This is a genomic window from Spirosoma sp. (assembly GCF_026391055.1).
In the GTDB taxonomy this organism is placed as follows: Bacteria; Bacteroidota; Bacteroidia; order Cytophagales; family Spirosomataceae; genus Spirosoma.
Genome location: NZ_JAPLET010000007.1, coordinates 1 through 50,735, shown reverse-complemented (window position 1 = coordinate 50,735; position 50,735 = coordinate 1). Strand labels below are relative to the sequence as shown.

At 47.9% G+C, this 50,735-nt stretch carries 45 protein-coding genes and 1 tRNA gene; 22 read left to right on the top strand and 24 right to left on the bottom strand.

The window, feature by feature from the left end; all coding sequences use genetic code 11:
- The first annotated feature begins 827 nt into the window (after nucleotides 1-827).
- Nucleotides 828-1,040, top strand: coding sequence for a hypothetical protein (locus tag NT073_RS00860; RefSeq protein WP_297367306.1), 213 nt, complete (start codon nucleotides 828-830; stop codon nucleotides 1,038-1,040).
- Between the two features lie 92 nt (nucleotides 1,041-1,132).
- Complete coding sequence (locus NT073_RS00855) at nucleotides 1,133-2,413, top strand: hypothetical protein (RefSeq protein ID WP_297367302.1); 1,281 nt, start codon at nucleotides 1,133-1,135, stop codon at nucleotides 2,411-2,413.
- A gap of 210 nt (nucleotides 2,414-2,623) precedes the next feature.
- Here NT073_RS00855 and NT073_RS00850 read toward each other — a convergent pair whose 3' ends face one another.
- Entirely contained in the window at nucleotides 2,624-4,672 is a 2,049-nt protein-coding gene (locus NT073_RS00850; RefSeq protein ID WP_297367299.1) for an ATP-binding protein, read from the bottom strand.
- Nucleotides 4,673-4,910: 238 nt separating this feature from the next.
- Nucleotides 4,911-4,983 (bottom strand) — tRNA-Met (locus NT073_RS00845).
- A 145-nt stretch (nucleotides 4,984-5,128) separates the two neighbouring features.
- Between NT073_RS00845 and era the strand changes: the two genes are divergently transcribed.
- The 4 genes from era to NT073_RS00825 all read left to right on the top strand — a co-directional run bounded on the left by era (nucleotide 5,129) and on the right by NT073_RS00825 (nucleotide 9,069).
- Entirely contained in the window at nucleotides 5,129-6,049 is a 921-nt protein-coding gene (era, locus tag NT073_RS00840; protein ID WP_297367295.1) for a GTPase Era, read from the top strand.
- 194 nt (nucleotides 6,050-6,243) lie between these two features.
- Nucleotides 6,244-7,551 carry a ribosome biogenesis GTPase Der gene (der, locus tag NT073_RS00835; protein WP_297367292.1) on the top strand — a complete coding sequence of 436 codons (1,308 nt, stop codon included), beginning with the start codon at nucleotides 6,244-6,246 and terminating at the stop codon, nucleotides 7,549-7,551.
- 86 nt (nucleotides 7,552-7,637) lie between these two features.
- On the top strand, nucleotides 7,638-8,573 hold the full coding sequence (locus NT073_RS00830) for a DMT family transporter (RefSeq protein ID WP_297367289.1): 936 nt from the start codon (nucleotides 7,638-7,640) through the stop codon (nucleotides 8,571-8,573).
- Between the two features lie 187 nt (nucleotides 8,574-8,760).
- On the top strand, nucleotides 8,761-9,069 hold the full coding sequence (locus tag NT073_RS00825; protein WP_012929701.1) for a metalloregulator ArsR/SmtB family transcription factor: 309 nt from the start codon (nucleotides 8,761-8,763) through the stop codon (nucleotides 9,067-9,069).
- A gap of 86 nt (nucleotides 9,070-9,155) precedes the next feature.
- Here NT073_RS00825 and ruvB read toward each other — a convergent pair whose 3' ends face one another.
- The gene (gene ruvB, locus NT073_RS00820; protein ID WP_012929702.1) at nucleotides 9,156-10,184 is read right to left on the bottom strand and encodes a Holliday junction branch migration DNA helicase RuvB; all 1,029 of its coding nucleotides are present in this window, start codon (nucleotides 10,182-10,184) and stop codon (nucleotides 9,156-9,158) included.
- A 98-nt stretch (nucleotides 10,185-10,282) separates the two neighbouring features.
- Nucleotides 10,283-13,948 (bottom strand): PKD domain-containing protein, encoded by a 3,666-nt coding sequence (locus tag NT073_RS00815; protein WP_297367283.1) that lies wholly within the window; start codon nucleotides 13,946-13,948, stop codon nucleotides 10,283-10,285.
- Nucleotides 13,949-14,180: 232 nt separating this feature from the next.
- Here NT073_RS00815 and NT073_RS00810 point away from each other — a divergent pair, with 232 nt between their 5' ends.
- Nucleotides 14,181-15,212 carry a type IX secretion system membrane protein PorP/SprF gene (locus NT073_RS00810; RefSeq protein WP_297367280.1) on the top strand — a complete coding sequence of 344 codons (1,032 nt, stop codon included), beginning with the start codon at nucleotides 14,181-14,183 and terminating at the stop codon, nucleotides 15,210-15,212.
- Between the two features lie 56 nt (nucleotides 15,213-15,268).
- Here NT073_RS00810 and ettA read toward each other — a convergent pair whose 3' ends face one another.
- Nucleotides 15,269-16,936, bottom strand: coding sequence for an energy-dependent translational throttle protein EttA (gene ettA / locus NT073_RS00805; RefSeq protein WP_297367277.1), 1,668 nt, complete (start codon nucleotides 16,934-16,936; stop codon nucleotides 15,269-15,271).
- Between the two features lie 74 nt (nucleotides 16,937-17,010).
- Here ettA and NT073_RS00800 point away from each other — a divergent pair, with 74 nt between their 5' ends.
- The 4 genes from NT073_RS00800 (at nucleotide 17,011) to NT073_RS00785 (ending at nucleotide 19,652) form a co-directional block, all read left to right on the top strand.
- Nucleotides 17,011-18,288: a DUF349 domain-containing protein gene (locus NT073_RS00800; protein ID WP_012929707.1), complete on the top strand. Its 1,278-nt coding sequence runs from the start codon at nucleotides 17,011-17,013 to the stop codon at nucleotides 18,286-18,288.
- Nucleotides 18,289-18,386: 98 nt separating this feature from the next.
- Nucleotides 18,387-18,662, top strand: a complete 276-nt coding sequence (locus tag NT073_RS00795) for a hypothetical protein (RefSeq protein WP_297367273.1) — start codon at nucleotides 18,387-18,389, stop codon at nucleotides 18,660-18,662.
- A gap of 36 nt (nucleotides 18,663-18,698) precedes the next feature.
- Nucleotides 18,699-19,151 (top strand): NUDIX hydrolase, encoded by a 453-nt coding sequence (locus tag NT073_RS00790; RefSeq protein WP_297367270.1) that lies wholly within the window; start codon nucleotides 18,699-18,701, stop codon nucleotides 19,149-19,151.
- Between the two features lie 48 nt (nucleotides 19,152-19,199).
- On the top strand, nucleotides 19,200-19,652 hold the full coding sequence (locus NT073_RS00785) for a DinB family protein (RefSeq protein WP_297367267.1): 453 nt from the start codon (nucleotides 19,200-19,202) through the stop codon (nucleotides 19,650-19,652).
- Nucleotides 19,653-19,717: 65 nt separating this feature from the next.
- On the opposite strand, the gene NT073_RS00780 is transcribed toward NT073_RS00785, so the two are convergent.
- The 13 genes from NT073_RS00780 to NT073_RS00720 form a co-directional block, all read right to left on the bottom strand.
- Entirely contained in the window at nucleotides 19,718-20,143 is a 426-nt protein-coding gene (locus tag NT073_RS00780; protein WP_297367264.1) for a 5-fold beta-flower protein, read from the bottom strand.
- Between the two features lie 179 nt (nucleotides 20,144-20,322).
- Nucleotides 20,323-21,705: a sodium:solute symporter family protein gene (locus tag NT073_RS00775; protein ID WP_297367261.1), complete on the bottom strand. Its 1,383-nt coding sequence runs from the start codon at nucleotides 21,703-21,705 to the stop codon at nucleotides 20,323-20,325.
- Nucleotides 21,706-21,790: 85 nt separating this feature from the next.
- Nucleotides 21,791-22,015, bottom strand: coding sequence for a hypothetical protein (locus NT073_RS00770; RefSeq protein ID WP_297367259.1), 225 nt, complete (start codon nucleotides 22,013-22,015; stop codon nucleotides 21,791-21,793).
- 98 nt (nucleotides 22,016-22,113) lie between these two features.
- Nucleotides 22,114-22,968 (bottom strand): inositol oxygenase family protein, encoded by an 855-nt coding sequence (locus NT073_RS00765; RefSeq protein ID WP_297367255.1) that lies wholly within the window; start codon nucleotides 22,966-22,968, stop codon nucleotides 22,114-22,116.
- A gap of 82 nt (nucleotides 22,969-23,050) precedes the next feature.
- Nucleotides 23,051-24,091, bottom strand: a complete 1,041-nt coding sequence (locus tag NT073_RS00760; protein ID WP_297367253.1) for a serine hydrolase domain-containing protein — start codon at nucleotides 24,089-24,091, stop codon at nucleotides 23,051-23,053.
- A 53-nt stretch (nucleotides 24,092-24,144) separates the two neighbouring features.
- Nucleotides 24,145-25,782, bottom strand: a complete 1,638-nt coding sequence (locus NT073_RS00755; RefSeq protein WP_297367250.1) for a sodium/sugar symporter — start codon at nucleotides 25,780-25,782, stop codon at nucleotides 24,145-24,147.
- Between the two features lie 94 nt (nucleotides 25,783-25,876).
- The gene (gene accC, locus NT073_RS00750; RefSeq protein WP_297367247.1) at nucleotides 25,877-27,220 is read right to left on the bottom strand and encodes an acetyl-CoA carboxylase biotin carboxylase subunit; all 1,344 of its coding nucleotides are present in this window, start codon (nucleotides 27,218-27,220) and stop codon (nucleotides 25,877-25,879) included.
- A 101-nt stretch (nucleotides 27,221-27,321) separates the two neighbouring features.
- A complete protein-coding gene (accB, locus tag NT073_RS00745; protein WP_297367244.1) occupies nucleotides 27,322-27,798 on the bottom strand; it encodes an acetyl-CoA carboxylase biotin carboxyl carrier protein in 477 nt (158 codons plus the stop codon).
- 92 nt (nucleotides 27,799-27,890) lie between these two features.
- Nucleotides 27,891-28,454, bottom strand: coding sequence for an elongation factor P (gene efp, locus NT073_RS00740; protein ID WP_012929719.1), 564 nt, complete (start codon nucleotides 28,452-28,454; stop codon nucleotides 27,891-27,893).
- Nucleotides 28,455-28,582: 128 nt separating this feature from the next.
- Nucleotides 28,583-29,566 carry a beta-ketoacyl-ACP synthase III gene (locus tag NT073_RS00735; protein WP_297367239.1) on the bottom strand — a complete coding sequence of 328 codons (984 nt, stop codon included), beginning with the start codon at nucleotides 29,564-29,566 and terminating at the stop codon, nucleotides 28,583-28,585.
- Between the two features lie 95 nt (nucleotides 29,567-29,661).
- Entirely contained in the window at nucleotides 29,662-30,603 is a 942-nt protein-coding gene (plsX, locus tag NT073_RS00730; RefSeq protein WP_297367236.1) for a phosphate acyltransferase PlsX, read from the bottom strand.
- 146 nt (nucleotides 30,604-30,749) lie between these two features.
- Nucleotides 30,750-30,944, bottom strand: coding sequence for a 50S ribosomal protein L32 (gene rpmF, locus NT073_RS00725; RefSeq protein WP_012929722.1), 195 nt, complete (start codon nucleotides 30,942-30,944; stop codon nucleotides 30,750-30,752).
- A 57-nt stretch (nucleotides 30,945-31,001) separates the two neighbouring features.
- The gene (locus NT073_RS00720) at nucleotides 31,002-31,550 is read right to left on the bottom strand and encodes a DUF177 domain-containing protein (protein WP_297367231.1); all 549 of its coding nucleotides are present in this window, start codon (nucleotides 31,548-31,550) and stop codon (nucleotides 31,002-31,004) included.
- Nucleotides 31,551-31,679: 129 nt separating this feature from the next.
- Here NT073_RS00720 and NT073_RS00715 point away from each other — a divergent pair, with 129 nt between their 5' ends.
- The 4 genes from NT073_RS00715 (at nucleotide 31,680) to NT073_RS00700 (ending at nucleotide 35,175) form a co-directional block, all read left to right on the top strand.
- Nucleotides 31,680-32,585, top strand: coding sequence for a DMT family transporter (locus NT073_RS00715; protein ID WP_297367228.1), 906 nt, complete (start codon nucleotides 31,680-31,682; stop codon nucleotides 32,583-32,585).
- Between the two features lie 49 nt (nucleotides 32,586-32,634).
- A complete protein-coding gene (locus NT073_RS00710) occupies nucleotides 32,635-32,844 on the top strand; it encodes a hypothetical protein (RefSeq protein WP_012929725.1) in 210 nt (69 codons plus the stop codon).
- A gap of 142 nt (nucleotides 32,845-32,986) precedes the next feature.
- Nucleotides 32,987-34,498, top strand: coding sequence for a S41 family peptidase (locus tag NT073_RS00705; RefSeq protein WP_297367222.1), 1,512 nt, complete (start codon nucleotides 32,987-32,989; stop codon nucleotides 34,496-34,498).
- A 131-nt stretch (nucleotides 34,499-34,629) separates the two neighbouring features.
- Entirely contained in the window at nucleotides 34,630-35,175 is a 546-nt protein-coding gene (locus tag NT073_RS00700) for a 3'-5' exonuclease (RefSeq protein WP_297367218.1), read from the top strand.
- On the opposite strand, the gene NT073_RS00695 is transcribed toward NT073_RS00700, so the two are convergent.
- Nucleotides 35,172-38,363 carry a sensor histidine kinase gene (locus tag NT073_RS00695; protein ID WP_297367215.1) on the bottom strand — a complete coding sequence of 1,064 codons (3,192 nt, stop codon included), beginning with the start codon at nucleotides 38,361-38,363 and terminating at the stop codon, nucleotides 35,172-35,174. The two genes, NT073_RS00700 and NT073_RS00695, sit on opposite strands and share 4 nt — an antisense overlap.
- Before the next feature lie 207 nt (nucleotides 38,364-38,570).
- On the opposite strand from NT073_RS00695, the gene NT073_RS00690 reads away from it, so the two are divergent.
- Nucleotides 38,571-40,709 (top strand): prolyl oligopeptidase family serine peptidase, encoded by a 2,139-nt coding sequence (locus NT073_RS00690; RefSeq protein ID WP_297367213.1) that lies wholly within the window; start codon nucleotides 38,571-38,573, stop codon nucleotides 40,707-40,709.
- A gap of 230 nt (nucleotides 40,710-40,939) precedes the next feature.
- Here NT073_RS00690 and NT073_RS00685 read toward each other — a convergent pair whose 3' ends face one another.
- Nucleotides 40,940-41,110: a hypothetical protein gene (locus NT073_RS00685; protein WP_297367210.1), complete on the bottom strand. Its 171-nt coding sequence runs from the start codon at nucleotides 41,108-41,110 to the stop codon at nucleotides 40,940-40,942.
- A complete protein-coding gene (locus NT073_RS00680) occupies nucleotides 41,076-42,293 on the bottom strand; it encodes a glycosyltransferase family 1 protein (RefSeq protein WP_297367207.1) in 1,218 nt (405 codons plus the stop codon). The genes NT073_RS00685 and NT073_RS00680 overlap by 35 nt, the downstream gene beginning before the upstream one ends.
- A 361-nt stretch (nucleotides 42,294-42,654) precedes the next feature.
- On the opposite strand from NT073_RS00680, the gene NT073_RS00675 reads away from it, so the two are divergent.
- The 3 genes from NT073_RS00675 (at nucleotide 42,655) to NT073_RS00665 (ending at nucleotide 44,801) form a co-directional block, all read left to right on the top strand.
- Nucleotides 42,655-44,016, top strand: coding sequence for a family 1 glycosylhydrolase (locus NT073_RS00675; protein WP_297367204.1), 1,362 nt, complete (start codon nucleotides 42,655-42,657; stop codon nucleotides 44,014-44,016).
- 42 nt (nucleotides 44,017-44,058) lie between these two features.
- Entirely contained in the window at nucleotides 44,059-44,430 is a 372-nt protein-coding gene (locus NT073_RS00670; RefSeq protein ID WP_297367201.1) for a hypothetical protein, read from the top strand.
- Nucleotides 44,431-44,570: 140 nt separating this feature from the next.
- Nucleotides 44,571-44,801, top strand: a complete 231-nt coding sequence (locus NT073_RS00665) for a hypothetical protein (RefSeq protein ID WP_297367198.1) — start codon at nucleotides 44,571-44,573, stop codon at nucleotides 44,799-44,801.
- A 58-nt stretch (nucleotides 44,802-44,859) separates the two neighbouring features.
- Here the strand turns inward: NT073_RS00665 and NT073_RS00660 are convergent, their stop codons facing one another.
- Both NT073_RS00660 and NT073_RS00655 read right to left on the bottom strand, forming a co-directional pair.
- Nucleotides 44,860-45,288: a response regulator gene (locus NT073_RS00660; RefSeq protein WP_297367195.1), complete on the bottom strand. Its 429-nt coding sequence runs from the start codon at nucleotides 45,286-45,288 to the stop codon at nucleotides 44,860-44,862.
- A 20-nt stretch (nucleotides 45,289-45,308) separates the two neighbouring features.
- The gene (locus tag NT073_RS00655; protein WP_297367192.1) at nucleotides 45,309-46,298 is read right to left on the bottom strand and encodes a chemotaxis protein CheB; all 990 of its coding nucleotides are present in this window, start codon (nucleotides 46,296-46,298) and stop codon (nucleotides 45,309-45,311) included.
- A 358-nt stretch (nucleotides 46,299-46,656) separates the two neighbouring features.
- Between NT073_RS00655 and NT073_RS00650 the strand changes: the two genes are divergently transcribed.
- The gene (locus NT073_RS00650; protein WP_297367189.1) at nucleotides 46,657-47,097 is read left to right on the top strand and encodes a response regulator; all 441 of its coding nucleotides are present in this window, start codon (nucleotides 46,657-46,659) and stop codon (nucleotides 47,095-47,097) included.
- Nucleotides 47,098-47,124: 27 nt separating this feature from the next.
- Here NT073_RS00650 and NT073_RS00645 read toward each other — a convergent pair whose 3' ends face one another.
- A complete protein-coding gene (locus NT073_RS00645) occupies nucleotides 47,125-48,441 on the bottom strand; it encodes a T9SS type A sorting domain-containing protein (RefSeq protein ID WP_297367186.1) in 1,317 nt (438 codons plus the stop codon).
- A 1,241-nt stretch (nucleotides 48,442-49,682) separates the two neighbouring features.
- On the opposite strand from NT073_RS00645, the gene NT073_RS00640 reads away from it, so the two are divergent.
- Entirely contained in the window at nucleotides 49,683-49,844 is a 162-nt protein-coding gene (locus tag NT073_RS00640) for a hypothetical protein (protein ID WP_297367183.1), read from the top strand.
- 347 nt (nucleotides 49,845-50,191) lie between these two features.
- Nucleotides 50,192-50,735 (top strand): hypothetical protein (locus tag NT073_RS00635; RefSeq protein WP_297367180.1); only part of this gene is annotated, 544 nt, incomplete at its 3' end.

The following is a 50,735-nucleotide window of genomic DNA, read 5'->3' as shown; positions in this document are numbered from 1 at the left end:
TCGAGTACATAGAAGGTTGGTATAACCGTCGACGGAAACATTCAAGCTTGAGTTATCAAACCCCCATTCAACAAGAATCTCATTTTTACACTTCCCAGATGGCAGCCTGAAGAAAATCTCCAGTGTACTGTTGCAAGTCCACCCGAAGTAATAACAAAGGCTTTGCGTATGTATCAAGGGTTTTTAATTGAGAAAACAAACACTTATCCGGGTTGGAGAGAAGCAAACAAAATAGAAAGCCAGATTGCGGAACGGCTGATTAGACGAATTGAACAGGCAATTACAGGCAAGGTTGAATTACTTAGTAACTAATGAGCAAACATTGGTAGAGTGGGACGAAATCGGCTCTTATTTGTTGAATAAAGCAAACTCTATAAACTACTAAACTAACCCTATTACCTTCTTTTCAAGTATACATCTTATACCGGTTAACATAAATACAGAAGCCCGGTTCTTTCAATGTCCGGGCTTTTTATATTTCAGCTATCTACCTATATTCACATAACTCCTTTAGACTGCGTATATGATTACAATATAGAGATCACAGCGCAGACAATGCGTCAATAATATGGTTCATACCAAACACGATGGCGAGCTTTTAGGGCCTGTTACAGCACAGTGTTAACCGATTTTACTTCCATGCCAATTTTAAGAATATACAACGCTACATTAATGATTTCTTATTACGTAACAATAGCCGTAAACTTGCGATAAAGCAGCGGTTCTTTTTTGTGCTGGATAACATATAAGCACGATTGATAGTTAGTCTTCACGGTACACAGATTTGAGTAAATTGCTACAGAAGCACACAAAAAGAGATTAAAACTATGAAAAATGTCCTCAAAATCCAGATAGGAGAAAGATTTTTTTGCCTCATCGAAGACAATTCAAGTACTAGTTATTTGTCAGCATTTGAAATTGATCCAAATACCGGGCAACTATCTAATTGTGGCGTATCGCTTGGTAGGGTAGAGAACTTAAGTGACCCAGAAGTTTATGCGAAAGTGAAAGAAAAGTTAGCATCAGTATTAATCAGATAAGGTTAAAGTAAGTAAATATATCATTACTATAATCTGTTTAAAGAACAGTAGAATCATGTACTTTAAGGTTTACTTTCCTAAAACACCCTAATATGACCTTACCTATCGAGAATTGGCTTGAAAATCAAAACTATTCTAAAAATATTACATTTTTATTTACCGATAGTATTGTCTGCTACAAGTCAGGTGCATATAGAGCTTCTCTACTGTTTTCGTATCTAGGTTTTCTAACTATTCTCAAAGAAAGAATAGTAGCCTCTAATAAGTCAAATATATTTCCAGATGGTGAATGGGAAAAAATTATCAGTTTGCTTCAAGAAGAGGATTCCTGGGAGAGCGCTGTATTTGATGCAACACAGCAGAAAGAAAAGATTGACTCTTTGACCAGAGTACGTTCTAAAGACCCTATATTTTCAATAAGCGAAAATCTAAGAATACAAATTAAATACTGGAAAGATAGACGAAATGATTGCGCTCATTATAAGGATAACATTATAGATACTTATCATGTAGAAGCATTTTGGGGATTTATTCAAAGTAATATATACAAAATTACTGTTGAGGGAGGTAAAAATTCTCTATTAAATAAATTTCAGAGACATTATGATCTTACTTATACACCGGCTAACAAAGATGTCAGCCCTCTCATAGAGCAAATTGATAGTTCTATTGATACATCTGAATTAGACGATTTTTGGAGTAAATTAGACCTACTAATTGATCCTATGGGATTCAATGACCCATATTTATTTAAATTTTACGAAAGAGTATTTTTAATTTCTACGAATCGTGTTATAGACTCACTCATACGTTTTTTGAAGTCTAATAGGTCAGCTTTACGAATATACTTATCTGACTATCCTAGCCGAGTATTAATGTTTTTCCAGTCTCCTGAAGAAGTTAGGAGATTTTGGCAGACTGAGCTTAAAAAATGTAGACTGCCGTTAGGAATCTACGCTTCTTTACTAAGTAATAACCTTATTCCAAAAAATGAATTAGAGGAAGCAAATGTACACGTTTTCAATAATACTGAAAATTACACAAACGTTGAATTTGAGCATATAATTTTAAAAGAGAATGGATTTGGAAATGCAATCGAGAAAGTGCTTTTCCAAAATAAAATGTTTACAAGCTATTTGTGGGTGAATAGTCGAGCCGATTATATCGCGACATTCTTAGAAAAATATCCGCTAAATAACGAAATAGTCAAATCACTATGTGACGAATATTCTAAGAAAAATTTTTCATATTGGCTATTGGAGAGGTTAGATCTAATCTTTGAAAAAAATTTAGATTTCAAAAATCAATTTATTACTATCGCAGAGGAAATCTCGATTAATATACCAGCACCTATTAATAATTTAATTAAATGAAGGAAACTACTAGTACGTAAATCAACCCTATAAAATGTTTGTTGTCTTAGTAACGGAGTAAAAGTAATCTCAATGACATTATTTTTACTTTTATATGTGCGCAATGAACCTTAAATGATACTTTACATGACTATAAAAAACGTAGAGTTATCTTGATAATATTTCTCTTTTATGAAACTTATAAGACTCAAGTAATCACAACAATTGCACTTACCCCGTAATACCCAATTTTTCGAATAAAATTTTATTCCTGTTTTTAGCATCTTTTAGTAATTTTTGATACGAAATAACTTCAATGTATGCATTAAATTGGGTATGAAAATAAAAATATCCTAAACCATCAGGTGTTTTATTAAAATTACGGCTCCCAAGTAACTTATTTAGTTTTGGATTAAAGTCACAAATTACATATGCATAGAAAGGGATTTTTTCTTTATCTGAAATTTGTATATACTTATTTGTTCGGTCTTTAGCTGCCCCTGATCTTAACGTGTCAATATAATCAATCACTTGGTCAACAGGATTATTTTTTACTTCTTGGTCATTATAATCTTTACGCTCCGGCTTCTTAAACTCAACAATTATAAATGAATTAAATGGAGCGGCTTCATTTACAAAAGCAAAACTACTATTAAAAATAAATAGATCAGGTCTATCTTTATTGTCAATATTATCTAATATAGGCATATCTACCATAGGCTTATCCGACGCTAAATAGTAGTGATATGTCAGACGTTCATCTATTAGCCATAAATTCTGCTGCTCATATTTTACGTCATCAGACTCTTTTCTTATAGGGAAAAATAATTCGTGTATAGTTCGCTCACTTTGAAATTTGCCATCTTCGTCACCGCCTAAAAACTTTTCTAGTAAATCAATTATAGCACGCCGATGAATAACATATTTAACAAGGTTAGCTTTCCCAAGTTCATTTGATTGCTCTACATAATTATGGTACGCCTTCTGATAATCCTCAACACTGTTAAAATCATTTTTATTCATTACTTCATCACCAAGTATTTTAGTTTCTAATTCAATTTTTTGTTGAAGTTTAAAAAGTTCTACTTCTAACTTCTCGCCAGATAGGTTTGCTGAAAGTTTACTTACATCTGAACTCTTGTGTTTTAAAACATATTTAAATTGAGGGGCGTACTGTTCTACGTGTCTTTTAATTGACTCAATTTTTTGTAGTCTTAATTCTTCCAAAGGAACTTTTAGAAGAGCTTCTATTTCATTAGTTACTTGTTTTTTTATATCTTCATAAGTTACAATAAAATCATAAAGAGCATCCTCTTCATTATCAGGAAAATTAAATTTAGTTCGTTCGTTGCCAACATGCTTATCTAAATAGTCCGACGTAATATATATCTGGAAATGAAGGTCATCACTACCAGTCAAAAATACGTTGTTCACTAAGTCAGGAATATATTTGCTTAAATTCTCTGGTGTAACACTTCTACAATTTGCACAGTAGTACACTTTATGTCCACTTTGTTTTTTATCAACTTTAAATATAGTAATATTGAAATTTTCGGTTTTTACTTTGAAATCTTTTCTAATTACATTAGGCAGTAATTCTTTGCCAAAAATATTATTAGGTGAAACTTCTGCCCCATTTGTATCTATTATTGTTATCAATGGGCATCTATCTTCTAAAAAATAGATAAAGAAATGTTCTACTATTTTCTCACCTATCTCGTGAATTGATTTTGGACAATTTATTTTATATTCGTCATTGTAAGTATTTAGAATTACTTCTGTTCCGGTAATTTGTTCTTGAGATAAAGTATTTTGTTCTCCATTAATTGCCTTGCCATAGCCTTTAAGCGAGAATTGTCTATTTCTAATTATATTATCAGTATCTCTGTAACTACTTTTATACTCTATTATTTTAAATGCTTTTAAACAAACAAATCGACCAATACCTTTGGCCCCTTTTTCTACCTTATAATCAGATTCAGCAGTAAGGAATGATTTATAGTTCAAATCATTAAATCCAATTCCATTATCCGAAACAATAAATGATTTAATAAAATACTGGCTAACATCTTTTAGCTCATTTAAAGCTTCATCATGACCTTCTCTATCTATTTGTATATTAATTTTCCCTTTCTTCACATTGCCCTTTTCCTCTATAGCATGTATCGCATTAGAAATAATTTCAAATAGCGGCCATAACGCTTTACTCTTGGGTAAATCAAGATTTTTTATCCTACCAGCAATATTTGTGGTAAATTCATCCTCAATAATTTTTTCCATAGCCTTATATATTCGCCTGTTACTCCTTTAAATTGCGATAACCTTAAGTTCGAGGTAAGATAAGCATTGCTATGATAAATTTTACTTAATACTTCCTGATCTGTTGCAATCTGCTTTTATATTTCAAAAACGTCCTTTTTTGTAATAAGGGGATTGATTTCCGTACACATACCCGTATACAGCCTCAAATTAAAAACGCCTAATCAACTGTTATACAGTCAATTAGGCGTTTACTTAGTAGCGGGAGCTGGACTCGAACCAGCGACCTTTGGGTTATGAGCCCAACGAGCTACCAACTGCTCCATCCCGCGATGTTGGGAATGCAAAAGTACGATAACTTTCTACAAATACAACTATCTTTGTAAAAAAAAGTTTTCACCGCTATCGAAACGTTTTCTGACGGGAGAGAGTTGTTGTCTAAAGCCACTGGTAATCAGCCAGCGGGATCACCTACGAATGAATACGGAAACTATAGAAAATTTCCCGGCCGATCATAAGGCCGGGTTCGTCAGTATCGTTGGAAAGCCAAACGTTGGCAAATCCACCCTGATGAATCAGCTCGTCGGCGAGCGGTTATCCATTATCACCGCCAAAGCCCAGACCACCCGCCACCGCATTATGGGTATCCTCAACGGAACCCACGACGGTACAGAATTCCAACTCGTTTACTCCGATACCCCCGGCATCATCAAGCCGCTTTATAAGCTTCATGAGTCCATGATGAGCTTCGTACGCGGTTCTATCGAAGATGCCGACGTGGTGCTGTTCGTAACTGATATTTTCGAGCAACACGACGAAAATGATGTAATCGAGCGACTACAAAAATCGGAGGTTCCGGTTTTACTGCTGATCAACAAAGTAGACCAGGCCACTCAGGATCAGGTAATCGAAAAAATTGCCTATTGGGAAGAACGCTTTAAGGCTACGGAAATAATCCCTATTTCGGCCCTTAACGACTTCAACGTCGACCGCGTCTTTGAAGGCATCATCAGTCGACTGCCGCAACATCCACCTTATTTCCCGAAAGATGAGCTTACGGATAAACCCGAACGGTTCTTTGCCTCGGAAATTATCCGGGAGAAAATCTTTTTGAATTACAAAAAAGAAGTACCCTACAGCAGTGAAGTGGTGGTAACGGGATTCAAAGAGAAAGACGACATCATTGTCATTCAGGCTGAGATTCTGGTAGAGCGGGCTACACAACGGGCAATTCTGCTCGGCGAAGGTGGCAAAATGATTAAGAAAACGGGAATCATGGCCCGCGAAGAACTCGAACGCTTCTTCGGCAAAAAAGTCTTTTTAGAGCAATTCGTTAAAGTAGAACCTGATTGGCGGCAAAAAGAGCGCATGCTCAAGCGGTTGGGGTATGATGAATAAGTAGGCAGGAGTTAGGAGCGAGAAGTTAGGAGGGCTGACGCATGTGTTGCTTTCGCCGGTGCGCCCTCCTGTCACCCACTCCTCGCTCCTAATACTAAAAAAATTAAATGTTAGGAACAGAGCACGAAAGGGCCTGCAACGAACGCGTTAGCAACTTCTCTCTTCTCACTCCTAACTCCTCACTCCTTAAAAAAATGGCAAACATAGTTGCAATCGTTGGCCGCCCGAATGTGGGCAAGTCCACGCTGTTTAATCGCTTGACGGAACAGCGCCAGGCCATCATGGATAACCAAAGTGGCGTTACACGCGACCGGCATTACGGCACGGCCGAGTGGAACGACAAATATTTTACCGTCATCGATACGGGTGGGTACGTAGTGGGTTCGGAGGATGTATTCGAAGAATCTATTCGCGAACAGGTCGAAATGGCCATCCAGGAATCAACCCTGTTGCTGTTCGTCGTTGATACCCAAACGGGCATTACCGGCCTGGATGAAGACTTCGCCGACGTACTGCGCCGGTCGAAAAAGCCAGTCTATGTGGTCGCCAATAAAGCTGAAACGGCCGAGCGGGCGCACACAGCCGCCGAGTTCTACGCGCTTGGTCTCGGTGATCCCTACCCGATCTCGTCGCAGACGGGTACCGGTACGGGCGACTTGCTGGACGAAGTGGTAAAGCACTTCCAGACGCCGGGTGTCGAAGATCCAGACGCGGGCATTCCCCGCATTGCGATCCTGGGACGACCAAATGTGGGCAAATCGTCCTTCCTGAATGTTCTTACTGGTCAGGAGCGGAGCATTGTTACCAACATTGCCGGTACCACCCGCGATGCCATCAACACGCGCTATAAAGCGTACGGAAAAGACTTTATTCTGACCGACACAGCCGGTATACGGCGCAAAGCCCGGGTCGACTCCAACATCGAATTTTACTCGGTGCTCCGATCGATCAAAGCGATGGAAGACTCCGACGTATGCATTATTATGCTGGATGCCACCCGTGGTCTGGAAGCGCAGGACCTTAACATTATTGGTCAGGCTATCAAAGCGAAAAAAGGTGTAGTCATCATGGTTAACAAATGGGACGCCGTTGAGAAAGACCACCGTACGGCCGATGTCATACGGAAGGAAATGATTCAGCGGATGATGCCAATCGACTATGTACCTATCATTTTTGCATCGGTTCATGAGAAGCAGCGCATTTTCCAGGTTATGGAGAAAGCGATGGAAGTTTATGAAAACAAGACGAAGAAGATAGCAACATCGAAGTTAAACGAAGCGATGCAGGCCGAGATCGAGAAATATCCGCCACCGTCCCTTAAGGGGAAGTTTGTGAAGATAAAATACATGGTTCAGGTACCAACGCCATCGCCCACGTTTATCTTTTTCTGCAATCTGCCCCAGTACGTTCAGGAGTCGTACCAACGCTTTCTGGAAAACCGGCTCCGTGACCACTTCGACTTTACTGGAGTCCCCATCACGGTGTTCTTCAGGCAGAAATAAGTTTTATTGAGTCAACTGAATAGGGTCAGGAATTTTTCATTAATTCCTGACCTTTTTTTATACAACCTGACGACGTTTTATTGAGTATGGTAGTAGAGTCTTCTCGCGCCCGGTATTGGCTTGGCGCGTTTTTCGTGTTTATGGCTGCTTTCTGTTTCGCCTGTAAAGGAATATTGATTAAACTGGCCTATCAATATCCCATTGATGCTATTTCGCTGCTTACACTGCGAATGCTATTTGCCCTACCCTTTTACGTACTCATTCTACTTAACCTGATCCGCACTCAACCGCCGGTACAACTAACGCGAAAGCAATGGGTCAGTTTACTGATGCTAGGTATAACTGGGTATTATTTCGCCAGCTTCTTCAACTTTCTTGGGTTAGTCTACATTACCGCCAGCCTGGAGCGGATTTTATTATTTATTTACCCCACGTTTGTACTTCTGATCAATGCACTTAGTTTTAAAAGGCCGATAACCCGCTTGCAGTTACTATCTCTGGGGCTAACCTACAGTGGTATTTTACTGGCTTTCTGGGGAAATATTGAAACCGCTCACCAGAAAGACATTATACAGGGAGCGTTTTGGGTCATTCTAAGCGGCCTGGTTTACGCAATTTACCTGGTGGGCAGCGATGGTATGATTGCCCGGATTGGGTCGCAGCGGTTTACATGTTACGCTATGATTGCGGCTACAGTCCCCGTTTCCATTCACTGCATTGCCCAGCATGGTATACACCTTACGAGTTATCCAAAACCCGTTTATGTGTTGGGGCTGGGCATGGGAATTTTTGTTACTGTCGTTCCAACGTTTATGATTGCGGAAGGGATTAAACGAATTGGTTCGGGAAATGCCTCAATTATTGCCAGTGTAGGTCCCATATTCACAATTATATTGTCAACAATTATATTAGGCGAAATGATTAGTATTGGGCAGATAGTAGGAACATTCTTTGTTTTGGCTGGTGTCTTCTTGATAAGCTGGCACGGTAAGATACAATTTGGCAATAACCAGCAAAATTAAGTATAATTCCTTAATTTTGACTTTCATTTCTTACCAAAAAGTTACCAATAACACACATTAATAAATATTCATCCTATAATAGGATTTTAAAAACAACCATTAAATAAATTAGCGCTCAATTTCAGAGCGTTACTTATTAATATGCAACACCTTTCATTACTATACCTTAAAGACTAAAGACTCTCTTATGGCAACTGATAAGCTAGTTGACGACGAAAAGCGAATTGATAAAGCTGCTTATGTTCTCAAAGCAGTGGCTCACCCCTTGCGCATTAGAATCATTCAAATGTTGAACGATAATAAAGAATTGAATGTATCGGCTATTTATAAAAACCTTAACGCCGAACAGTCTTTAATCTCGCACCATTTGATCAACATGCGTGACAAAGGAATCCTGGATATTCGGCGCAGTGGAAAAAATATCTACTACTTTTTAGTCGATACAGCTGTAGCTGATGTGATTGAATGCATTTATAAGAGCAAAATTTTGAATTAACACAGCCCTCTTTTACAATGCAAAGCGCACTAAGAACAGACCGATCGGACCGTCTTAGTGCGCTTTTTTTATCTTTTCAGTATTTTTTACCCGAACAACTCCCCTGTTTTATAAGGAGGCACAATACCCAGGTGGATATAGGCCCGCTCTGTGGCCTCCCGACCACGGGATGTTCGTTTTAGAAAGCCTTCCTGAATCAGAAAAGGCTCGTATACCTCCTCAATCGTTTCCGACTCCTCGCCACAGGCCGTTGCAATGGTCGACAGGCCGACTGGCCCTCCCTTGAATTTTTCAATAATGGTCAGCAGAATCCGATTATCCATTTCGTCTAATCCATTCTGGTCCACCTCAAGGGCGCTAAGGGCAATCTCCGCGATATCGACGTTGATATAACCATTGCCCTTGACCTGAGCAAAATCCCGTGTTCGGCGCAGCAGGTTATTGGCAATACGTGGTGTACCCCGGCTCCGGCGGGCAATCTCGTACGCGCCCGTTTCGTCGATGGGCGTTCCCAAAATAGCCGCCGACCGTTGAACAATGGTTGTGAGCAACTGTGCGTCGTAATACTCTAGCCGGGAGCTGATCCCAAACCGGGCCCGCAAGGGAGCTGTCAGCATACCTGCACGAGTGGTAGCGCCAATGAGCGTAAACGGATTCAATTTGATCTGCACCGTTCGGGCATTGGGGCCGGAATCCAGCATAATGTCAATCTTGTAATCTTCCATTGCCGAATACAGGTACTCCTCCACAATGGGGTTGAGCCGGTGAATTTCGTCAATGAATAGAACGTCATTAGGCTGTAGATTCGTGAGCAGCCCCGCCAGATCACTGGGTTTATCGAGTACGGGACCGGAGGTCATCTTTATCCCTGCACTCAGTTCATTGGCAATAATGTGCGAGAGCGTTGTCTTGCCTAATCCCGGAGGGCCGTGAAGCAGCACATGGTCGAGGGCTTCGCCCCGCTGCATGGCGGCTTTAACAAAGACCTCAAGGTTTTCAAGCGCTTTGGCCTGACCGGTAAAGTCTTCGAACGAGAGCGGCCGGAGGGCCCGTTCAATTTCTTTATCGGTAGCAGTCATCCCGTCGGCTGAACCTTTCAAAAAGTCGTTTCGCATGGTTTTGATTGGGACAAACCCTGTTCAATAAGTGCCCTGAAACGGGCAGATTTTGCCGGGTCGTTTACCTCAAATTTACGAAAAAACAGCCAGATTTACTAGCGAATCAGTAGTACGGAACCTCGCTTTACAACCCTGTCTCGTTCGGGGAAGAACTCGCTTTTATAGATGACAACATACGGATAAATCATGGATGGATAGGTACTGCCTTTATAGGTACCATCCCATTTTTGCTCGGGATTGTTACTGGAAAATATAACTTCGCCCCAACGGTTGTATATCCGGAATTCGTAGTCTGTAATGTAGGCCGTAAATACCTGGAGCAGGTCGTTCATACCATCGCTATTCGGTGTAAACGCATCCGGCACATTAACGCGCGGCTCGCACAGGTTCAGAACTTTAGCAACCGCCGTAGCTGTACACCCCAGGGGATCGGTAACCCGAATGGGGTAGTCGCCCGCCCGCTGAACCGTTATGGTTTTGGTTGTGTCATTGCGCCCTACCCACAAATACGATAGTCCGGCAGCTCCACTGGCAGAGAGTGTGGTTGTTTCCCGATCTCCCTCACACAGAGCCGCCTTCTGAGTGTACGAGAACGCCGGTGGTGGCCGGTCGCCCACCCGAACACTGCTTCGGCCCACGCAGCCATTTAGTGTGTTTCGCAACACGAGACTATACGAACCGGGCTGCGTTACAGAAATGCTTGGCGTACTAGCTCCTGTACTCCATTGATACACATTGCCGGGTATATCGCCGATAAGGGGCACAAGGGCTACGGCGAGGCCGTTACACTTAAGGGTATCAGGCCCCAGCCGGGCGAAGCCTGTACTATCCAGACCTACCTTTATGCTGTCTTCGAGGGCTTTACAACCCTTGGTGTCGACCACCTGCACCGTGTACAACCCCGGCGCAGCTTCTCCAAATACAGCCGTCGTGGATACGACTTTGTTTGTTGCGTCCAGCCAGGCATAGGTCGCCGGAGTGCCTCCCGTCACGGTCAGGGTAATGGTCCCGCTATTAGGTACGGCACAGAGCGCATCTCTCACTCTGGGTGTAAGCTGCAACTGGTTGGCCGGTGATTTCAGCACAAAGGCCGTGTCGATTTTACACTCGTGCAGGGTATCTGTCACATTCACCTTGTAACCGCCTTCGGCCAGATTCGCCTGTTGCCTCGAACTATCCTTAAGTGTAGCACCGTCTACACCCGTCCAGACATACTGGTAATTGCCCGCCGGGGTAGGTGTGAGAACGATAGAGCCATCGGTCGACGTACAGGCTGTTGGTCCCGTTAGAGCCGCCCGTACCATGATTTTGGGCAACTCCGTAACCCGAATCGTGTCTGAGTTGACGCAGGTCGTTCCATTAACGGTCGATTGCGCCGTTACGGAATAGACGCCGGATGTACTCACCGAAATGGTCTGTGTACTGGCACCGTTGCTCCACTGAAACTGTGTCCAGGTTTTCTGGGGCACGGTAACGTCGACCTTCGATCGATAACAGAAAAGAGTATCTGGCCCCAGATCGAGCGAGGGTACCGGTTTTATCTGTACTTCAATGGTATCACTTTTAAAGCACTCGCCATTGGCTGCTAGACCAACCGCAAAGTAATAGCCGGGTCTGGTGAGCGTCAGGGTCCGTTGCCTACTCACAACGGCCCCGTTAACCACCCAGACGTATACCTTCGCCTGTACTTTTATGTCGAGGGTTATACCTTGTTTATTACAAATAGCCGTATCGGCCCCCAGCTTTATATCGGGTGGGGTTTCCAGAATAGTCAGGGTATCTCTGATAAGCGTGTCCTTACAGATTGCTCCGGTGCTGGTTCTTGTCAGAATCTGTAAGCTAACGTAATACTGGCCGGGCGTCTTGTAGGCGTGGGTGATTGGTTGCGTTGATGTAGTTGACGTTGGTCGGCTACCATCACCGAAATCCAGGGTATATGCCTCTTTCAGCTTGGGGCAGTTAGGACTTATCTGGAAAACAGTTGGTGCGTTTACACAGGTGTCGCTATAAGTAAGCCCCGGTCCGCTGGATTGGTCGTTAAAGTTAGCCACCAGGTTTGGCAAACCTAACTGACTGGTCTGCCCACCCAACGATTGCCCCGACGGGTTAAAGATCAGACTGTCGAGCAAGCCACCGTTTGGATTTTCGATGGTACCCAACGATTTACTGCCTTGTATAGCTACATAAATCCGACCATCAGGTCCGATCTGAAGCGAACCGTATTGTCGTGTGGTACTGCTGTCGACAACCGTTTTTGAGCGTGTCAACAGAGAATCCCGCTGGTTCAAATCATATTTCAGAATATAAGAAGCTCCCTTCTGGCTACCATCGGCGTTGGTATCGGCCAGCATACTCACATATAAGCTTTTTCCATCTGGCGAAAACTCTACCCCATACGCTTTTGGGGGGGCCGGGCCAATGTCGATCGTTCGGTCAAATTTTAAAACCCCTGTAGAATCGTTAAACGTATAAAGGTCAATGGAGTTCTTGGGTGGACCTGGAATAACGACCGCCATGGGCCGGTTACCATTGTTTCCACCGGTAGTATCGGCCGGACCAATTTTAATATACCCTTCGGCATTGGCCAGCGAATCAATAACCTGACCGCCGGTATAGGTTATGGGGTCGACATTATCACCACGAGTCAGATGGCGAACTTCGAACTGGTTGGTTCCGTATTTCCGCGTAATAACCCAGTACGTTGAATCGCGGGTATTCGCTACTGATGCCGATTGCTCGGTACTCTGTCCGGAGAGCGGAATATTTTTTTCAACGATAGCTCCTTTCCCTCCATCCTGACGCATATCGACTACACTATACGTCAGCGTCTTTTTCCCACGAATTTCGGAGGTTGTATACACGTAATACAGGTATTCGCAGCCCCGGCACGTTGGTTTGGGGACGATCAACGCCGACTGGGTTGAGTTTTTGTTCCCGCCTAATGGCACTTGAGTAGCTAACGTATCGCCTGGCACCAGGGATTTCATAGGCTTACCATCTTTGTCATAAATGGTGATCCCATCAGAATAGAACAGCAGTATGCCCTTGGTATTGGCAATGGACGACGATCCCTCAATGGTATTCAGTTTACCATCCGTAATGGGCTGTGGCGAGCCCCCGCCACTAAAATCCAGACCGGCGTTTTGCCCGAAATACCACTTTACACCCTGCGATTCTTTCTTCTCACCACAAACATCGACGTTGATACGATCCTGATAGGTACACCCAAGGGAGTTCATAACCTCAACAGAGTAACAGCCTGAGCTATCGACCTGTATACTCTGGGTCGTATCTCCTTTTGGATACCATATAAATCGTAGGCCCGACTGTGGCGGCCCTCCGGCATACGGGTCTAGCGTAATGACCTCGCCTTTACAGATAGTGGTATCCGTTCGCCAGTTGGCAAATGGTTGTGGCCGATTGCCAATGTTAATATCTCTTGTTGACGTTATGGATACGCCGTTCACTGTTCGAGTTAATCTGACAGTGTATGCGCCAGGCCGTTGATAAACGTGTTTTGCGGTCGAATCCCGTTGTTTTGTGACCGTAGTTCCATCTCCAAAGTCCCAGGCACGGTTTGTTACACCCGTCAGCACGCTATCTGTAAATGTAATCGAATCAGCCTTGCATTCCTGATCCGGTATGCAAAACTTACCACTGACCTTGATACCTGTTTGTGCCCAGGCTACGGTTGACCCGGCCAGCAGAAACAGCACAGCCCATAGCCCAACTACCCGAATATGCTTATTAAAGATTGACATGAAAAACGTTGAATGAAGCCCGCCCGCGCAAATTCGATACTCAACATAACAACAACAGGGGCATTACGTTAGTATAAACGACATTGTCCCGTTAAAATTTTATCTAACAACAGCCACAAAAGCGCCTAAAATCCAACTAATTTTAGAGGTTGTTGTGCTGCTAAATACTTCGTTTACGTTACGAACGTTGCAACAATATTATTGGCCCAGTCTTTGCCTTGCTCTAGCCATTATGTTTAACAGATTTATACTAACAATTTTGATGCTGACCCTAAGCCGACTTGCCTTTGCTCAGGACCCTCAGTTCACTCAATTTTATGCAGCTCCGCTGTATTTGAACCCGGCATTTGCCGGCTCGGCACTGGCGCCACGCATAACGGCTAACTACCGCAACCAGTGGCCGGCCATTACAAATTACGTGACAACGATGGTTGGTGTAGATCACTTCATCGAAAAGTACAACAGTGGTGTGGGGTTACTAATTCAAAGCGATAACCAGGGACAGGGAAGGATTCAATCTACAGATATAGGGTTGCAATATGCTTACCAGTTTCAGGTAAGCGAATCGGCGTTTGTGCGTCTTGGCTTACAGGGCTCTTACGTAAACCGAAGTATCAACTACTTTGGCCTGACAACGGGCGACCAATTTACCGACCGGGGTTTCATTACGGGCAGCATCTCCGGCGACCCAACCTTACAGGGAGGATTACCCACCAAAAAGTACATGGACTTTTCGACCGGCGGCCTTTTCTACTCCGACTGGTTCTGGATTGGGGCAGCAGCTCACCATATCAACCGGCCCGAACAGGGATTTTTTGCCGGAGATCAGGAGCGATTACCGATGAAGACCAGCATTCAGGCCGGGTTACGCATTCCGTTGGGCGGCTTTACGGGCCTGGCCGACGAAGAGGACCGCGAGATCAGCTTCTCGCCCGTAGTGATGTACAAGCATCAGGGTAAATATGACCAGTTAGACATAGGTGCTTACCTGACGTACTCACCCCTAACCTTGGGTGCGTATTATCGGGGCATTCCCTTTAAGAAGTACAATCAAACACTGAACAACCACGATGCCGTTGCTGCACTGATCGGCTGGCGCATGGAAAAATTTTCTATTGGCTACAGCTACGATATTACCATTTCTACGCTCGGCAACAGCGGAGGGTCACACGAGTTATCCCTCTCGTATGTGTTCGACAAACCGGAAGCGCGCCGGGGTGGGGTCAAACGGCGCAGCAAGAAGCTCCCGTGTCCAAAGTTTTAATTGTCAGTAATAATAAAAGAGGGCAGGTATCAATACCTGCCCTCTTTTATTATGCTCTACGCCAGTTTCTTATACTTAATGCGGGTTGGGGTAGCTTCGGTACCTAATCGTTTACGTCGGTTTTCTTCATATTCCGAGAAGTTGCCTTCAAACCAGTAAACCTGTGAGTCGCCTTCGAAAGCCAGAATGTGTGTAGCAATACGGTCCAGAAACCAACGGTCGTGGCTGATGACGACGGCGCATCCGGCAAAGTTTTCCAGGCCTTCTTCAAGAGCCCGAAGAGTATTTACATCCAGATCGTTAGTGGGCTCATCCAGCAGCAGCAGGTTGGCGCCTTCTTTCAGGATCATGGCCAGATGAACGCGGTTACGCTCACCACCCGACAACATGCCTATCTTCTTTTCCTGATCCGATCCGGCAAAGTTGAACCGGCTCACGTATGCGCGGGCGTTCGATTGCTTTCCGCCCATCATAATCCACTCATTCCCGCCCGAAATTGTCTCAAAAACGGTTTTGTTTGGATCAAGGCCGTCGTGCTCCTGGTCGACGTAGGCCACTTTTACCGTATCGCCTACATCAAACGTACCCGCATCGGGCTTTTCACGACCGGTAATCAATTTGAAGAGCGTAGTTTTACCCGCTCCGTTGGGACCAATGATTCCTACAATGCCGCCCTGTGGCAGCCGAAAGCCCAGATGTTCAAACAAAAGCCGGTCGCCGAACGCTTTTGCTACGTCTTCCGCTTCGATAACTTTCGCCCCTAGTCGGGGTCCGGCCGGAATAAAAATTTCGAGCTTATCGTCGCGCTGTTTAGCGTCTTCGTTAAGGAGTTTTTCGTAAGCGCCCAGGCGAGCTTTCGATTTTGCCTGCCTGGCTTTGGGAGCCATTTTAACCCATTCCAACTCGCGTTGAAGCGTTTTTTGCCGCTTCGACTCGGTCTTTTCTTCTTTAGCCAGACGATTTTGCTTCTGCTCCAGCCAGGATGAGTAATTGCCTTTCCAGGGGATACCTTCGCCCCGGTCGAGTTCGAGAATCCAGCCCGCCACGTTGTCGAGGAAATAGCGATCGTGGGTTACGGCAATAACCGTTCCCGAATATAACCGCAGGTGTTCTTCGAGCCACAATACGGATTCTGCATCGAGGTGGTTGGTCGGTTCATCGAGCAGCAGAACATCGGGTTGTTGAAGCAGCAGACGGCAAAGCGCCACCCGCCGTTTTTCACCACCCGATAGGTTGTCGATCAGCGCGTCGGGCGGGGGGCAGCGCAGGGCATCCATAGCTCGTTCCAGTTTCTGGTCGAGTTCCCAGCCGTTGAAATGGTCGATTTTTTCCTGCACCTCACCCTGCCGGGCAATCAGTTTATCGAAGTCGGCATCGGGGTCACCAAAGGCTTCATTGATCTCGTCGAATTCTTTTAACAGATTAACTACTTCCTGAACGCCCTCTTCAACAATTTCACGAACTGTCCGTCCGGGCGTAAACTGGGGCTCCTGCTCCAGCATACCCACCGAGTAGCCGGGCGAGAAAACGACTTCGCCGGTATAATTTTTATCGATACCGGCAATGATGCGTAATAAAGTAGATTTGCCAGAACCGTTAAGCCCTAAAACACCAATTTTAGCACCGTAAAAGAAGGAAAGGTATATGTTCTTTAGGATTTGTCGGTTAGGCGGAATATTTTTACTCACGCCTGCCATAGAGAAAATTATGGTTTCCTGGCTCATTAATTTCTGATAGATTTGCGGTTAGCATTAATCCTCAAATTTAACCCACAGCGCAGCCTTAACCAAGCACAGTAATGGAAAACGCTTCACTGGTAGATGAATACGGTTACGTCAAAGACGGAAAGGTATTTTTGAAAGGCTACCTGAATTACGAAGACCGCCAGATTGGCGAAGTCAAACGCACCGAGCAGGAAGCGCTCGATTATTTCAAGAATCGCTTCATCATCGCTGAGAATAAAGTCAGCCAGTTAGAAAAAGATATTGAAGAGGCTCAGAACAAAGGCTCTTATCTGACAAAACTGGTTCAGCTTCGCAAGAAGCTCCTCGGTTTTGACGCACTGGGCGATTTCCCTCCCCTCCTCGAGCGCCTGGATGAGCAGGAAAAACTGCTGGCTGACCTTATTACGGTCAATCAGCTGAAAAACCTTGAAATAAAACGAGCACTGATCGCCGAAGCTGAAGCTCTAGCCGATAGTACTGACTGGCGTAACACAGCCGATGCCCTTCAGGAGATTAAAGTAAAGTGGATCAAAACAGGGCCTGTCGACAAAGCGACAGAGGCTGAAGTGGAAGGCCGGTTTCAGGAACTCCTGGATGGCTTCTTTACCCGCCGACGTGAGTTCTTCAACGAACAGAACAAGGTTATTCAGGAGCGGCTGGAAAAATATGATGAGCTGATTCGACTCGCTTTCCGGGCCAACCGGCTGGGCGATCTGGATGCGGCTTTTCAGGAAGTACGCAAACTGAACAATGCCTGGAAACAGGTTGGTGAGGTGCCCATCAAAAAGAGCGGCAAACTCTACAAGCAGTTCAAGAAGGCAACGACCATGTTCTACGCAAAATATAACGACGCGAAAGGCATTGTAATCGTACCGAAGATCGACCCTCGCATCGAGCAACAGATGAAAATGGCCGACGAAGCGGAAAAGCTCTCGAAACAGTCGGATATTTTTGCCGCTGCCGAACGGGCTAAAGTGCTGCTCAATAGCTGGAAGGAAATCCGGGTGCCGTTTAAGCTTCAGGATAAAGTTGTTAACGAACGCTTCCGGGCAGCCTGCGACAAGATTTTCGAATTGAGTTATCTGGGCCGGGTATTGACCCGTAAATACCCAGCGTTTGAACTTAAAAGCCAGTCGGAACAGATTCGGACGAAGATTCGGGAGATGGAATACCTGGTCAAGCGGGAGAAAAACGACCTTCAGTTTGCTTTACAGGACGCCGATGGTCTCGACCCGAACAAGGACGAAGACAAGCAGATCCTTAATAAGATCAATACCCAGAAGCGAAAAATCGCCATGAAAGAGACTATTCTGCGCGAATTTCAGAAGCAGTTGGAAACGGCAGGCTATTAATTTTTCCTTTGTCATGCTGACGTCAAACATGGCAAGAACACGAAGGTGCCCCGGCTTTAATCGGGGCACGTTTCGTTTATGGGGTTTGTTCTATTGACATGGAAACGAACCTGATTAATTCCGATTTTACTGCCGATGAAACGGCCTTCAGGGCTGCTATTATTCCCGGCAAATTTGTGCGGCTTGAGTATCTGACAGACCTGAATGAGTTTATCAAAGCCGATGCGACGATCAAGCAGCTCCTGGCCGAAAATGGTGCTGAATCGCTGGAGTTAGCGACTGGCGATGTTATACCGCTGGCCCGTGTGGTAAGTGTTTCGGGTAATTTGTCGCCCCGTTACCCCGGCTATGGTAATTACTCCTGCGATTGTTAATTTGGCAGGGATTTACTGATTTTATCGCCTGCTGTTATGAAAGTTCGTCCGTCTGCTCTCATCTGGCATCAAGTTGATGGCCAGCCCCAAGTCTTGTTCATGCGCTATTCGTACGGCGGGCAGGATGTTTACGCCTTACCCGGCGGCAACCCCGACCGGGGTGAAATTCTGACGGAAACGGTTATTCGAGAAATTCGGGAGGAACTGGGTGTTTCGGTCGATATAGGTGAGATGATTCTGGCGGGCGAAATGCTGTTGACAGAGCGTAACGACGATGTACTGCATGTAGTCTTTGCCGCTCGTAATATCAAAGGGGAGCCTACGCTAAACCCCGACGAAACTACTGCGCTTGACCTGGTCTGGTTACCCGTAGCGGAGCTAGACAAGTTTAATCTCTATCCGAACATTGGGGCCCGGCTCCAGCCCTGGTTCAGCAGCGCCACTTATCTTGGCTACGTTGGACGGATTGAGCAGGAGTATTTCGAATAAGGCAGCAACCGCCGAAGTCCGTTTTATATAAGCAACCTACCGAAACACATGCTCACTCAAACGTTGAAGGTCTTGTTTCATCGTGATCTAACCCGTCTACGGAACGAAATAGCCGCGTATAAACGTGAAGAAACACTTTGGCAGATTGAACACGGTATCGCTAACTCAGCGGGCAACCTCTGCCTTCACTTAATTGGTAATCTGAACACCTACTTGGGAGCCGAACTCGGTAAAACAGGCTACGTTCGGCATCGGGATCTGGAATTTTCGCTGAAAGACATTCCCAAAGCCGAACTCCTGGAGAAAGTAGACGAAACCATTCTTGTGGTCGGTAATGCGCTAGACACCGTCACCGATAGTCAACTTGAGGACGAATATCCCTTACTAGTATTTGACAAGCCGACATCGACAGGTTATTTTCTGGTGCATCTGGCTACACATCTCGGTTATCATTTGGGGCAGATTAACTATCACCGGCGGTTGCTGGATGTTCCGCAATAAACAAATGACCTTTGTTTATTGCGGAACATCCAGAGAAACGATCGTTTTCAAATTCATCTCCTGTCCTATTTCGCTTTTTTTCGGTGGCTTTCTTCGAAGCAGGCCAGCGCACAGGCCGCCCCTTTCATGCTGCTATGGACATTACCTATCTTTTTGCCTTTGGCGTCATACACGTCACAGGTACTACCGTTCTCTTTTAGTTTAAACTCAATTTCGCCCTGCGCATCGTAGTAATTCTTTCCATCCTTACCCATACGCCCCAGCTTTTTATTGGTCTTGGCATCAACAAGATTACCCTGCGTATCGACAAAGGCGATTTTCTTCCCTTTATTGTCAAGAATGATCTGGTCTTTGGTAATACTGCCGATGGTTGCTCCGTGTTCGTCTTTTATTTCCCCACCGGGCGTAATGTGCTTGTAGTTTTGTGCTGAGGCAGAAAGTGAAATTGTTGTAAATGCCAGCAATAGTAGTGTGATCAATAGTGGTTTCATGACGATAGGATTTGGTTAGAGATACTATAAAGTTTGCCATCTAGAAGAAGCGCCATACGCTTCCCGTTGAGTGCTGGCCTATACAAATATCTATTACCGGTCTGTCCTAAAACCTGATTGCCGCTATTGAGAAAGCTGATTTTACTGTATCCATCAACTGTTTTTTATTGGCAAGACACTTAATTCGTCCTGCCTGAAGACCTGCCCAGCAAACTCCCAACGATCATAGCGACTGTACTAGCCAGCAATCCCCAGAGCATGGGCGAATACCATGTATCCAACCAAAGGCAGGTCAACCACACCCCAAAGCCAACGAGCATCGAATACAAGCAACCCGTTAAATTGGCCTCTTTCCAGTAGATACCAGCCGCCAACGGCACGAACAAAGACACCAGACTAAACGCCGACGACTCGCCCACCAGATCGAAGATGTTCGTATCGCGGGTGGTACTCATGCCTACACAGATCACGGTGATGACAACGACCGCCCATCGAATCGTCTGTAACAAGGCTTTATCGCTGATATCCGGTCGGAAAAACTTCATCACATTTTCCCCAAAAACCGTTGCCGGGGCCAGAATAGCCCCACTCGAAACGCTCAGAATAGCGGAGGTTACGGCCCCAAAGAACAACACCTGTAATGGTAAGCTACCATGTCGCATGACCATGTTCGGAATAATGAGCTGGTTATCTTTCGGCAAATCAGGGTGGAGCAGTTTGGCACTTAGAGCAATAAATAACGGCAGCATGGCAATAGTAAGATACATGCCCGAAGCCAGAAAAGACGCCCGAACTGCCGTTTTTTCCGTTTTGGCGGCCATCACGCGCTGGAAAACGTCCTGCTGCGGAATGGACCCCAGACCTATGGTTATCCAGGCCGCTCCATAAGCCAGCCAGTCTTTTGTCGTTGACTGAGGCAGAAAACGGAAGAATCCCGCCGGTGTTCGTTTCTCGATCGTTTCCCAACCGCCGACTTCATTCCAGAGCATAACGCCCAGCACGGCTAAGGCCAGAATGATAATAAGGTTATGAAAAAAATCAGTAATCGAAATAGACCACATGCCTCCCAGCAGGGTGTAGGCCATAACAATTGCCGCGCTGCCAACAATGCAGTACTCACGCGGAATGTCGGTCACCACACTCAGTACGATACCAATGGCAACCAACTGCGCTGAAATCCAGCTAAAGTAAGAGGGAATGACCATAATGGCCGATAACAACTCCGCCGACCGCCCGAATCGGATGCGGAAATAGTCACAGAAGGTCGTGATATTGAGCCGGTAGAGAGGCCGGGCAAAGAAGGCACCAACCAGAAACAGGCACAACGCAGAACCGAACGGTTCTTCGATAACCGCCAGAAAGCCCCCCTCCACAAACATAGCGGGCGCTCCCATAATGGTCTCCGAACCGAACCAGGTAGCAAAGGTTACAGAAGCGGCCAGTAACAACGGTAATCGCCGTCCGGCCAGAACAAAATCCTGAGAAGTAGTTACCCGCCGGGCGGCCCACGCACCGACGGCTACGTTGGAGAGTAAATACAGGGTTATGAAAAAGAGAAGCATTGGCGGGGAGTTAAACCAAAAGGCACAACGCCTACAAATTAGCTTTGTACGCGTTGTGCCTTCAAATTACATCGTAGCGGCTTATTTACGGTAGCTTTTCGTGCAAATAAGCCAAGACCAGTTGTAAGGTTTGCTTAATAGTACCTACGTCCTGTTTGAGTTCACTCACGTCCTGCTTCAGGATCATTACATCCTGCTTGAGGATGCTCACATCCGCTTCTGGATTATCAAGTCGGGCATTGACTTGTTTAACATCCCGGCGAATAGCGCGTACATCAACCGTAAGGTCAGCCACCGAATGAGCGGTCATCTTGTTTTGTTTCTCAACCTGCTCAATGCGATCTCCAGGTACATACAGCCTTGTTTTACGGTGCCAGTCTTCTTTGTACAACTATAAAAAAGAAGTGGTTACAACTTCAGCGTTGCTGGCAAATACTTAGCTATTAAATCTTCATAATAAGGTTTCAATTCGCTCACGACTGGTGGTTTCGGACTTTTTGAATACAAATCGTATGGATTGAATTTCCGTACCCACTTGAACATCTCATGGTCGTGCTCATCCATCAGGTGATTGTATGACTCCTCGCGGTGCTGCGAATAGAACGAGTGGTACCGCATCATGTACAGAGCCGGTTCGGGCATATAGTCTTTCATGATCTGGTACAGGTACTCATCGTGCCCCCATGACATATGCACGTTGCGAAGGCCACAGTTTGGCTCATACACGCCATATTTCGTATTGTACCGCTCATCCCGTGAATCGGGATTGTTGGCGAAGTATTCGGGATAAACGATCTTGTCGGAGTGCTGGCAACCCACCGGGAAGGTATCCCCTACCACGGCCCACTGGGGTTCTCCGAACAGGCAGAGCACTTTGCCCATGTCGTGTACAAAGCCCGTCAGGACGAACCAATCGGGGTGACCGTCGGCGCGGATGGCTTCGGCGGTTTGGAGCAGGTGCTGAAGCTGGTCAAGGTCAGTGTCGGGGTCGGAATCGTCGACAAGGGTGTTCAAAAACTCCATAGCGCCCCAAACCGGCAGTTCTTTTTTATCGAACTTCAGAAACTCGCGCTCCTTCTCCCGCACAAAATCGTAGGTCTGGTAGGTGTGATTTAACCGGTAAAACTCCCGTACGGTATCCCGCTCAGGCGAGTCATAATTCCGGTAATCTTCTTTCGATTTGTGTTCAGGCTCGGGGTAGCGACTGAGGATGTCGTCTTCCCACTGATCGAGGCTGGCAAGAGGGGCAGTTTCGCTGATCATGTCCAAGAATAGTTAAGGGAGCAAATTTAAAAGTTTATTGCTGTCAACCAGCAACATAGAACAAAAGTTATGTCGAAATTTATTACTGTGTCAGATCATCCAAAGCCAGTATATCGGCCAGCTTCGCATAACCGGACTCGGCCAGTATATTTATAATGGCCAATGCATTCGGTTTGTTATTCGCTTTGTTTGAAAAACAAACCATCAAAAACCGTTCCGAGGGTATACTCACAACGTAATTGTTGAAGCCACAGGTACTCCCGGAGTGAAACAGCATTGGATTTTCGGGCTGCCGGTAAAACCACCCAGCTCCGTAAAAGCTATCGCCCGTTTGTGGAATCGCCTTGCCCGTTCGTGCCAGTGCGGCTTTCAGATCAAGCAGTTTGTTGGTTTCAAGCGCATCCATCCATTTTTTATAGTCGGTGAGGGACGTATACACGCCCCCATCTCCCTTGGTTGCACTTGTGACACTTTGATCTGAGAAAACGAATTTTCCACCCTCTTTCCGGTAACCCATCGCCCGGCTTCTGATCGGTCTTCCGGCTTCATAAACCGTCGACTGATTCATTTGCAGGGGCTGAAAAATCCGCTGTTTAATGAATGACGCAAACGACTGCCCGGAGGCCTTTTCAATGACCAGCGCCAGCAGACAGTAAGCCGAATTACTGTACCGAAACTGCGTACCCGGCTCGAAATAGAGCGAATCCCGATTTTTGATCAGCGTCAGCACGTCGATATCCAGCAGTTGTTCCCGTTGTTGTGGGTTCATCACCGCTTCGTAGTCGAGAATGCCTGATGTGTGCGTTAGCAAGTGGCGAATTCGTACTTTCTTTCCTACCTGCAGGTTAAATTCCGGGAAGAAACGGGTTAATGGATCATCGACCGATAGCTTTCCATCTTTTTCCAGCAATAAAATGCTCATGGCCGTAAACTGTTTGGAAATAGAGGCCATCCTGAAGTTGGTTTCGGGCGTAATAAGCGCCTTAGTCTTGGCGTTTGCCAGCCCATAACCGTTTCTACAGATCGTTTTTCCATTTACCCGTACCAGCAGGACGGCTCCCGGCTCAGTCGGTGCGTTCATTGACCGCATAACAGAGTCGAGTCGCTTAGGCACTTGCGCCATCGTAGGTAGGCTTATATAGAGCAATCCTGCTAGCAAAACCAGTTTCATGGGCCTTACCAGAACTTGGTGTACAGAACCGCCAGAATAGCCAGAATCCCAACCGATCCGATGATGAATGACGGTGTTACCCGGAACATCTGCTTGTCTACGATAACGCTTTTGCCGGTTTTATACCCGGCCGGGTCGGTGAGCGACACGACGACCATCAGGACAATATCGATGCAGAACACAATCGTTGTCCGGTGCAAAAAGGGAATGGTGTCCACCTGTACATCGAACATACCCATTACTTCCGGCCAGAATTTAAGCAGCGTCGAGAAGGGGATGGTCAGGATGGCCACCGTCATAGCGGCCCGGTTCGTAGCCCGTTTCCAGAAAAAGCCCAGCAGGAAAATGGCAAATACGCCCGGCGTAATGAAGTTGGTGTATTCCTGAATGTACTGGTACACCTGATCGAGCGACCGCAGCATGGGAGCCAGCAAAATGGCCACAGCAAACGACGCCACAATAGCCCATCGCCCCACGTTGACCAGCTTCTGCTCCGAAGCTGTTTTGTCGATGTACTTCTTATAGAGATCGAGCGTAAAGATCGTCGAGATCGAGTTGCACTTGCCCGCTAGTGAGGCCACGACAGCCGCCGTCAGAGCCGCAAAAGCTAGCCCTTTCATACCGATTGGTAACAGATTCATTAACACCGGATACGCATGGTCGGGCTTCACAACGCCCGATGCATCGGTCATGGCATCATGAAAGGGACCACTCTGGTACAAGACAAAGGCAGCGATACCGGGGATAACCACAATAACCGGGATAAAGAGTTTCAGGAAAGCGGCAAACAGAATCCCGGAACGGGCCGTCTTCAGATCAGCCCCCAGCGCCCGTTGAACGATGTACTGGTTACAGCCCCAGTACGATAGGTTATTGATCCACATACCTCCCGTAACCAAGGCCATACCAGGTAAAACCTCATAATGGGGATGCCCTTTCGGGAAAAACATATGAAAATGGCTATCGGCCTGCTCCTTTATAGTAACTAAACCTGTCCAGACGCCCGAGATACCCGACTCCTGCGCCACCAGCTGCAAAGCCAGATAGGTGACGACCAGACCGCCGAAGATCAGCACAACCACCTGAATGACATCGGTATAGCCAATCACCTTCATGCCGCCCAGTGTGATAAAAATAGCGAATAGAGCCAGTCCAATGGTGCAGGTCGTAAACGAAATACCCACCAGCGATTCGATGGCAATAGCACCGAGGTACAGAATGGAGGTAAGATTCACCAACACATAAACTACCAGCCAGAACACCGCCAGAATGGTACTAACGGTATCGCTATACCGCTGCGCCAGAAACTGCGGCATGGTATAAATATGATTCCGGAGGTAGATCGGGATAAAAAATACGGCAACGATAATCAGCGTAGCAGCAGCAAACCATTCGTAGGACGATATGGCCAGGCCCATAGCAAATCCGGAACCCGCCATGCCAATAAAGTGCTCGGCTGAAATATTTGACGCGATCAGGGACGCTCCAATGGCCCACCAGGTCAATGACCCTTCGGCCAGAAAAAAGTCGGTCGTGTTCATCTGGGCTTGGCGTTTGCGCCGATAGACCCAGTAACCATACCCAACAACAATAATGAAGTAAACGAAGAAAACGATGTAATCGGCCGTAGCGAGGTGATTCATGCAGTAAGTACAAAAAAACGGGGTGTCTTGTCACTAAAGCAAGACACCCCGTTTTTTCTAATGTATAGTCTGTAGCCGTGAATCTTACAAGCTACTATATCTTACTGAAATCGAATGTTTCCAGGAAGGCGGTTGTAAACTGACCGGACTGAAATTTAGGATCGTCCATCAGTCGGATGTGGAACGGTATCGTGGTTTTGATGCCTTCGATCACAAACTCCTGCAACGCCCGCTTCATCCGCGTAATTACCTCTTCCCGCGATTGACCCGACACGATCAGCTTGGCAATCATGGAGTCGTAATTGGGTGGAATGGTGTAGCCGCTGTACACGTGGCTATCGATCCGAACACCGTGCCCACCGGGGAAGTGCAGGTTCGTGATTTTGCCGGGCGATGGCCGGAATCCGTTGGCAGGGTCTTCTGCGTTGATCCGGCACTCCATGGCGAACAGTTTCGGGGTGTAATTACGGCCCGAAATTTCAGCCCCGGCGGCTACTTTGATCTGCTCTTTAATCAGGTCGAAATCCGTTACCTCTTCAGTAATCGGATGCTCCACCTGAATCCGGGTATTCATCTCCATGAAGTAGAAATCCCCGTGCTTATCGACCAGGAACTCGACCGTTCCGGCTCCTTCATAGCCGATGGCCTGCGCTCCCTTGATAGCTGCAGCACCCATCTTCTCCCGAAGTTCGGGCGATACAACCGGCGAGGGCGTCTCCTCAATCAGCTTCTGGTGCCGACGCTGGATGGAACAATCCCGCTCCGACAGGTGGCACACTTTACCGTACTGGTCGCCAACGATCTGAATCTCGATGTGGCGGGGCTCTTCAACGAATTTTTCCAGATACAGACCATCGTTGCCAAAAGCCGCTCCAGCTTCGGTACGGGCGTCGTTCCAGGCTTTTTCGAATTCATCTTCCGACCGAACGATCCGCATACCACGTCCACCACCACCGGCAGTTGCTTTTACGATAACCGGATAGCCCATTTCGGTGGATAATCTCTTACCCTGCTCCACCGACTCCAGCAAACCGTCAGAACCGGGAATAACCGGAACGCCGGCGGCTTTCATCGTGGCTTTGGCCGTCGATTTATCGCCCATACCATTGATCTGCTCGGCCGTAGCACCAATGAATTTGATACCGTAGTCGGCGCAGATCTGGGAAAATTCAGCGTTTTCGGAGAGGAACCCGTAGCCGGGGTGAATGGCGTCGGCACCGGTTACTTCGGCCGCCGAAATGATACTGGGAATACTTAGATATGATTGTTTGCTGATGGGCGGACCAATGCAAACGGCCTCATCGGCGAAACGTACGTGCAGGCTATCGCGGTCGGCAGTCGAATAGACGGCTACCGTTTTAATACCCATTTCACGACACGTGCGGATAATCCGCAACGCGATCTCTCCCCGATTGGCAATTAAAATTTTCTTGAACATGATATAAATGGTGAATGAGCGAATGATTGAATGAGTGAATGAATAATTCTAAATCAACTATTCATTCACTCATTCAATCATTCACTCATTCACTAATTAAATTAGATGGGTTCTACCAAAAACAGCGGCTGGTCGTATTCGACTGGCGTGGCGTTCTCAACGAGAATTTTCACGATGCGGCCCGAAACTTCCGACTCGATTTCGTTGAACAGTTTCATGGCTTCAATGATACAAACCACTTTGCCCTCACTCACGGTATCGCCAACTTCAACGAACATCGGCGACTCGGGGCTGGCCGACCGGTAGAATGTACCAATCATTGGTGACTTGATCGTGATGTAGTTCGAGGTATCCGCTTTAGGAGCAACGGGCGTGGCAACGGGTGCCGCCGGAGTAGCTACTGCCTGTTGTACAGGGGCCGGTGCTACGGCTACTGATGCGGCTGGCGCTGCGGCTACTGGTGCGCCGGAACCATAACGCTTGACGCTGATTTTCAGGTCAGTGGTTTCGATGTTAACCTCGTCTAAACCAGATTGCGAGATGAAGTCGATAAGTTGCTGTATGTCTTGTGTGCTCATAGTTCAGGAGTGAGAAGCGAGGAGTGAGGAGTGAGGAGCAGAGCCAGACATCGTGTCTTCTCACTCCTCGCTTCTCGCTCCTGACTCCTCGGTTATTTCACTCGTTCTACGTAATCTCGGGTACGGGTATCAACGCGGATTTTCTGACCAGATTCAATAAAGAGGGGCACCATGATTTTAGCTCCCGACTCTACTTCAACCCGCTTTTTAGGGCTATTAGCGGTATCACCTTTAATACCCGGCTCAGCGTAGGTTACTTCCAGTTCAACAAATGGAGGCAACTCGCACGAAAGCGGTGTATCGCTGTCTGCATTGATCAAAATTTCAACTTCCTGACCTTCTTTCATCAGATCCGCACCGTCCACGAGTTTTTCGTCGAGGTTAATCTGATCAAACGATTCCTGGTCCATAAAGTTAAACCCGGCTTCGTCTTTGTAAAGGTATTGGAATTTCCGACGCTCCACACGAACGGGATAAATTGTCGCCCCTGAGTTGAAGGTATTGTCAATTACCCGGCCTGTTGTCAGGCTTTTCAATTTCGTACGAACGAAAGCTGCCCCTTTGCCTGGCTTTACGTGCTGAAATTCAGTTATTTGAAATAGGTCGTTGTTGTAATTAAGAACCAATCCGTTACGGATATCTGCGGTCGTTGCCATTGGTTTCTAATGGATAATGATTAATAGATAATGAATAATAAGAGAGTACGAGTGGCTTCACTACTTGTGTATTAGTCGTAAGCACTACTCAGTCGGGGCAGCCCGTGCGGTTCATTATTCATTTAAGTTTAATACGCCCATTTTACGTAGGCGGCTCCCCAGGTGAAGCCCCCGCCAAACGCTGCCAGTACCAGATTATCGCCTTTATTTAACTGCGACTCGTAATCGAACAGGCAGAGCGGAATGGTAGCGGCTGTCGTATTGCCGTATTTATGGATATTCATCATCACCTTATCAGACTGAATACCCATTCGATGCGCGGTGGCGTCGATAATGCGTTTGTTTGCCTGGTGCGGTACCAGCCAGGCTACATCATTGCCTGACAGGTGGTTACGCTCCATAATTTCGGCGGACACATCGGCCATGTTTTTCACGGCAAATTTAAAGACCGACGGCCCATCCTGATACACGTAGTGCAGGCGTTTTTCGACGGTCTCGTGCGTGGGCGGGTAGCGGCTACCACCAGCTTTCTGAAACAAATGATTTTGACCCACACCGTCTGACTTGATCAGGGTATCCAGAATACCAAAGCCATCGGCGTTGGGTTCGAGCATAACAGCCCCGGCACCATCGCCGAAAAGTACGCAGGTTGTCCGATCGGTATAATCCGTGATGGCCGACATTTTATCGGCGCCAACAACGATTACCTTCTTATATTTCCCGGTTTCTATAAACTGAGAGCCTACCGTGAGGGCATACAAGAAGCCGGAGCAGGCGGCCTGAATATCGAAGCTGCCCACGTTTCGAATGCCAACCATGTCGCAGATAAGATTTGCCGTACACGGAAACAGATAATCGGGCGTAGTTGTCGCACAGATCAGCAGATCGACCTCTTCGGGTTTGATAGCCAGCTTTTCGAGCAAACCTGCCACAGCTTTTGCCCCCATATGCGACGACCCCATGCCTTCGCCTTTCAGAATATGCCGTTCTTTAATACCCGTTCGGCTGGTAATCCACTCATCATTTGTATCTACCATACGCTCCAATTCGGCATTGGTCAGTATGTAGTCTGGAACGTAGCCGTGGATTCCAGTTATGGCAGCTTTACTCATAGGAGATAGTACAATTATCAATAAACAGTATCTGTGGTCAGTTCGTAATAAAGCAGCCGGGAACCCCGCTGGCTATACACCGAAGCCTGCCAAAGTTAGCTGAGTGCCTGTGCAATTTTCGTGTAAGCATCGGACTCAACCTGCCGGATAGCCAGACTAATCATGTTTTTAATTGCTAATGGAGATGAGATACCATGAGCAATAATCACGTTGCCATTAACCCCCAGAATTGGACTTCCACCAACCGATTCATAGTTGGTTTTATCTAAAAACTCGTCGCTGATGCCACGTTGTGCGGCTACTTTGTAGAACGACTCGCCCAGCTTGAACATCGTGTTTCCGGTAAAACCGTCGGTAATTATCACATCGGCATGTCCGCCGAAGAAATCTCCGCCTTCAATATTACCGATAAAATTAATCCGGTGATTTTCTTTCAGAAGCTGATGGGCCGCCTGCGCTACCAAAGAGCCTTTCTGCTCCTCAGAACCAATGTTCATGAGTGCTACGCGCGGTTTGGCGATGTTAAATGTCGACTGGGCGTAGATAGACCCAATATGGCCGAATTGAGCAAGCATTTCGGGTTTACAATCGGCGTTGGCCCCAATGTCGAGCATAACGGCATAGCCGCCGGTCAATTGCGGAACGAATCCCGCAATACATGGCCGGAGTATGCCTTCAATAGCTTTTATGCTAAACAAGGCGCCCACGTGCATGGCGCCCGTATTACCGGCGCTGCAAAACGCCTGAACTTTACCTTCTTTCAAAAGTTTAAACCCAACCCCGATACTGGAATTGGGTTTCTGCGAGAGCGCCTTGGTTGGATGCTCACTCATATCAATAACATCATCGGCGTTTACCAATTCAATACTGGCAACGGCCTCAGTGTTATATTTCTTGATTAACTCCTGCATTATAGCCTGCTTGCCAATCAGCACAATGGCTACATTTTCCGGCAATTCAGCAGCGGCCATCAAGACTCCCTCTATAATAGCGTCGGGAGCGAAATCGCCACCCATTGCGTCCACTGCAATTTTCATTGACTCCGTTTGTTCAATTCCCCCAGTCAAACTGGTTTTTTTTACTAAATACGCGTAAAAATAGGGAGGTGACAGGCAATAAAAAAGTATTTCACGTTCATCTTGGGAAAGACGTCAGCGAAATACTTTTCAAAAATGGGCGAGATTTAAGCCGTTTTCGCGTAATTCTCGATGATCATTTGTCCTTTGTAGAACAGATTGCCTTCAAAAACGTGGGCATGATGCCGCTCGTGAACTTCGCCGGTTTGGGCGTCGGTTGAAAGCGCTACAGGCGTAGCCTTGTAATGCGTTCTGCGCTTGTCGCGCCGGGTGCTGGAGTGGCGTCGTTTGGGGTGTGCCATATCAGTTTACAGTTGTCAGTTATCAGTTTTCGGTCAGCGCCTACAGGCCCTATCCGTTTAATTATCACTCAGTTTTCGCAGAGCGGCCCAGCGAGGATCTACATCCTTCTGGTCGTCTGCATCGTCATTACTCGTTGCGGTATCAGAACTATAAATGAGCTTGCCATTTTGCTCATCGCTGTCCTGATCGTCTTCATCCCGAAACCGGGGGTGAAGACGCTTCATAGGCAACGACAGACTTATGAACTCAAAAATGTAGCGGGCTACATTAATAGTTGACGTATTGCGCTCAATGAGTTCAATCTCGTCACTCAGCTCTTCGTTGTGGTCGCCAAACTTCAGCAGCATTGTCTGCCGGGTGTCGACCGGTTCATCATATTCATCGAGGCTACGGTCACACGTTTGTTCGACGGTACCTACGATGTGAAAATCCAGCCGGATCATGGTTTCTGACTTTTCCAGCACCAGATGCGTCTGAACGTTGCCTGCTTTGATCAACTCCTGCTCAAGCGCAGCAAAAAACGAAGTGTCCGATGTGAAATCGTACTCATGCCGTTTGTTGTCAAGGCCGACAATGTGTATGTCGTATGCGCGTAATGGGTTCACCTCGTATCTCCTCCTCAAAAATAAGACCGCAAAGGTACAAAACGTTTGTGAATCAGGAAAGTGATGAACGAAAAAAGGTTTTTACTTCTTGATTTATCCGTTTTATAACGGACTTTTAGGCAATTCGCTATGATCCTGACCCTTGCTACCGTTACATCTCTGGCCGTTCTGACGCGCATTGTGGTCAATCCGCTTCAGAATGTCTTCCAGAAACAGCTGACGCAACGGCTAGTCGACCCGTTGTTTATTATGTCGGCAACGTACGGAGGGCTAACAATCGCTTGCCTGGTTGCCTGGACGCAACTTCAGTTCGCCGGTCTGTCGACGGCGTTTTGGCAGACGATGGTGGTGACCAGTTTATTTGCCATGTTCGGAAACGTCTTTCTGGTCCGGGCGATAGGGCTGGGCGATTTGTCGGTATTGGGGCCAATCAATGCCTACAAAGCCGTAGTTGGCATGGTGTTCAGCATTTTTCTACTGCACGAAATTCCGGGCTGGTGGGGACTGGTCGGCATTCTGTTGATCATTGCCGGTAGTTACGTCGTGCTAACGGATCGACAATCGCGAAACTTGCCGATGCAGGCAGACTATGTACCCCTCTGGAAAAGGCCGGAAATTAAACTGCGGCTGGCAGCCCTGGTGTTTTCGGCTATCGACGGCACATTTCTCAAAAAATCCATTCTGCTCTCAACACCAACTATTGCGTTCTTTTACTGGTGCCTGTTTGGCTTTGGGTTCTCGTTTGTATGGATTGCCCTCACGATGCGGGCCAGGTGGTGGTCGCAGGCGAAGTTGGTTTTCTCACACAAAACGACTTACTTGGCTCTGTGTGCAACCGCTGGCATTTCGCAGTTGGTGAGTAACGTAGCGCTGGCCAGTATGCCTGTTGGTTATGCACTGGCTTTGTTCCAGATATCGGCGCTGATCAGTGTGTTGTTCGGATATCAGTTTTTTAACGAACAGGGAATTCTGCGAAAACTCATCGGTGCGGGAATTATGGTGGGAGGAGCCGTATTGATTACATTGCTTGGATAACCATCTATCCATCTTCCGAGTTATCGTTACCTAACTACTCTTCTCTACCATGGCACAATACCAGCTTGTCGAAAAACATACCATCGAGCACCATAACGAATATTATGAAGTGCGTACAACTCAGGGCAGCGATCAGACTGAAAGTCTGTTTTTTACAACCAACGAAGAAAATCTGGAAGAAGTAGCAGCCGCTATTATTGCCGAAAATAGGCCGGGAGTGAAGCACTGGACGGTTATTCCGCATCGGAAAGATGACTGATTGAGATGGCAAAGCCTACCGAAAACAAAATTTTAATGAGGTACTAAACAATTCCTATTGATTTTAGTTACGCTAAATTTTATCTTCACGGAATGAATACCAAGAAATTCTATAGGATTTCTTACTACCGTAACGTGAAACGATGAAGATTAGTAAAACAGTTACATTGATAGGCTTATTTGTCGGCATAAGTTATCAGATTCTATCAGCTCAGGTGCTCACGCCAGCACAGGCTCGTACCGACCTCAGTTATTTAAAGCGCAAGCTCGATCTGCTCCATCCCGGCATGGGCTACTACACGCCACAGCCCCGGATGGAGCAGTTGTATGATTCGTTATACAACCGACTTACGGCACCCTACGACTATATGGCGTTTTTCCACCATGTCAGTCCACTGGTAGCCGCCCTCAAAGACGGCCATACCAACCTGAATCACCGAAAAAACTACATCGGCAAGTCTACCCGCTTTATCCCGTTCTACATCCGGCTGGTCGATTCACAGTACTATATAAGTCACAACGTATCGGCCGATAGCAGCCTGCAACGCGGCACCGAATTGCTATCCATCAATGGGAAACCAGTGGCCGACGTTCACCGCGAATTAATGAATACCGACCACTCCGGCTCCGATGGCGACAACCTGACCGGACGGCGGCAATGGAGCATGGTCCAGTTTGCCGATTATTACGCAGCCTGGTTTGGCTCGGCCGATTCGGTTAAAATCGCCTACCGGCTCACCGGCGACACGCTTGTTCGGCAAACGCGGGTTCGTTGTTTGAGCCTGGCCAATTTTAGGTCTACTATACAGCGTCGGTACGGGGCAGAGCTTGATCATCGTCCTAACCTATCCGTTCGAATTGTCGATACGCTGACCCGAACGGCGGTCTTGCGGGTCTCGTCATTTATGGGACTTAAAAAGAAGGACCCGTTTCAATGGGCGTATAACCGGCGGCTGAAACGGGCGTTCAAAACACTGCGCGAGCAGAATGTTCAGAATTTAATCGTTGATATGCAGGGCAATGGGGGTGGCATTGTGGTGAATTCGGCCCGGCTACTTCGGTATTGGATGCCGAAACCGTTCCGGATTATGGACCACGAAGAGATGAAACAGGCCGCCCGCGCCGAACTGGTTACCCGTTGGAACCCTTTCTCGGCACTCAATTTCAGTCTGCAATACCGAACCGATAAATCCGGCGGATTTGCCAGCCGATCCGGCAACCGCCGATACCGCCCACGGCACCGGGATGCGTTTCGAGGAAATATTTACTTCATGCAAAACGGCGCGTCGTTCTCGGCGACGACAACGGTGCTGGCCAAAACCCTCGATGCCGGCATGGGCACTTTCGTTGGCGAAGCGAGTGGTAGTGCCTACTGGGGCGACTTTGCCGGTCACTTTAAAACCGTTACCCTACCCAACTCCCGGCTTCAGGTGCGGATTCCGCTCAAAAAGCTTACACACGCCGTTGACACCGAGCGGGCCAACGGCTTTACCGTCGAACCCGATTTCATCGTCACCCGTAGTTTTGACGACCTGATGGTGAATCGCGACTATATTTTAGAGTATACATTACGGCTTATCCGGGAGGGTGTTGTGGTTCGGCCGGGGCCGGAGAAACAGCCGATTCATAACCGGTCGTTGCAGGCTTCGCGGTAAAACCTTACCTTTATAGGGTATTCGGTTCATCGTTTACGATATCCGGCTAAAATTTACGGTTTTGGTCAACTCACTGACCAGCAAGCCTGCTTTAGTCGAGGAAGTGAACGTATTCCGTAAACTTTTCTTTTGTGTATTGTATCGTTGACGTAGAAACGACTGGGGGCGTGAAAGGCCCTACTCGCCTTACCGAAATTGCCATCTTCCGCCACGACGGGCAGCAGGTAGTTGATTCGTTCCACTCACTGCTTAACCCCGGCTGCCCGATTCCGCCGTTTATCCGGCATCTGACGGGTATTTCTGATGAAATGGTGCAGGACGCTCCAACCTTCGCGGACGTAGCCGGGGATGTGCTTAACATTACCCAAGACGCCATTTTCGTGGCGCATAATGTTGGTTTCGACTTTAGTTTTATCCAGAAGGAGTTAAACTGGCTGGGGCATGACTTTCTGCGACGAACACTGTGTACGGTTCGTACCAGCCGGAAGCTGCTGCCGGGTTATCCATCCTATAGTCTGGGAAAACTCTGTCGCTCCCTCGAAATCCCGCTCAATGGCCGCCACCGGGCGCAGGGCGACGCAGCGGCTACGGTTCTGCTGTTTGAGATGCTGCTGAAAAATGACGCGCAGGGACTCATTCCGCGGATCACTTCCCGCATTGAGTACACCACCCGCTAATCCGAAAGGGGCAGGTTCGATTGCGGTGCAGGCACAGAATGCTTCGCCAGCGGACTTATAGGCACGTCTATAATGGCCTGTACCCCTTGGCCGGCCTGACTTTTCCAGGCAATGCGACCGCCCAGAATACCCACCCGGGATTCAATATTTCCAATTCCCAGACCCGACGCTTTTTTCTGCGTTTGGTCGTAATTAAACCCACGCCCGTTGTCCTGATATACCAGCACGATCTGGTCGGGCATCTGAGTTATGGTTAGATTAATCATTGTTGCGTTGGCGTGCTTGAGGGAGTTACTGACCAGTTCCTGCGTAATTCGATACAGCATTACCTCCACCTCGGCCAGAAGCCGGTTCTCCTGCTCTGTAATTCCATTCAGCAAATACTGGGCCTGTACAATTCCGCTGGCTGTAATCCGGGCAAACAACTCATCCACAGCCGCTATGTATCCATGTCGTTCCAGGGTTTGGGGGTTTAACTTGCGCAGCATATTGCGTACATCGCCGATAGTATCGTTGATCAACTGAAATATGGTTGCTCTGAGTGGAATAATACCCGGCGTTGCACCGGCAAGTTGCGTAAGCTGAGTTATGTAGAGTTTGATGGTTGCCAGCCGGGTTCCTATTTCGTCGTGTATATCCCGGGCAATGTCTTTTTTTACCTGTTCCTGAATATCGTAAGCTAACCGCACCCGGTCGGCCTGCTGGGTACGAATGGCATTTTCGCGGTGGAGTATCCATACCCAAACCAGGGCCGCCAAAATCAGCAGCACCAGCATGATAAAGGGGACTTTCCGCCAGAAAGGCGGTTCAATATATATAGCCAGTGTGCGTGTATGTGCGCTCCAGTGCCCATCCTGATTGGCGGCTCTTACCTTAAATATATAGTTACCGGGAGGTAGATTGGCATACCGGACATAATTTCGCTCTCCGGCCATCACCCAGTGGTCATCGTAGTTGGAAAGCTGGTATTGATAGCTGTTGTGCCCGTTGCTGGTATAGTCCAAAGCCGCAAACTCCAGCGACAGGGTGTTTTGCGTATGCCTGACCCGAATGCGTTTATCTTCACCAACGTATGTATCAGACTCAAAGGGCTCCTCGTTGATGTTCAGCGAGTTGACATACACATAAGGGCTGTAGGAACTTGGCCGAAACGCATCCGGCAGGCATCGGTTGAAGCCGCTTACCCCACCGAAATATAGCTCGCCAGAAGCCGTTTTCAGAAAAGCATTCCCATTGAATTCGTACCCCTGAAGCCCATCACCCGGCATAAAATTTTTAATCATTTTCGTAGCGGGATTCAAGCGCGAGACGCCCCGGTTTGTACTCATCCAGATGTTGTTGTCCGCATCGGATAAGGTTCCGTACACAAATGAATTGGCCAGCCCCTGCCGCTCCGTGTATAATTGAAAGCGATTGCTTTTATCCGGCAAATTGATCAGCCCCCGGTCGCTGGAGAGCCAAAGAGTCGGCTGGCGATCGTCGGGCCTGATGTTCAATATGGTGTAGCCTTTTAGACCGGACCGGATAAACCGCCATGGATTCCGCCCTGCGGTTAACTGATAGCAGTAATACCCATTCAGGAAAGTCCCGATCCACAATTGCCGGGTCGATGGATTATAGAAAAGACTAAATACGTTCTGATTGGCCAGAGTCGGCACTTTCGACCATAACCGCCGTTGGGTATCCAAGGCGTACAAACCACTTTCGGTGGCGGCAATCAGCATGGTATCCGAAATACTGACCAAGTTCCGGACGTAGTCGTCCGGAACTTGGTCGGGAATGGACGACTCAAAACGAATTGACTCAAATACTTTAGCCGCCGGACTGTATATCAATACGCCCCCCTGAATTCCCACCCAAATCTGCCGCTTTGGGTCTCGATAGAGGCATCTGACTTTCGGGTTTATCAGGCCAGCGTCCGACGGTTTACGCGTCAGAAAACGCTCTACTATCCGGTTTGTAAGGGGATTAAACACATCAATACCGTTTTCGGTAAGCACCCATAAACGATCGAACTGTTCTTCCATAAACCCTCGAACGGTATAGCTGCTCAGTTTCTGATTGGCCAGCAGTGGATCGTAAGAGACGGCCTTAATAAGCCCGCCAAACAGAAAGGCATCGGGTATAATGCGGGCCAGTCCATCGGGGTCCATATTGGCCCAGACTATACCCTGCCGATCGACGTACACTTTACTGATTTTCAGCTCACTCAACTGGCGGCTAGTCTGGGTGAACCGATTTATCTGCCCGAACAACCGGGATCGCTTGTCGAAGTACAGAACCCCATCTCGCTGGGTGCCTAACCAGAGCCGGCTGCGCTGATCGGGGGCAATGCTATAGATTTCACTAATGGGCCGAGTACCGGCGATGGCGTAGGTTTGGGCCGTTTTCCGATGATGGTCGAAGCGAATCAGCCCGTTGCCGGTACCAATCCAGACAATATCATCCGTATCAACAAAGAATGAAAAGACGGGCAGAGTCGCACCAAACTGATTGTCGGCATGATCGCTGAAATACCGGGAGAGTGTCCGGCTTCGCAGGTTATACCGCATCAAACCCATTGGTGCATGCAGCCAGACATCGCCCGCAGGTGTTCGAACGGTCGAACTCTGGAGATCGTATTCTTTTGTTGGATGCAGGTCCGATGCCAGAATGGTCTTACGCTGCGTACGGTAATGATACCGCACCAGCCCTTCTGCATCACTCAGGTAGAGCAGTTCATCGGTATCAACAAAGAAGGGAAGGATGCGACTGGCCAGCCGTCTCTGACTGGTGGCCGATCGGTTGGCAAAAAAGCAGTCGAACCGGTCGCGCTGCCGGTCGTAGCGATTAAGGCCCTCTTCGGTACCTATCCACAGATTACCGTCGGGGTCCTCTACTATACCGAAGATATTGATACCCCGAATGGAGCCCGGCAGCACACTGCCAGCTTTCCCAAGGGCGGGCCGGTACGTTCGAAAATGGTGCCCGTCGTAGCGATTGAGCCCGTCCTGCGTACCGAACCACAGAAAGCCCCGGCTATCTTTCAGCATGTAATAGACCGATCCCTGGGTCAGGCCGTCGCGCACGCTAATGTGATCGACCCGAAACGTGGGAGCGGCACCCGGCCTCGCTGCCTGCGCCCATCCAGTCTGATGCAGATGGATACAGATGACGAAGTAGACACAAATGCAGAGCAGAGTTCGCATCGTTAGCAAGCAACAAACATGACAACAATTACGTATGAATAAGCCACTTATCCGGCGATTTCAGATTTCACCCGGCACTAAATGTAAATAAATAATTGATGTTCCTAACAGTGCGTGAACCTATTCGAACAGGCTTATTTGGTTTTTCGTTGCCAGCCCCGTAATTCGCGTAGATTCCCTTAACTGTCTATAAAAAACGCCCGGATTATGCGTTACCTTCATCTCATTCGATTACTTCCTATGTTGAGTTCGTCTGTCATTCTAGCCCAGACCACCGGCCCGCTTCCGTACCCGGTCGCCAAAAAAACGGATCAGGTCGACACCTATCATTCAACAACGGTCGCGGACCCTTACCGCTGGCTCGAAGATGACCGCTCGGCCGAAACAGCCGCCTGGGTCAAAGCCGAAAATCAGGTTACGTTCGACTATCTCTCGCAGATTCCGTACCGCAAGCAATTTCAGGATCGGCTTGAGCAAGTATACAATTACCCGAAATACTCGGCCCCAAATCGTAAGGGCGACTGGTTTTACTTCTCAAAAAATGACGGCTTACAAAATCAGGCCGTACTTTATCGGCAAAAGGGCCTCGACGCCAACCCGGAACTTGTAATTGATCCCAACAAACTTTCGGCCGATGGCACCACCCGGCTAGGCGCTTTTTCGCTTTCCAAAGATGGCAAATACGCCGTCGTTGGGTTGTCGAAAGGCGGTTCTGACTGGCAGGAGTATCAGGTGATGGAACTGGCGACCAAGACGTATCTGCCCGATAAAATCGAGTGGGTGAAGGTTTCCGGGGCCGCCTGGCAGGGTGATGGCTTTTACTACAGCCGCTACCCGAAGCCCGAAGGCAGCGCACTGGCCGCTAAAAATGAGAACCATCAGGTTTATTTCCATAAGCTAAACAGCCCGCAATCGGCCGACCGGCTGGTGTACGAAGACGCCAAAAACCCGCAGCGGTTTCACATTGTCAGCACAACCGACGATGAGCGGTTCGCGCTGCTGTCTGTCAGCGATCGCGGCAACGGGAAAGATGGTAATTCGCTATTTTTTCTCGATGCTCAATCGACGGTGAAGACGTTCGCTCCCGTGGTAGCCGAGGTTACGGATTTCAGCTACGGCGTTGTCGACAACGACGGAGACCGCCTGCTGATCCTGACCAACGAAAAGGCACCGAACAGCAAAGTCATTGCCTTCGACACCAAAAAGCGATCGTTTTCGACGATCATCCCCGAAAAACCCGAGCCTATTGCCGAGAACAGTGTTAGCGCGGCCGGTGGCAAATTATTCGTAGAATACGCAAAAGACGTGACCTCTAAAGTAGTCGTATACAACTATAGCGGCAAGTATGAGACGGAGGTTCAGCTACCCGGCATTGGCTCATCGAGCGGGTTTGGGGGCGAAAAAGACGACAAATTCGTTTTCTATTCGTTTACGTCCTTCACGTTCCCGCCTACCATCTACCGCTATGATATCGCCAGTCGGAAAAGTACTGTGTTCCGCGCCCCTGAAGTCGATTTCAAGCCGACCGATTACGAAACCAAACAGGTCTTTTACACCAGTAAAGACGGCACAAAAGTTCCCATGTTCCTGACGTACCGGAAGGGACTGAAACTGGATGGCACCAACCCAACGCTTCTGTACGGTTATGGTGGTTTCAATGTTAGCTTACCGCCGTCATTTAGTCCGTTCCGGATTCCGTTTCTGGAGCAGGGTGGTGTGTATGCACAAGCCAACTTACGGGGCGGCAGCGAATACGGCGAGAAGTGGCACGAGCAGGGAATGAAGCTCAAAAAACAGAACGTTTTCGATGATTTCATTGCTGCAGCCGAATACCTGATTGCCCAGCGGTACACCAGCCCGGCCAAACTGGCCATTCAGGGTGGATCGAACGGGGGCTTGCTGGTGGGAGCCGTGATGAACCAGCGGCCCGACCTGTTCCAGGTGGCTATTCCGCAGGTGGGTGTAATGGACATGCTGCGGTTCCATAAGTTCACCATCGGCTGGAACTGGATTGCCGATTACGGCAGCAGCGACAATGCGGAGGAGTTCAAGGCGCTGTATGCCTACTCGCCCCTACACAATATCAAACTCGGTATCAAGTATCCCGCTACGCTCATCACCACCGCCGATCATGACGACCGGGTGGTACCGGCTCACTCGTTCAAGTACGCAGCAACCTTGCAGGCAACATACAAAGGGCCGAATCCGGTATTGATTCGAATCGACACGAACTCGGGGCACGGAGCCAGCAACACGAAGAAGAACATCGAAACAACGGCCGATATTTACTCCTTCATTCTCTGGAATATGGGCGTAAAAAGCTTAAAAGAGATCGCCAGCAAGTAATCCTGTCTCCGCAGACGCATGCAAAACCGCAGTTCAGTCGACAGATTGAGCTGCGGTTTTGCATGCGTATAGAATCTTCGGCCAGTAAGACTCCGGGGAAAGTTGTGAAGCCATATTTGAGAATCTGACTCAAGTAGGTTTCTCAAAACCTACAGAATATGGATCGGGCAGGTTGTAAAACCCGACTTCATGCGGTCAGAACCGGGTAACACCACTCGTTGATCTTCGGGCTACTTCACGGCCTCAGTCCATTGGTTATTGGCGCAATTGACGCAGATACCGCCCTGATGCAGCCGGACTGTTACCAGCAACGCCAGCAGAATAAGCACCGACTGCCTGTATACTTCGCCTAGAAACTCGGGCGGTTTATTGCTCCGCCAAAACGCCCTGAAGCTGTGCATTCATGAGTCGCTGCATCTGTTGCCAGGTATTATCCCAGGACTGTTCTTCCAGCCGGGCATCAATGGCTTTCCAATCGGCATCATGACCGGCCTTGAGCGCAAACTCAATGGCCTTTTCGAGGGTAGCGGCCGAGTCGCCGATGAGCACCGGCCCCCAGCCGCCATACGAACGTACCACATCGCGGATGGGCGTCGAGACAACGGGCAGACCGGCAGCCAGGTATTCGGGTGTTTTGGTTGGGCTGATGTACCGGGTAGCTTCATTGATGGCGAAGGGCATCATGGCTACCTGCCAATTACCAAAATAAGCGGGCAGATCACGGTAGTTTTTCATGCCGAGGTAGTGCAGGTTCGACGCTTGCGGCAAGCTGTTCGGGTCGATCTTAACGACCGGCCCCAGCAGCACAAACTGCCAGTCGGGTCGGCGCTTCGCCAGTTGACCCAGCAGATTCAGGTCGAGCCGTTCGTCAATGACACCGCAAAAGCCGATGCGGGGGCCACCAATGGCGCGCTGATCGTCGGGGTCCGGTATATCGGCCCTGCCGGGCAAGAAATGGTGGGCGTCAATGCAACTGGGAAACGCAAACACCTGCGAATGCCGGTTTTGTTTGGCTTCGTATAAGCTGTACCCGCCGGTATAAACCAGATCGGCTTTGCGAATGAGCTTTTCCTCCTGATCGAGCAGTAACGGAGACGCGCCCGAAAAAGCCGACAGCTCGTCCATGCAGTCGTATACGGTAAGGCGTGGTTTCAGGTGGCCGCTGAAGCGGAGGGCCATCGGTGTGTAATACCAGGCAATAAAGTCGTTAAGCTGCTCCTGTTCCAGCAACTGATTCACCAGTTGACGCTGCAACCGTACGGCGGTTTCGTCGTCGATGCCATGCGGCAAATGCGGCACAACCACCCAAAGCCGGTCGTCGACCTGCCGGATATCGAGCCGGAGGGTATCGTCCCATTTAGGTTCTTCTACATACCAGACGTTCCACTGCTTGCTGGCACGGCTGAGCAGGTGCTGCGGACGTTGGTAAACAAAATCCCAGCGCAGGTGAGAAAAACAGACTAGGTTCTGAACCTCGGGCGAACTGGCAAAGGCGTAGGAAGCTACGCTATTTTTAACGAGTGCCTTTTCCGGTTGAGGTTGTAAGGCACTACTCTTGGCGGACTTGTTAATCGTATAGTTCATTGGCTATTCATTGAGCCGGCAGCAAGTCATTAGATACATTACATAACCTGTCAGGCTGGCGTGTTCGTTCGTGGCTATTGAACTGTTCTGCGACTGTCTCTATCCAATAATTGTCCGAATTGATGAGCAAACGGCCCCCGGCCTCAAGTGGTTATTTACCTCAGTCCGATGCATTTACTGGCCCACAAGTCACTGTGTATACAACTAGGTATCAGCAAACCGGTATGAGTTACCAGCCCGTTTGACCGTTGCCTCATTCCTGTTACGAATTGGCGGACATACCTAAAGGGGCGGGTGTTGAGCAGGCCTAACCAATAAGCAGGCGGTAAGCAGTACGCCTTCCGGCCCGACAACAAACCCAATGAGTAATAGACAACGAAACCGGACTAATCTATACGTTTCTCAACAGAAAAAACCCGACTTATGGGGAGGCCTCGAATGCACTGTTAACCGGGTGGGCGATGTTTATCAGGATCAGGTAAAACGAGGTGGTCATCAGGACCGACTGAGTGACCTGGACTTAATTGCCGATTTAGGCATTAGCACCCTGCGCTACCCGGTATTGTGGGAACGGGCTGCCCCCGAACATCCCGATAAGCTGGACTGGTCCTGGACCGACGAACGGCTGAATCGATTGCGGGAGCTGGGTATCCGGCCCATTGCGGGGCTGGTGCATCACGGCTGCGGCCCCGCCTATGCCACCTACGATCAACCCGAATTTGAACATGGACTGGCCCATTATGCCCGTCAGGTAGCCGAACGCTACCCGTGGATCAACGCGTACACACCCGTTAATGAACCTCTCACAACGGCCCGCTTCGGCGGCCTCTACGGACACTGGTATCCGCATGGCAAGTCGGGCAAGGCATTTGTCGATATACTGCTGCGCGAATGCCGGGCTACCGTCCGGGCGATGGCCGAAATTAGAAAAGTGCGGCCCGATGCGCAACTCATTCAGACTGACGATCTGGGCAAGACCCACAGCACCCCGCTGCTCAGCTATCAGGCTGAACTGGAAAACGAACGCCGGTGGTTAAGCTGGGATCTGCTCTGCGGACGCGTAGTTCCGCACCACCCCCTATGGGATTACCTGCGCTGGTCGGGAGCGGGCGAGGCCGATTTGTGGTTTCTGGTCGAAAACGCCTGTCCGCCATCCGTTATCGGCGTGAATCATTACGTTACCAGCGAGCGCTATCTGGACGAAAATATGGGCGCTTATCCAGACCGTACGCACGGTGGCAACAAGCGCCATCGCTACGCCGACACCGAGATGGTACGTGCCTGTCCCGAGCACCGCACCGGTCTTGGTAGCTTATTGGTTGAAGCCTGGGAGCGCTACGGCCTGCCAATTGCCGTTACGGAAGCCCATCTGGGCGATTGCGAGGATGAGCAAATGCGCTGGCTGGGCGAAGTCTGGCAACAGGCTCAACTCGCAACCGATGCGGGGGCCGACATACAGGCTGTAACGGTTTGGGCGTTGTTAGGTATGTACGATTGGCATTGCCTGCTCACCCGCCAGGAAGACCGTCATGAACCGGGGGTCTTCAACCTTAGCAGTGGGAAACCCGAGCCAACCCGGCTCGCCCCAATGATCAGGCGACTGGCAGCTGGTGAGCCGGTAGAGTCCTTAATACCGCCGGGACGGGGCTGGTGGCAGTCGGCAAAATCTACCCTTCAGCTGACGCCTTCACTGAAGCAGGCTGTTTCACACTTTTTTGAGTAAAAGCTTGCTTAACGCGTTCAGCCAACAAACCACATTTGTTTTATGACTTATCGACTGATAAGCCTGTGGGCCGTTTGCCTCGGCTTGCTAACCGGCTGCGAAAGCGGCATTCGGGAGATTGACTTTGAAAGCAAGCAGTTTACTGCAACCTCTACAATCAACTCAACCGCGCATGCTGACACCGCCAGCCTAACTCATCTTATGGATTCGAAGCCCATCTATAGCTTCAGCAAAGGCGGCAAAGGAATCAACCATATTCGAATTGGTATGGTATCAAAAAATAAGCCCTTCACCTGGAAAATGAAGGGCGATAGCCTGCGTATCAATAATGAATCGTACGCCGTTCAGAAGCAGAATCAGGGATTTGTACTCCGCTCGGATTCGATTCAAATCATCCTGAGCCAACAACCCTGATACAGCCTTATGGGGTGCCGGACCGTTACCTAACGGTTGCGCATGCCTACACACTTCAGACTCGGCTCAGTCGTTTAACTTAACTGAGGGAAAAATAACCCAGAAAAAATCATATCCACTAACGATAATCTTGCAGAAAAATGACAATGATTTATGGCCTCTTTGGCCTGCTACTCGCTTCAGTGATGTTAGCCTGGCTGACAAAACCATCCAACTACGCCCCGGTTCCGTCAAAACGCCGGAAAAAGAAGAACAAACTTCGCCTACGGGATGCGCAGCCTTATTTGCAGGACGAAACGCCTGCCTCCGTTTCAGCACATCCATATCGGTCTGCTGAAACGGAGCAGCCATCTCAGCCATATGGGTTGTAGAAGGCAATGTATCTACAGATTCAAACCGGATAATTTTGCCATTATCGAGTAACTTGAATTAAGCAGACAAGTTTGAATCGAATGGCTGGTTCATGGTCAGCCAGTAATGACAGGTAGACTCGATCAGACTCCTGAGTGAGTTAAAATCCATTGGTTTTTGCAAAAACGAATTGACGCCGAGCCGATAGCCTTTCTGGATATCCTCCGGAGAGGCATCGGCGCTGAGCATCACTACGGGTACTATGTTCCAGTAAGGATGCTGTTTAATAATTTGCAGGGTCTGATAGCCGTCGCGGTGCGGCATATGCCGGTCCAGCATGATCAGGGCCGGCCGCTCCATCGTACGAAGCACATGCTGGGCCAGGGCGTTTCCACCGTCAAACAAACGCAGCTGATAGGTTGGCAGATGTCGGGCAAAGATGCCCTGTACCAGATACCGGTAGTCATAGGCATCATCCACGAGGTACACTTCTTTAGGATTTGTCATGGGCTATCGAAACGATTAAATTATCCGGCAAACACCAGCGGACGCAACTGCCGAATTTTCTCCTCAGCCTCGCTGATTTGAGCCCGGTATTCCTGAGCGGCCCTTACGTTACCACCCTCTTCCAGTACCTGAGCAGCCTTATCCAGGAGCATCACTGTCTCCTCCAACGCCCGAATGGCATTCCAGAGAGACTCTTCTATGGATCGTTTTAGTCCACTCAGCAACGAACTGGCGGTATAACCGTGCCCGGTATGACAGCGATACCGTAGGAGGGTCCCTTCCTGAATACTTGTCATTACGCCGTGGCATTCAGGGCAAGCCAGGGGCGAAAGGTCACCTTCTTCTAAAATCGACATATTGAAGGTATTTTCCTCTTCCGCAATCTTTACTTCTTTCTCCAGACGAAGCTGATCCTTTTGGGCAAGGATTGGCCGCTCATTAACCGTCTCCTGGGTTAATTTGGTCAACAGGGCCGCCATCTCACTAATGGGTACACTATGATCGACCACCACATTTTCCCGAACGCTCTCCGGCATACTGGGATAAAGAGCCTCTTCAGGTTCCTGAATGACGCTGACCCCTCCTAACCGTTTTACGGTCCACATGCCGGACGTCCCATCATTGAGCAACCCCGTAAGTACTACCCCGATTACGCGCGGACCGTAACAATAAGCGGCCGACCGGAACAAGGCATCAATAGAAGGCCTGAACCGGTTCTCTTTGGGCCCTCTTTTTACCAGCATCGTTTCGTTTTCAATGAGCAGATGATGGTCTGGCGGGGCAACATAGATGTGTCCCCGCTGAATTGGTTCTCCATCGACAGGCTGAATTACTATGATATTACCCGCATAATTCAAAATACGGGGTAAATAACTTGGTGCATCCGCGGCTATATGCTGAACAATAAAAATGGTAGCCGGTAAAGCGTGCGGTAAACCGGCTACGAGTTCTCTAAGCGCATACACACCACCCGCCGACGCACCAATCACGACAATATCCCGTTTGGTCATGCTATCGAGTTAATAAAGCTTCGCTTTTCCATAGCGAACCATAGTTGTCCTTAGACAAACCCGAAGAAACTTGTCTGAGCCGATAGTGGTGTAATTTGTGAGGATGTGGCGTCGCCCTGGAAGACATCAGACGCTATTGCCAGACAATCTGGTACGCTTTGCAAACCCGTTCCCGACCCGTGGGGCGTAGCTGCCCCAAGGCCGTCGACCTGCTTACCGGTTGATTACATATGACAACCGTTTTGTACTGTTTGTAGCTACAAAAACAGCCCCACGATAAAAAAAGTAGCGGATTGTCTTCGCAGCCAGTCAGAATAGGTATAGAGATTTTCTTCCACAACCATTCTTAACTAACTATATGTGCCTCAATCCCCGTATTCTTATCATTGAGGATAATCCCGACGATGCACTCTCACTTTGCCTGGCTCTTGAAGAAAGCGTGCCGAATGTCCAGCTAGCGGTGGTCAATGACCAACTGGGTTTAGTAAGCTACTTACGCCACATCGAGCAGAATAGCCACCAGATGCCCTGGTTAATTTTCTTCGACATAGATTTCCCAGACTCGGTTGACGGGGCCGGAGTCATTTCGCAACTTCAAAGCTATTTTTTGGTTTCATCGAGACGCTCAATTCCGGTTATTGCCATGAGCTCGTCTGCATCTCTTGCTGATGTTCGGGAATTACAAAAAGCAGGCGCCAACTCCTACCTGATCAAATCCGATAATTTCCGGCAGTTGGTAGCCGACTGCCGGGACATCACCCGGCACTGGTTTAAAACAGCCCTGCTACCACCTAACTGACCTAATTGCAGCTAGTACGAGAGTCTCTTACTTTACCAGCAATTCAATGGATTTGACACCCTGAGGTGTGGTTAACTGACCAATATACAGGCCATTGGGAAACTCTTTAACTTCCCAAGTTACGCGATTTAACGCACCAGCCTGAGCTTTACCGGTCTGGAGCGAACGCAGTACACTGCCCTTCATGTCAAGAATGTTCAGTGTGTAATCTCCGCCTTGTGGCAGAACAAACTCGATAGCCGTCTTTGTCTCGAATGGGTTAGGATAGTTGCGCAGTACGAAGGCGTCGGTAGACACCGGCGCCTTTACAGCCTCTTCAGTACCAGCGAGCGACGTCAGGGAGCGGGAGTCGGTACTGGCATCGTAAACAACAACATAATGATGATCCTGACGGGCTGATTTACCGCACAGATCCGTCAGAACAAAGGTGACGGAGTAAACACCGGCTTTGGTATACCGATGAGTACCCCGTACGGTGCCCCCCTCAATGAGCCCGACCGACGATGTTTCGTCCCCCCAGTACCATACAGCCTGACTGCTATTGGTATCGTTAAAATTAATGGTAAGGTTCACTTCATTGCCGATCTTTACTGGGTCTCCGGGTGCTTTTACCAGGCTTACAACCGGTGTTGCATTGGTTACAGTAACAGTTTGCGTAACAGGAACTGCTGCATTTCCATTAATGTCGCTGACATGCCAGGTAACGGTTGTTGTCCCTACCGGATACTCGGCCGTTAGGGGTTTACCATCACTACGTACGCCAATAGGCTGACCAACCGAACAGTTATCCGTGGCTAAAGCGAACAGGTCGACAACGGCTCCCGGCTTACCAGCGTCGTTTGGAAGCACTTTATCACCATTGGTACTGATAACCGGTGCTTCGCTATCGAGTACGGTTATGGTTTGTGTAACGGGAGAGGGAGCATTGCCTTTGCCATCTGCAAGGCTCCAAATAATCGTTGTAACACCGGCCAAATACTCTGCATGTAACGGCTTCCCATCGCTGCGTACCGCTTTCGGTTTACTTACAGAACCGTTCCCGATTGCTAATGCCGATGCTTTAAAAAGAACTCCGCACTTACCAGCCTTGTACGTAAACGTTTTATCGCCGTTGGTTTTGATGACCGGTGTTTTCCTGTCAACTACCGTAACGCTTTTTGTACCGGTAGCTGTTACCTCCGCCAGATACCCGACCGTTGTTAACTGGCTTAATTTAGCATAAGCCGCTTTAGGGTAAAGGCCAGTTACCAGACATACCAGAATGCAAAGAAGGTGAAGCTGCTTTACCAGCCTATCTCCTTTTCTCTTTCCCGTAGACGATGGTAATTTATCATAATAAGGCATACCTGTATATGGGAAATTAATTGATGGACTGTATAGCCAGCCAAACAACCTGATGTAACCGAGTTTGTAACGATTTAGTACATGCATCTTACCTTATTAATTTGTAGCGTGGATACCAAAAACTTCCCTCTTTCGGGCATGTAAACCAACATATATAGGCTGGCTTTACCAGCGGTTATTCGCAGATACCAATAACCCTATTATCACCTTCGGTTTATCGTTCACAAAAATAGATGTTATAAATCGTACAACAGTGAAATAAACTTACAACTATACTCGTTTTTACCAACCGCTTAATAACTTTAGACCAATTTTCTTAAGGTGAATCAGAGGTGTGTAATTACTACTTATATTTCTGCCGGATTAGCCCTTTTATTAAAAAAAACAACCAACTATAACCTTGTTAAAATGGACAAAATTTCATTAAATTTATTACAAAAAAGAATCAACTAAAGTATTAACTATTTTGATTATAATTAATGGTAAATTTCTAAAAATCAGGATTTTATCTAAATATACACTTAACCTCCTGATCACCTAATATTACTATTTAGTGCATAAATTTTTTACACACAATCTACTGATTTCTTTATTAATCGGTAGCAAATTAATAAACTAAACCAATCTATGTGCCGACAAACTTGTACCTGAAATTCAGGTATTCATATACCTATTTGGCAACACTTTTATATACGTGATTTATTTATTGATCCTCATCGACTGGTTAAATCTTCGTCAACCCTGTAAGAGTCTTTTGCCAACACAAAAGCGGCACGTATTTTTGTTTAAGCTATAATGCCTAGAAAGGGATGAGTAACGGAAATATTTGTCTCGATTCACCGATAAATAAATAACTCTTTTCACTCATTTTTTATCGGCTCACTTTCGCTTTTAATAATCGATTTTTCACGACTTGTTGGCACTACTACTAATGTCGTTTATTTCGAAAATTTGAATCAACAAATCGATAAATTATTTGTATGTCAAAGATAAATATAAATAACATTTTGTTTAAAAAATGTTATTTATGAAAACAAAACTAACGACGCAATTTGTCTTCCAAAAGAGTCAGAATAATACAAACAGCAACGTTGCTCCAGTAAGGTATTTATTGTGAAGAAGCTAGGCTGTCTACAGTCAGGTTAACAAACACTAAACTAATGAATTGACAATGCTATCCAAGTGAATGTCTGTAGCTAAAAACGGCCAACACGTATTCGCTAAACACCAACTTCATGACTATGAACAATTTAAAGAAAATAAACCCAGCGAGTTATACGAGCACACCTGGTCTCCAGTATGATTTTCGCTTTCATTCTCTCTCGGGAAGCCTGACAAACGACCAACTACGCGACTGGCGTGGTGCAGACTTCCTACCTGCCTGGCACACTGTTAATGCGTAACGTTCACGAAGATCTCAGCCTGGACAACGTACGTTATCAAGCCAGCTGTCTGTAAACACGGCAGATCTTCGTTTTTGATAGTGTCCATATATCCGCATGAGGTATACGCACGAGAGGTGATTGCTGGTAGACAATCCGTTCAACCTACCTGTTCCGTATAGACTACTGACTCCATATTCTGCTTTATCCCAGCTACTTCCTGAGGTTCAGTTGTGATTTGATTAACTCAAACACAGCCAACTCTATTTGCGGTAGCCGCATGCAGCACAGGTGCCGATGACTGATCATGATTCCTCCCGCGTTAGAGCTAACGTGGCAAACAATTTAATTAACTCAATTTCATTATTATGAAACACGTATTCTTGCTATTGTTCCTGTTTGCCAGCATCACCTCCCTACAGGCTCAGGTGTCGGAAACAACAGGAATTCGACTTTACCGGGTTAACGATCATCTTGTCAAAACAGAAGCAGACGGCTCTAATCCGATCAGCTATCCGTTTGCCAATGTACAGGTGCGCGCGGCCAATGACCTGATAGAGGTGAGCATTACAAGTGCCGCTACCCTCTATTACACTCCCTCTCTTTTTCTTAATGACCAGGGGGTTCCTTACGGCAGCACGGTTAATTCAGCCGTCAGTACTTTCCAGCAAACCATTCCCGGCACTTCAGCTACGGGCAGTAGCGGAACAGCCGTAACAACCGATGCCAGTCTGTTAACATCGGGCACGCTGGACGATGCCCGCCTGAGCACCAACGTGGTCAAGACGACCGGTTCCTACTCGAACCCTACCTGGCTGAACGCCCTCGATCCTACCCGCATCACCCAAAGCAGCCTCCACCGGTTCGTCTCCGACAGTGAGAAAGAAGCCTGGAATAACAAACCTGACCTTA

What these genes read in the sequence shown, in the direction of transcription:
- NT073_RS00765 (WP_297367255.1), bottom strand. Translation starts at nt 22,968, where the DNA reads ATGATCAGCGAAACTGCCCCTCTTGCCAGCCTCGATCAGTGGGAAGAC.
- NT073_RS00755 (WP_297367250.1), bottom strand. Translation starts at nt 25,782, where the DNA reads ATGAATCACCTCGCTACGGCCGATTACATCGTTTTCTTCGTTTACTTC.
- NT073_RS00710 (WP_012929725.1), top strand. Translation starts at nt 32,635, where the DNA reads ATGGCACAATACCAGCTTGTCGAAAAACATACCATCGAGCACCATAAC.
- NT073_RS00680 (WP_297367207.1), bottom strand. Translation starts at nt 42,293, where the DNA reads ATGAACTATACGATTAACAAGTCCGCCAAGAGTAGTGCCTTACAACCT.
- era (WP_297367295.1), top strand. Translation starts at nt 5,129, where the DNA reads ATGAATACGGAAACTATAGAAAATTTCCCGGCCGATCATAAGGCCGGG.
- NT073_RS00780 (WP_297367264.1), bottom strand. Translation starts at nt 20,143, where the DNA reads ATGAAACCACTATTGATCACACTACTATTGCTGGCATTTACAACAATT.
- NT073_RS00665 (WP_297367198.1), top strand. Translation starts at nt 44,571, where the DNA reads ATGACAATGATTTATGGCCTCTTTGGCCTGCTACTCGCTTCAGTGATG.
- NT073_RS00695 (WP_297367215.1), bottom strand. Translation starts at nt 38,363, where the DNA reads ATGCGAACTCTGCTCTGCATTTGTGTCTACTTCGTCATCTGTATCCAT.
- NT073_RS00685 (WP_297367210.1), bottom strand. Translation starts at nt 41,110, where the DNA reads ATGCACAGCTTCAGGGCGTTTTGGCGGAGCAATAAACCGCCCGAGTTT.
- accC (WP_297367247.1), bottom strand. Translation starts at nt 27,220, where the DNA reads ATGTTCAAGAAAATTTTAATTGCCAATCGGGGAGAGATCGCGTTGCGG.
- NT073_RS00670 (WP_297367201.1), top strand. Translation starts at nt 44,059, where the DNA reads ATGACTTATCGACTGATAAGCCTGTGGGCCGTTTGCCTCGGCTTGCTA.
- NT073_RS00775 (WP_297367261.1), bottom strand. Translation starts at nt 21,705, where the DNA reads ATGCTTCTCTTTTTCATAACCCTGTATTTACTCTCCAACGTAGCCGTC.
- ruvB (WP_012929702.1), bottom strand. Translation starts at nt 10,184, where the DNA reads ATGCGAAACGACTTTTTGAAAGGTTCAGCCGACGGGATGACTGCTACC.
- NT073_RS00660 (WP_297367195.1), bottom strand. Translation starts at nt 45,288, where the DNA reads ATGACAAATCCTAAAGAAGTGTACCTCGTGGATGATGCCTATGACTAC.
- NT073_RS00800 (WP_012929707.1), top strand. Translation starts at nt 17,011, where the DNA reads ATGGAAAACGCTTCACTGGTAGATGAATACGGTTACGTCAAAGACGGA.
- plsX (WP_297367236.1), bottom strand. Translation starts at nt 30,603, where the DNA reads ATGAAAATTGCAGTGGACGCAATGGGTGGCGATTTCGCTCCCGACGCT.
- der (WP_297367292.1), top strand. Translation starts at nt 6,244, where the DNA reads ATGGCAAACATAGTTGCAATCGTTGGCCGCCCGAATGTGGGCAAGTCC.
- NT073_RS00770 (WP_297367259.1), bottom strand. Translation starts at nt 22,015, where the DNA reads ATGACCGCTCATTCGGTGGCTGACCTTACGGTTGATGTACGCGCTATT.
- NT073_RS00705 (WP_297367222.1), top strand. Translation starts at nt 32,987, where the DNA reads ATGAAGATTAGTAAAACAGTTACATTGATAGGCTTATTTGTCGGCATA.
- NT073_RS00825 (WP_012929701.1), top strand. Translation starts at nt 8,761, where the DNA reads ATGGCAACTGATAAGCTAGTTGACGACGAAAAGCGAATTGATAAAGCT.
- NT073_RS00795 (WP_297367273.1), top strand. Translation starts at nt 18,387, where the DNA reads ATGGAAACGAACCTGATTAATTCCGATTTTACTGCCGATGAAACGGCC.
- NT073_RS00830 (WP_297367289.1), top strand. Translation starts at nt 7,638, where the DNA reads ATGGTAGTAGAGTCTTCTCGCGCCCGGTATTGGCTTGGCGCGTTTTTC.
- NT073_RS00640 (WP_297367183.1), top strand. Translation starts at nt 49,683, where the DNA reads ATGAACAATTTAAAGAAAATAAACCCAGCGAGTTATACGAGCACACCT.
- accB (WP_297367244.1), bottom strand. Translation starts at nt 27,798, where the DNA reads ATGAGCACACAAGACATACAGCAACTTATCGACTTCATCTCGCAATCT.
- NT073_RS00785 (WP_297367267.1), top strand. Translation starts at nt 19,200, where the DNA reads ATGCTCACTCAAACGTTGAAGGTCTTGTTTCATCGTGATCTAACCCGT.
- NT073_RS00645 (WP_297367186.1), bottom strand. Translation starts at nt 48,441, where the DNA reads ATGCCTTATTATGATAAATTACCATCGTCTACGGGAAAGAGAAAAGGA.
- NT073_RS00815 (WP_297367283.1), bottom strand. Translation starts at nt 13,948, where the DNA reads ATGTCAATCTTTAATAAGCATATTCGGGTAGTTGGGCTATGGGCTGTG.
- ettA (WP_297367277.1), bottom strand. Translation starts at nt 16,936, where the DNA reads ATGAGCCAGGAAACCATAATTTTCTCTATGGCAGGCGTGAGTAAAAAT.
- efp (WP_012929719.1), bottom strand. Translation starts at nt 28,454, where the DNA reads ATGGCAACGACCGCAGATATCCGTAACGGATTGGTTCTTAATTACAAC.
- NT073_RS00855 (WP_297367302.1), top strand. Translation starts at nt 1,133, where the DNA reads ATGACCTTACCTATCGAGAATTGGCTTGAAAATCAAAACTATTCTAAA.
- NT073_RS00650 (WP_297367189.1), top strand. Translation starts at nt 46,657, where the DNA reads ATGTGCCTCAATCCCCGTATTCTTATCATTGAGGATAATCCCGACGAT.
- NT073_RS00790 (WP_297367270.1), top strand. Translation starts at nt 18,699, where the DNA reads ATGAAAGTTCGTCCGTCTGCTCTCATCTGGCATCAAGTTGATGGCCAG.
- NT073_RS00860 (WP_297367306.1), top strand. Translation starts at nt 828, where the DNA reads ATGAAAAATGTCCTCAAAATCCAGATAGGAGAAAGATTTTTTTGCCTC.
- NT073_RS00690 (WP_297367213.1), top strand. Translation starts at nt 38,571, where the DNA reads ATGCGTTACCTTCATCTCATTCGATTACTTCCTATGTTGAGTTCGTCT.
- NT073_RS00675 (WP_297367204.1), top strand. Translation starts at nt 42,655, where the DNA reads ATGAGTAATAGACAACGAAACCGGACTAATCTATACGTTTCTCAACAG.
- NT073_RS00850 (WP_297367299.1), bottom strand. Translation starts at nt 4,672, where the DNA reads ATGGAAAAAATTATTGAGGATGAATTTACCACAAATATTGCTGGTAGG.
- NT073_RS00735 (WP_297367239.1), bottom strand. Translation starts at nt 29,566, where the DNA reads ATGAGTAAAGCTGCCATAACTGGAATCCACGGCTACGTTCCAGACTAC.
- NT073_RS00715 (WP_297367228.1), top strand. Translation starts at nt 31,680, where the DNA reads ATGATCCTGACCCTTGCTACCGTTACATCTCTGGCCGTTCTGACGCGC.
- NT073_RS00760 (WP_297367253.1), bottom strand. Translation starts at nt 24,091, where the DNA reads ATGGCGCAAGTGCCTAAGCGACTCGACTCTGTTATGCGGTCAATGAAC.
- NT073_RS00810 (WP_297367280.1), top strand. Translation starts at nt 14,181, where the DNA reads ATGTTTAACAGATTTATACTAACAATTTTGATGCTGACCCTAAGCCGA.
- NT073_RS00655 (WP_297367192.1), bottom strand. Translation starts at nt 46,298, where the DNA reads ATGACCAAACGGGATATTGTCGTGATTGGTGCGTCGGCGGGTGGTGTG.
- rpmF (WP_012929722.1), bottom strand. Translation starts at nt 30,944, where the DNA reads ATGGCACACCCCAAACGACGCCACTCCAGCACCCGGCGCGACAAGCGC.